Annotated in this window: 55 protein-coding genes and 1 pseudogene (1 of these 56 running past the window's edge); 23 read left to right on the top strand and 33 right to left on the bottom strand. The window is 61.2% G+C overall.

Annotated features, from left to right (window positions below):
• Positions 1 to 590 precede the first annotated feature (590 nt).
• The 4 genes and pseudogenes from AC1RNP_RS17995 to AC1RNP_RS18010 all read left to right on the top strand — a co-directional run.
• Positions 591 to 2,240, top strand: coding sequence for an SAVED domain-containing protein (locus AC1RNP_RS17995; RefSeq protein WP_493052671.1), 1,650 nt, complete (start codon positions 591 to 593; stop codon positions 2,238 to 2,240).
• A 16-nt stretch (positions 2,241 to 2,256) separates the two neighbouring features.
• A complete protein-coding gene (locus AC1RNP_RS18000) occupies positions 2,257 to 3,468 on the top strand; it encodes a nucleotidyltransferase domain-containing protein (RefSeq protein WP_493052672.1) in 1,212 nt (403 codons plus the stop codon).
• Positions 3,469 to 3,790: 322 nt separating this feature from the next.
• On the top strand, positions 3,791 to 5,287 hold the full coding sequence (locus tag AC1RNP_RS18005; RefSeq protein WP_493052673.1) for a ThiF family adenylyltransferase: 1,497 nt from the start codon (positions 3,791 to 3,793) through the stop codon (positions 5,285 to 5,287).
• Positions 5,288 to 5,294: 7 nt separating this feature from the next.
• A pseudogene (locus tag AC1RNP_RS18010) lies at positions 5,295 to 5,606 on the top strand (Mov34/MPN/PAD-1 family protein); the annotation flags it as partial.
• A gap of 48 nt (positions 5,607 to 5,654) precedes the next feature.
• Here AC1RNP_RS18010 and AC1RNP_RS18015 read toward each other — a convergent pair.
• On the bottom strand, positions 5,655 to 5,846 hold the full coding sequence (locus AC1RNP_RS18015; protein WP_493052761.1) for a hypothetical protein: 192 nt from the start codon (positions 5,844 to 5,846) through the stop codon (positions 5,655 to 5,657).
• A gap of 724 nt (positions 5,847 to 6,570) precedes the next feature.
• Between AC1RNP_RS18015 and AC1RNP_RS18020 the strand changes: the two genes are divergently transcribed.
• Positions 6,571 to 6,882 carry an HNH endonuclease gene (locus tag AC1RNP_RS18020; RefSeq protein ID WP_493052674.1) on the top strand — a complete coding sequence of 104 codons (312 nt, stop codon included), beginning with the start codon at positions 6,571 to 6,573 and terminating at the stop codon, positions 6,880 to 6,882.
• A gap of 200 nt (positions 6,883 to 7,082) precedes the next feature.
• Here the strand turns inward: AC1RNP_RS18020 and AC1RNP_RS18025 are convergent, their stop codons facing one another.
• Genes AC1RNP_RS18025 through lexA form a run of 6 tightly spaced genes read right to left on the bottom strand, consistent with a single transcriptional unit; the run spans position 7,083 to position 14,226 of the window.
• A complete protein-coding gene (locus AC1RNP_RS18025) occupies positions 7,083 to 7,673 on the bottom strand; it encodes a GIY-YIG nuclease family protein (protein ID WP_493052675.1) in 591 nt (196 codons plus the stop codon).
• Positions 7,674 to 7,714: 41 nt separating this feature from the next.
• A complete protein-coding gene (locus AC1RNP_RS18030; RefSeq protein WP_493052676.1) occupies positions 7,715 to 8,305 on the bottom strand; it encodes an alpha-ketoglutarate-dependent dioxygenase AlkB in 591 nt (196 codons plus the stop codon).
• A gap of 8 nt (positions 8,306 to 8,313) precedes the next feature.
• Positions 8,314 to 11,565 carry an error-prone DNA polymerase gene (locus AC1RNP_RS18035; RefSeq protein ID WP_493052677.1) on the bottom strand — a complete coding sequence of 1,084 codons (3,252 nt, stop codon included), beginning with the start codon at positions 11,563 to 11,565 and terminating at the stop codon, positions 8,314 to 8,316.
• A complete protein-coding gene (locus AC1RNP_RS18040) occupies positions 11,562 to 12,980 on the bottom strand; it encodes a Y-family DNA polymerase (RefSeq protein WP_493052678.1) in 1,419 nt (472 codons plus the stop codon). The genes AC1RNP_RS18035 and AC1RNP_RS18040 overlap by 4 nt, the downstream gene beginning before the upstream one ends.
• 9 nt (positions 12,981 to 12,989) lie before the next feature.
• Positions 12,990 to 13,616: a translesion DNA synthesis-associated protein ImuA gene (gene imuA, locus AC1RNP_RS18045; protein WP_493052679.1), complete on the bottom strand. Its 627-nt coding sequence runs from the start codon at positions 13,614 to 13,616 to the stop codon at positions 12,990 to 12,992.
• 1 nt (position 13,617) lies between these two features.
• The gene (gene lexA / locus AC1RNP_RS18050) at positions 13,618 to 14,226 is read right to left on the bottom strand and encodes a transcriptional repressor LexA (RefSeq protein WP_493052680.1); all 609 of its coding nucleotides are present in this window, start codon (positions 14,224 to 14,226) and stop codon (positions 13,618 to 13,620) included.
• 93 nt (positions 14,227 to 14,319) lie between these two features.
• On the opposite strand from lexA, the gene AC1RNP_RS18055 reads away from it, so the two are divergent.
• Both AC1RNP_RS18055 and AC1RNP_RS18060 read left to right on the top strand, forming a co-directional pair.
• On the top strand, positions 14,320 to 14,976 hold the full coding sequence (locus AC1RNP_RS18055; protein WP_493052681.1) for a helix-turn-helix domain-containing protein: 657 nt from the start codon (positions 14,320 to 14,322) through the stop codon (positions 14,974 to 14,976).
• A 91-nt stretch (positions 14,977 to 15,067) separates the two neighbouring features.
• Complete coding sequence (locus AC1RNP_RS18060; RefSeq protein WP_493052682.1) at positions 15,068 to 16,642, top strand: MASE1 domain-containing protein; 1,575 nt, start codon at positions 15,068 to 15,070, stop codon at positions 16,640 to 16,642.
• Here the strand turns inward: AC1RNP_RS18060 and AC1RNP_RS18065 are convergent.
• On the bottom strand, positions 16,619 to 17,080 hold the full coding sequence (locus AC1RNP_RS18065) for a hypothetical protein (RefSeq protein ID WP_493052683.1): 462 nt from the start codon (positions 17,078 to 17,080) through the stop codon (positions 16,619 to 16,621). The two genes, AC1RNP_RS18060 and AC1RNP_RS18065, sit on opposite strands and share 24 nt — an antisense overlap.
• A 543-nt stretch (positions 17,081 to 17,623) precedes the next feature.
• Here AC1RNP_RS18065 and AC1RNP_RS18070 point away from each other — a divergent pair.
• The 10 genes from AC1RNP_RS18070 (at position 17,624) to AC1RNP_RS18115 (ending at position 29,310) form a co-directional block, all read left to right on the top strand.
• Positions 17,624 to 18,286: a response regulator gene (locus AC1RNP_RS18070; RefSeq protein WP_493052684.1), complete on the top strand. Its 663-nt coding sequence runs from the start codon at positions 17,624 to 17,626 to the stop codon at positions 18,284 to 18,286.
• 344 nt (positions 18,287 to 18,630) lie between these two features.
• Positions 18,631 to 19,380, top strand: coding sequence for a hypothetical protein (locus tag AC1RNP_RS18075; RefSeq protein WP_493052685.1), 750 nt, complete (start codon positions 18,631 to 18,633; stop codon positions 19,378 to 19,380).
• Positions 19,381 to 19,432: 52 nt separating this feature from the next.
• Entirely contained in the window at positions 19,433 to 20,548 is a 1,116-nt protein-coding gene (locus AC1RNP_RS18080) for a TrbL/VirB6 family protein (protein WP_493052686.1), read from the top strand.
• A gap of 132 nt (positions 20,549 to 20,680) precedes the next feature.
• Complete coding sequence (locus AC1RNP_RS18085; protein WP_493052757.1) at positions 20,681 to 21,037, top strand: DUF4189 domain-containing protein; 357 nt, start codon at positions 20,681 to 20,683, stop codon at positions 21,035 to 21,037.
• Positions 21,038 to 21,073: 36 nt separating this feature from the next.
• Positions 21,074 to 21,379 (top strand): hypothetical protein, encoded by a 306-nt coding sequence (locus AC1RNP_RS18090; protein ID WP_493052687.1) that lies wholly within the window; start codon positions 21,074 to 21,076, stop codon positions 21,377 to 21,379.
• A gap of 16 nt (positions 21,380 to 21,395) precedes the next feature.
• Positions 21,396 to 21,914: a hypothetical protein gene (locus AC1RNP_RS18095; RefSeq protein ID WP_493052688.1), complete on the top strand. Its 519-nt coding sequence runs from the start codon at positions 21,396 to 21,398 to the stop codon at positions 21,912 to 21,914.
• Between the two features lie 13 nt (positions 21,915 to 21,927).
• Positions 21,928 to 22,572, top strand: coding sequence for a hypothetical protein (locus AC1RNP_RS18100; protein ID WP_493052689.1), 645 nt, complete (start codon positions 21,928 to 21,930; stop codon positions 22,570 to 22,572).
• Positions 22,573 to 22,574: 2 nt separating this feature from the next.
• Positions 22,575 to 23,888: a lipase family protein gene (locus AC1RNP_RS18105; RefSeq protein WP_493052758.1), complete on the top strand. Its 1,314-nt coding sequence runs from the start codon at positions 22,575 to 22,577 to the stop codon at positions 23,886 to 23,888.
• A gap of 170 nt (positions 23,889 to 24,058) precedes the next feature.
• Complete coding sequence (locus AC1RNP_RS18110; RefSeq protein ID WP_493052690.1) at positions 24,059 to 28,906, top strand: RHS repeat-associated core domain-containing protein; 4,848 nt, start codon at positions 24,059 to 24,061, stop codon at positions 28,904 to 28,906.
• A gap of 23 nt (positions 28,907 to 28,929) precedes the next feature.
• On the top strand, positions 28,930 to 29,310 hold the full coding sequence (locus tag AC1RNP_RS18115; RefSeq protein WP_493052691.1) for an SEL1-like repeat protein: 381 nt from the start codon (positions 28,930 to 28,932) through the stop codon (positions 29,308 to 29,310).
• A 164-nt stretch (positions 29,311 to 29,474) separates the two neighbouring features.
• Here the strand turns inward: AC1RNP_RS18115 and AC1RNP_RS18120 are convergent, their stop codons facing one another.
• Genes AC1RNP_RS18120 through AC1RNP_RS18130 form a run of 3 tightly spaced genes read right to left on the bottom strand, consistent with a single transcriptional unit; the run spans position 29,475 to position 32,621 of the window.
• Positions 29,475 to 30,221 carry a hypothetical protein gene (locus AC1RNP_RS18120; RefSeq protein ID WP_493052692.1) on the bottom strand — a complete coding sequence of 249 codons (747 nt, stop codon included), beginning with the start codon at positions 30,219 to 30,221 and terminating at the stop codon, positions 29,475 to 29,477.
• Between the two features lie 17 nt (positions 30,222 to 30,238).
• Complete coding sequence (locus AC1RNP_RS18125) at positions 30,239 to 32,440, bottom strand: phage tail protein (protein WP_493052693.1); 2,202 nt, start codon at positions 32,438 to 32,440, stop codon at positions 30,239 to 30,241.
• Positions 32,430 to 32,621 carry a hypothetical protein gene (locus AC1RNP_RS18130; RefSeq protein ID WP_493052694.1) on the bottom strand — a complete coding sequence of 64 codons (192 nt, stop codon included), beginning with the start codon at positions 32,619 to 32,621 and terminating at the stop codon, positions 32,430 to 32,432. Before AC1RNP_RS18130 ends, AC1RNP_RS18125 begins: the two co-directional genes overlap by 11 nt.
• Before the next feature lie 222 nt (positions 32,622 to 32,843).
• Here AC1RNP_RS18130 and AC1RNP_RS18135 point away from each other — a divergent pair, with 222 nt between their 5' ends.
• Positions 32,844 to 33,197, top strand: a complete 354-nt coding sequence (locus tag AC1RNP_RS18135) for a hypothetical protein (protein ID WP_493052695.1) — start codon at positions 32,844 to 32,846, stop codon at positions 33,195 to 33,197.
• A 17-nt stretch (positions 33,198 to 33,214) separates the two neighbouring features.
• Here AC1RNP_RS18135 and AC1RNP_RS18140 read toward each other — a convergent pair whose 3' ends face one another.
• From AC1RNP_RS18140 to AC1RNP_RS18165, 6 genes are read right to left on the bottom strand one after another with little or no spacing between them, the layout of a single operon-like run.
• The gene (locus tag AC1RNP_RS18140) at positions 33,215 to 33,439 is read right to left on the bottom strand and encodes a hypothetical protein (RefSeq protein WP_493052696.1); all 225 of its coding nucleotides are present in this window, start codon (positions 33,437 to 33,439) and stop codon (positions 33,215 to 33,217) included.
• Between the two features lies 1 nt (position 33,440).
• Complete coding sequence (locus tag AC1RNP_RS18145; protein ID WP_493052697.1) at positions 33,441 to 34,259, bottom strand: phage BR0599 family protein; 819 nt, start codon at positions 34,257 to 34,259, stop codon at positions 33,441 to 33,443.
• Entirely contained in the window at positions 34,249 to 35,901 is a 1,653-nt protein-coding gene (locus tag AC1RNP_RS18150; RefSeq protein WP_493052698.1) for a hypothetical protein, read from the bottom strand. The genes AC1RNP_RS18145 and AC1RNP_RS18150 overlap by 11 nt, the downstream gene beginning before the upstream one ends.
• Positions 35,901 to 36,800, bottom strand: coding sequence for a hypothetical protein (locus AC1RNP_RS18155; RefSeq protein WP_493052699.1), 900 nt, complete (start codon positions 36,798 to 36,800; stop codon positions 35,901 to 35,903). The genes AC1RNP_RS18150 and AC1RNP_RS18155 overlap by 1 nt, the downstream gene beginning before the upstream one ends.
• The gene (locus tag AC1RNP_RS18160) at positions 36,800 to 37,687 is read right to left on the bottom strand and encodes a hypothetical protein (protein WP_493052700.1); all 888 of its coding nucleotides are present in this window, start codon (positions 37,685 to 37,687) and stop codon (positions 36,800 to 36,802) included. The genes AC1RNP_RS18155 and AC1RNP_RS18160 overlap by 1 nt, the downstream gene beginning before the upstream one ends.
• Positions 37,684 to 40,926 carry a tape measure protein gene (locus AC1RNP_RS18165; protein WP_493052701.1) on the bottom strand — a complete coding sequence of 1,081 codons (3,243 nt, stop codon included), beginning with the start codon at positions 40,924 to 40,926 and terminating at the stop codon, positions 37,684 to 37,686. The genes AC1RNP_RS18160 and AC1RNP_RS18165 overlap by 4 nt, the downstream gene beginning before the upstream one ends.
• Before the next feature lie 170 nt (positions 40,927 to 41,096).
• Here AC1RNP_RS18165 and AC1RNP_RS18170 point away from each other — a divergent pair, with 170 nt between their 5' ends.
• Positions 41,097 to 41,933 (top strand): peptidoglycan-binding domain-containing protein, encoded by an 837-nt coding sequence (locus tag AC1RNP_RS18170; RefSeq protein ID WP_493052702.1) that lies wholly within the window; start codon positions 41,097 to 41,099, stop codon positions 41,931 to 41,933.
• Positions 41,934 to 42,009: 76 nt separating this feature from the next.
• Here the strand turns inward: AC1RNP_RS18170 and AC1RNP_RS18175 are convergent, their stop codons facing one another.
• From AC1RNP_RS18175 to AC1RNP_RS18240, 14 genes are all read right to left on the bottom strand, one after another.
• The gene (locus AC1RNP_RS18175; RefSeq protein ID WP_493052703.1) at positions 42,010 to 42,693 is read right to left on the bottom strand and encodes a hypothetical protein; all 684 of its coding nucleotides are present in this window, start codon (positions 42,691 to 42,693) and stop codon (positions 42,010 to 42,012) included.
• A gap of 65 nt (positions 42,694 to 42,758) precedes the next feature.
• Positions 42,759 to 43,235, bottom strand: coding sequence for a glycoside hydrolase family 24 protein (locus AC1RNP_RS18180; protein WP_493052704.1), 477 nt, complete (start codon positions 43,233 to 43,235; stop codon positions 42,759 to 42,761).
• The gene (locus AC1RNP_RS18185; RefSeq protein ID WP_493052705.1) at positions 43,216 to 43,431 is read right to left on the bottom strand and encodes a DUF7940 domain-containing protein; all 216 of its coding nucleotides are present in this window, start codon (positions 43,429 to 43,431) and stop codon (positions 43,216 to 43,218) included. The genes AC1RNP_RS18180 and AC1RNP_RS18185 overlap by 20 nt, the downstream gene beginning before the upstream one ends.
• A gap of 183 nt (positions 43,432 to 43,614) precedes the next feature.
• Positions 43,615 to 44,049 carry a DUF6631 family protein gene (locus AC1RNP_RS18190; RefSeq protein WP_493052706.1) on the bottom strand — a complete coding sequence of 145 codons (435 nt, stop codon included), beginning with the start codon at positions 44,047 to 44,049 and terminating at the stop codon, positions 43,615 to 43,617.
• Positions 44,049 to 44,807 carry a phage tail tube protein gene (locus AC1RNP_RS18195; protein WP_493052707.1) on the bottom strand — a complete coding sequence of 253 codons (759 nt, stop codon included), beginning with the start codon at positions 44,805 to 44,807 and terminating at the stop codon, positions 44,049 to 44,051. The genes AC1RNP_RS18190 and AC1RNP_RS18195 overlap by 1 nt, the downstream gene beginning before the upstream one ends.
• Before the next feature lie 81 nt (positions 44,808 to 44,888).
• Entirely contained in the window at positions 44,889 to 45,452 is a 564-nt protein-coding gene (locus AC1RNP_RS18200; protein WP_493052708.1) for a hypothetical protein, read from the bottom strand.
• 445 nt (positions 45,453 to 45,897) lie between these two features.
• Positions 45,898 to 46,326: a hypothetical protein gene (locus AC1RNP_RS18205; RefSeq protein WP_493052709.1), complete on the bottom strand. Its 429-nt coding sequence runs from the start codon at positions 46,324 to 46,326 to the stop codon at positions 45,898 to 45,900.
• Complete coding sequence (locus tag AC1RNP_RS18210; RefSeq protein ID WP_493052710.1) at positions 46,319 to 46,609, bottom strand: head-tail joining protein; 291 nt, start codon at positions 46,607 to 46,609, stop codon at positions 46,319 to 46,321. Before AC1RNP_RS18210 ends, AC1RNP_RS18205 begins: the two co-directional genes overlap by 8 nt.
• Positions 46,606 to 47,709, bottom strand: a complete 1,104-nt coding sequence (locus AC1RNP_RS18215) for a major capsid protein (RefSeq protein ID WP_493052711.1) — start codon at positions 47,707 to 47,709, stop codon at positions 46,606 to 46,608. The genes AC1RNP_RS18210 and AC1RNP_RS18215 overlap by 4 nt, the downstream gene beginning before the upstream one ends.
• The gene (locus AC1RNP_RS18220) at positions 47,622 to 48,014 is read right to left on the bottom strand and encodes a head decoration protein (RefSeq protein ID WP_493052712.1); all 393 of its coding nucleotides are present in this window, start codon (positions 48,012 to 48,014) and stop codon (positions 47,622 to 47,624) included. The genes AC1RNP_RS18215 and AC1RNP_RS18220 overlap by 88 nt, the downstream gene beginning before the upstream one ends.
• A gap of 3 nt (positions 48,015 to 48,017) precedes the next feature.
• Entirely contained in the window at positions 48,018 to 49,193 is a 1,176-nt protein-coding gene (locus AC1RNP_RS18225; protein ID WP_493052713.1) for a S49 family peptidase, read from the bottom strand.
• Positions 49,193 to 50,680, bottom strand: coding sequence for a phage portal protein (locus tag AC1RNP_RS18230; protein ID WP_493052714.1), 1,488 nt, complete (start codon positions 50,678 to 50,680; stop codon positions 49,193 to 49,195). The genes AC1RNP_RS18225 and AC1RNP_RS18230 overlap by 1 nt, the downstream gene beginning before the upstream one ends.
• Positions 50,680 to 50,895 (bottom strand): phage head-tail joining protein, encoded by a 216-nt coding sequence (locus tag AC1RNP_RS18235; RefSeq protein WP_493052715.1) that lies wholly within the window; start codon positions 50,893 to 50,895, stop codon positions 50,680 to 50,682. The genes AC1RNP_RS18230 and AC1RNP_RS18235 overlap by 1 nt, the downstream gene beginning before the upstream one ends.
• On the bottom strand, positions 50,892 to 52,841 hold the full coding sequence (locus AC1RNP_RS18240) for a phage terminase large subunit family protein (RefSeq protein ID WP_493052716.1): 1,950 nt from the start codon (positions 52,839 to 52,841) through the stop codon (positions 50,892 to 50,894). Before AC1RNP_RS18240 ends, AC1RNP_RS18235 begins: the two co-directional genes overlap by 4 nt.
• Before the next feature lie 87 nt (positions 52,842 to 52,928).
• Here AC1RNP_RS18240 and AC1RNP_RS18245 point away from each other — a divergent pair, with 87 nt between their 5' ends.
• Positions 52,929 to 53,129 (top strand): hypothetical protein, encoded by a 201-nt coding sequence (locus AC1RNP_RS18245; RefSeq protein ID WP_493052717.1) that lies wholly within the window; start codon positions 52,929 to 52,931, stop codon positions 53,127 to 53,129.
• Positions 53,130 to 53,137: 8 nt separating this feature from the next.
• Positions 53,138 to 53,353 carry a hypothetical protein gene (locus AC1RNP_RS18250; protein ID WP_493052718.1) on the top strand — a complete coding sequence of 72 codons (216 nt, stop codon included), beginning with the start codon at positions 53,138 to 53,140 and terminating at the stop codon, positions 53,351 to 53,353.
• Here the strand turns inward: AC1RNP_RS18250 and AC1RNP_RS18255 are convergent.
• Both AC1RNP_RS18255 and AC1RNP_RS18260 read right to left on the bottom strand, forming a co-directional pair.
• Positions 53,350 to 53,934: an elements of external origin gene (locus AC1RNP_RS18255; RefSeq protein WP_493052719.1), complete on the bottom strand. Its 585-nt coding sequence runs from the start codon at positions 53,932 to 53,934 to the stop codon at positions 53,350 to 53,352. The two genes, AC1RNP_RS18250 and AC1RNP_RS18255, sit on opposite strands and share 4 nt — an antisense overlap.
• A gap of 106 nt (positions 53,935 to 54,040) precedes the next feature.
• On the bottom strand, positions 54,041 to 54,640 hold the full coding sequence (locus AC1RNP_RS18260) for a hypothetical protein (RefSeq protein ID WP_493052720.1): 600 nt from the start codon (positions 54,638 to 54,640) through the stop codon (positions 54,041 to 54,043).
• A 173-nt stretch (positions 54,641 to 54,813) separates the two neighbouring features.
• Here AC1RNP_RS18260 and AC1RNP_RS18265 point away from each other — a divergent pair, with 173 nt between their 5' ends.
• Together AC1RNP_RS18265 and AC1RNP_RS18270 are read left to right on the top strand one after the other, a co-directional pair.
• The gene (locus AC1RNP_RS18265; protein WP_493052721.1) at positions 54,814 to 54,999 is read left to right on the top strand and encodes a hypothetical protein; all 186 of its coding nucleotides are present in this window, start codon (positions 54,814 to 54,816) and stop codon (positions 54,997 to 54,999) included.
• Positions 55,000 to 55,004: 5 nt separating this feature from the next.
• Positions 55,005 to 55,184: the 5' portion of a hypothetical protein gene (locus tag AC1RNP_RS18270; RefSeq protein ID WP_493052722.1), read on the top strand. It continues 93 nt past the right edge of the window; only the first 180 of its 273 coding nucleotides appear in the window; the start codon lies at positions 55,005 to 55,007; the stop codon falls past the right edge of the window.

Here is a 55,184-nt window from a genome sequence, read left to right on the forward strand (position 1 = left end):
TGGTGGACCAAAGGAAACCTAACACCGAAAAGTCTCCGGGGCTTAGTGGGGCCTCATGGGGTCTAAAGAGCACTCCTAGAGGCGACCGGCGTCGGGGTTGGAAGGCAGTCCTACAAGCATTCGCAGGCTCCGTATGGCGGTGGCCGAACTCCAGGTCATCGGGGTCGCTCCAATATTGCCGGCCTGTACAGGCGCTGCCGCCGATCGAGGGTGAAGAGGCCTCGTGGGTGGTGCTGGCAGATCTGAACATCTGCGCGGCGGCACGTCGCGAGAAGGGTGCGGCATAAGGTTTTTCTGACCCCTGAGCACGGCGAACGCCGATACCGCTCGACCAACGGGGCCGCCACTCTTTGTCCATGCCAGCAGCGCCTCGCGACGCCCCATTCCCCTGGTCACTCGCGCCCGCCATGACGCCGTATGGACACGGCGTCGCTGGCTGCCCTATTCAGGTTTAGGGCGGCATCGCCCCTTGAACGTGTGATGAACAGCCCCAACATATAGGGGTGCAACGCTGGTCGGTCCCGAAGATGTTGTCTCAAGTGGTGCGACGGGGGGCTGGCAAGGTGCGAGCGACATCACAGGGGAACTGGATGACTCCTACCGCAACAATATCCGAAAGCACTGACGGCACCGCTGACTCTGAGCCTCCCTCGGATGATTCGGCGTCCGTCCCAGACGGGCGATCGAATGAAGTGCCCGCATTGGGGGATGCAGACCTCGCTGCAGAACTGTCGAGGCTGGCGCAAGGCACAGCGCATGTTCTGATCATCGCCAACGCTTTCACAGTGTTCGTGCTCTTTCGGGAGGGCCCGCTTGTGCCTTGGCGCTCACTCGCCGCGGGCGAGTTCGGTGAGGATTGCAGGCGAGCAGTAAAGCCGATGTTGCGTAATCGACTGACGTGGGCGAGCGTATCTGGTGACCCTACGCGCGTTGATTCGAATGCAATCGAGGCGAAGGTTCTAAAGGCTAATGAGCTGGACATTTGGCTCAAGCACGCAGCAGATCTCACCTGTGGCCGAAAGGGAGAGGTGACATCCGCGATCAAAAACGAGTTGCAGTACCTGGCCGGCTGGCGATGCCAGTTCTCCGGTTGCGGCCGCGACTTGGGCGAGCATGGCGCGACTGGTAGCCGCGGACGTTTTAGCTACTTTGCGCACATCGTCGCGGCTTCTCCAGATGGGCCGCGCGGAGATCCAGCATTATCAGAGCGGCTGGCTTCGGATCCGGAGAACTTTTTGCTCCTGTGTGACGAGTGCCATCGCAAAATCGACAAGATCCAACCAGCGGCTTACACGGTGGAAATGCTGCGCAAGATGCGCGAGAACAGCATTGCCGAGGTGAAGCGCTTGCTCGACACGCTACGTTTTCCTTTAGTCGAAACAGTGGCTGTCATCGGCAATATTGCGGGGCAATCTGCGCAGTTCAGCATCAATGAAGCCAAGGAAGCCCTGTGGGGCGCTGGGCTACGTACCGAAGACGCCAAGCCGGCGCGGTACTTCGATCCTGGCGGTCAGCACCATGAAGTCCATTCCGCGGACTATTGGAACTCGCTGTATCGAAGACGGGACCTCGCGCAACTCCAGAGCTTGTTGGATGGCACGCGTACTGGCACTGCCCGTCCACAACTCGCCGTCTTTCCTCAACATTCCACGTCAGTATTGCTGATGGCCGGCCGCGTCCTCGGCGACACTGCGGGCATCCATCTATTTCAGCCCCATCGGGATCAGCCTACCGATGTCTCGCGTTGGGCATGGCCGAAGGGGGAGCCGATCCCGCAGGCAGGGAAGTATAAGGTGGAGACCTTGCGCGAGCCGGCAGGGAAGGAGGAGGCCGCCACTCTTGTCGTAGCGCTGACTTGGGATGTGGCAGCGGAGCGGATGCCACATCCCTGTGCTGGAGATGGTCGATTCCTACTGCCTACGTTGCGAATTTCTGGTCCGACATTCGATCCACATTGCATCAAGCACCCACACGATTTGTTGTTGATCGGGAATGAGGTGGGTAGCGCGATGCGCACCCTACAGGACGAATGGGGCGTGCGAACGGTCCATTTGTTCGTATGCGCGCCAACGTCTGCAGTCATGAAAGTTGGTCAAAAAATGCAGGCTCGGCACCAGGCCGGCTACGTAGTGTATGAGGCCTTACCTGGTGGGCCATCCTCGATGTACAAGCCCACCATTGAACTCACTTCCTTGCACGTGCGCGAGTTGATCACGGGGCAGGGTTCCTATCAGCTATAGACATGAGAACGTCCACATGACGATCGCACATCCTTTGTCGAAACGAATCTTTGATTCTCTGCAATCTCGAAATGAAGCTGATCAGTGGGCTCGTCTAATTGCAAGCCTGCTTCGGAAGCTAGAGCTAAACGCCGCCCATCGTGCGGATGCTGAAACCGAATACAACGTTCTAGCCAACCGGTTGGCGGATAGATTGGGTATTGCGCACCACGATATCCACATTTTTCCGCAGGGCTCGATGCGCACGCAAACTGCTATTAGCCAGCGGTATCCGGTAAAGTTTGATTTGGATCTGGTAGTCCAGTTGACGGGGCCAAAGTACGCCGCACCAGATTCCGAGGTAATGTTTGCCGCTTTCGGCATGGCGTTAAAAGGAAACGAAGGGCAGACCGGCACGCCAGAGGAAAAACGTCGTTGCTGGCGTCTTCCGTATCCTGGCAAGCCCTACTATTTCGATCTTACGCCGGCGATTGCCGATCATACGGGGCGAGCCGGATCGAGTTTGGCCGTACGTGATCCCGATACGCGTTGGGCGCCTTCCAATCCGAAAGAATTTGCGGATTGGTTCTGTAGCAATGCCGAGCGACGATTCCCGTTTCAAGCCGTTTTGAGCAAGGGGTACGCTGATGCCAGGTCGACAACCGACCCGTTGCCAGATGGGGAAGTTGCGTTGGACGATATCCTGCGCCGTTCGGTTCAGCTCTTGAAGCTACATCGTGACACGATGTATTGGGGCGCAGACGAAAAACGCAAAGAAGGAATGCCGATCTCTGTCATTCTTGTCACGTTAGCAACTCAAGCATATGCCGATCTGCTCGCCAACCGACCTTACGATTTCAAATCTCCTATCGAGGTTGTGTTGGCGCTGATCGAGAGCATGCCGAAGTTCATAGAATCGAAATGGGGTGGTTGGCGAGTGGAGAATCCCAAGCTCCCTAGCGAAAATTTTGCAGACAAGTGGAACCAAGATGGCGGACTGCGCCACGGTGAATTCCAACGTTGGCACCGTAAATTGGAGACAGACTTGGAGGCTCTGCTCTATCAAAGCCATCGCCAGGCGACCGAGGATCGGATTCGCAGTGTGTTCGGCGATGCTGGCGTTGAAGCCTGGAAGGCAAGCAGACCAACACCGAGTGTTTTGGACAGCTTGATCGCCACGGCGCCAGGTGTAGCCAGGTCGAACCCTGCTCAGCCTCTGAAGTCTGGATCTTCGAATACCCTTGGCTGACGGTAGCGTGACAACTGATTCGTTCGCGGAGCCCTGGAGGCAGGTTCAGCAGTGGCTGGATCATGGCGCCGGGGCTCCGTGGGCGCAGCGCGATACTCAGGTATCTGGAAAGAGAGGGGCTGCCTGGAGGATCAATCTGCAGGGCGAGGATTGGCCTGTCGATGCTGTGCGGTTATGGCTGCCGGCTGACTTTCCGACGCGCACGTGCGAGTTGTATGTGGACTCACGTTATTTCCTCCGGGTGCCGCATGTAGAGTCTGATGGGCATCTGTGTCTGAGGTTGTCGCCCATCCCGGAGGATTACGAGGACCCTGTCGGTGCCGTGACACGTGCTCTGGAGAAGCTCAAGGAACAGTTGCTGCTCCCGATGCAGGACCCAACATGGGCTGATAAGCAGTTTCACGAAGAACGCGGCTCGTATTGGAGCCAGATGTGCCGACGCCGGCAGAATCAATCGGGTCAGCGCCCAGTGCCTGACCTCACTTTGGTAGACATTGGAGAGTTGAATCTTTGGGCTAGAGCATCGCTGGCAGCTTATGTCCCTGCGAAGGCGAGACGTCGGACCTACGGGGTGCAGATTGCGGTCATGGATGGAGTCGATCCAAACCAACTCGCCGCAACGCACGGATGGGCAAGAGGAACGATGGTGCGAGGCGATGCTCTATTTGTTCGGTTGCCGGCTGACTTGTTATGGACGCCGACTATGTGGCCCAAGACCTTTTCAGACCTCAATGCGCTAATCGTAGATGCAACAGAAGGTGGATTTTCACTCTCACAATGGTTGGAAAAGACTGGCTGGGTTGATGTTCCCGAGGTTAGGTCGAAAAAACACAAGAGGCAGAGTCGAAAGAAAACCACAGACATTCCGCCGCCAGGCCAGCGGCCGCTCCTTGTTACTTTGGTTCACGGAAACACGTTGTTCGGGTATCAGGTCTTTGTTCCGATGTGTGGTCTGTCGGGACCGAACATCGAACCGATCGAGGTGACTCGTGTTGATTCTGACTGGGCCTTGGCGCGCGATCAGCAGCTTGAAGCACTTCATGGCCGAAGGTCTAAGCGTGTCTTGGTGCTCGGTTGCGGTTCTCTGGGAAGCCTGTTGATCAAGGCACTAGCTCGCGCCGGTGTTGGTCAAATTGATCTCGTGGACACGCAATTGATGGAGGCCGAAAATACTTCTCGCCATGAACTTGGAGTCGATGAGATAGCGCAGTCAAAGGCAGAGGCGTTGGCGCGACGACTGCGCAAGGAGATTCCTGGTCTTAGAGCCCGTGGCTTTCTTGCTGGAGCTGAAGCCTGGTGCCTCAAGTATTCTCACCCGGGCGATTACGATCTCGTCGTCGAATGCACAGCGGAATCCTCTGTTCGTACATTTCTGGCGCATAGGCGTACCGAACTGTTTGGCGACTGCCCAATTATTCACGCCTGGGTTGAGCCGTTGTGCAGCGCCGGCCACGTTGTCCTGACGCAGCCCGAAGTCCCGTGGCCCCCCGAGGACCCAGCTGATTCCCTCGTTAACGCTTCAGATTTGTCGGCGGACGACACCCTCATAATCATGCCTGCGTGTGCAGGAGGTTTTCATCCGTATGGTATGGCCGACATCATGCTGGTGGCCGCATTTGCTGCGGAGCGCATCGTAGCCGTGCTCGATGATTCCCGGCAGCCTTCAACAGTCTGGTCGTGGGTAAGGGCTAGCGCCTTCTTTGAGCAGCTGCCGATGACGGTGACGCTACGTCAGATCGTGCCGTCGTCGTCGTCCAAGTCTGATAGTGCCGCGATTACCCGAGATTTGGCCACCGTGTTGGCCAGTTCTTATGAGTGAACGCTCAATGCTTTATCAGTTAGCTGGCGCGAAGTGGTCGCTGCGCTTTAGTGACCAAGCTTTAGCGCTACTCAGCCAACATGTACAACGTGGTCGTTGGAGCAAGGAATCAGTCGGTCAGATCTACACTCGGGACTTGACCGCCAGTGAGGTTATCGTGGACCGAGTCACCGTGCTCTCGCCCACGAGCGCAAGTTGGGGGCGAGTCCGATTCGATACGCATCAGGCTATGGCCGAAAGAGCAAGTTTGTTTACAGAAGGTTTCCACTGTGTAGGGCTATGGCACACACATCCAGAGCCGCGGCCTATACCATCGCCCAAGGATCGGCGACTCGCGCGGGATCACGCGCTTGCGGCCCAGCCACAGTTAGCAGGCCTGCTTTTTGCCATCTTGGGTAACGATCCAATCCCCTTCGGGCTGAGGGTTTGGATTGATGATGGAAATTCGCTCGAAGAAGCGGTCATTGTCGATTTTGGCGGCAAGGGGTGAGGCGGCTTCAGATCTAAAAGCCTGAGATGCAGTATTGATCTCATGCCTTGCGATGGGAAAACGTAGCATTAGGCGACTGATACTGTTTCGGAGGGGGTATGAAAAGAGAGGGGTGGATCCTTGTTAGGGCGTACTGGCCTGCCGCGTTTTTTCTTGGCCTTGGGTTTCTGATGTTACTGACGCTAGGCGGGCTGAGGGATAGTCAGTTTGCCGCGGCTCTATTCAATACCCTGCGGTGGTTGCCACTCGGCCTGCTGGTCTTGGCTCTACTTTTTTTTGTCAGCGCAAGTCACCGTTTGCGCCAATGGGAGAAGGGGGATGCAGCAGGATGTCACCGTTGTGGAGGTCCGCTAGGGTTCGAACACGCTGGTAGAAGTGATAGAGGTGGCTCTTACCGACGTTGCCTTGCATGCGGGAAGGCCGTCAATCATCAGCATTACGAGTAATCGGCCCATTTTCCTAGTTACTCGTGCCGCCATGACGCCGTATAGACGTGGCGTCGCTGGCTGCTTTCGTTGTTCTTGACTGTGTCAGGACAACATGCTCTGATCCCGTCGCCAGTGAGCTTATGGCTCCGGTGTTGTGCCTGCATAGCCCATAGGCTCCAGGTACCCGACTGTCCTCCGGTGGAGGCGCGGGAACGGTGAGGAACCTGCATAAGCCTTCGCCGAAGGCTCGGGCAATCACCCTGCTAGTGGGCCGTTGGCCCCGGTGTAGTGCCTGCATAGCCCATAGGCTCCAGGTACCCGATGGTCCTCCCATGGAGGCCCGGGATTCATTCCCGGGAGCCTCTATGTGCAAACTCAAACGTCTTCGCGCCCAAGCTTTCCAAGCTCAGCAGGGGAGATGCTATTACTGTGGCCAGCCCATGTGGCTGCATTTTCCTCAAGAGCTAGGTACTCGATCGTCCGGCGCATTGCAATGTACCGCTGAGCATCTCTTGGCGCGCTGCAATGGCGGGCGAGACGTGGCCGGCAACATCGTCGCTGCATGCTGGCTATGCAATACCAGAAGGCATAAGCGAAAAAAGCCGTTGGAACCAGTCGCGTACCGAGAGCTGGTACAGCGGCGTGTGGCAATGGGGAGGTGGCGGCGCCAGAAGTGATCCGTCATGTTCAAGAACTTGTACTGGAGATCTCCGTTGCAGTCATTGAGTGGTGGTTTCAGGTCTGCATGCAAGACGTCGACTAACGCGTAACTTCACGCAGTTTGAAGGTAGATTTAATGTCGCTTCTGGAAAAGAGGCATGAATGTCGCTGATGAAGTCGGTGAACTGTTAACTGCGTCATGCCGGTGCCGATGAGTTCAAGATCGGCCAGCAGTGCCAGGAGTAGCTATCCCACGGATACGCCTGGCCCACAGGTACCAGGCATAGATATCATCGGGAAGCGCCTGTTCCAACGGAATCGATAGCGCTACGTAGCCGTCGAGTTCGTCGAAAAGGGGCTGCAGATGCTGCCATTGAGATGGTTCTTCGTTCAGGAGGGTGCGCTGCGCGGAACTCCACTCGAAGAGGAGGTCGACACGCTGGATCAGCGCATCCTGAAACCAGTCGGATGCCGGCGCATGTAAGCGATATCCGGATTGCGCCAGCGTTTTGGCAGCTGCTAGTACGTGTTCGGAGGATCCTCGAAACCACTCCGTGAATCCTCCCGCTGCACTTTGGATGGTCAGAGGCATGGGGGCGTTATGGGCACGGAGCGGACGGCATAGCAGCAACTCGATATCGCGCGCGTCTCGTTCGGTTTCCGTCTCGATCAGCAAGCCGAGTTCAAGGTCAAAGAATTCGTACCACCGTCGATGTAGCGACCGGATGCGTTGCAAAGGATCATGGGAGAACCCAAGCTTGCAAAGGTCCTCGCCAAAGCAGGGGAAGTAGTAAGCGAACCACGGCATGGTGCACAGGATCGTTCAGACGGTGTATGTGGGCGAAATAATTATTCTCGAACTCTGAAAACCACGCTGATTCGCGGTCCTTGCGTGTGCCGCGTCTTGGGGATTCCATGTTCATGCGTGAGCTGGGAGGCATAGCTCATGCGCAGCAAGCTACCCGGCGCCAAGTCCACGACCAGGGTATTGCGATCGCCTGCTTTGGCACGAATCAGCATCCGGCGCTCAGATCCGAGCGAGACGAGGGTAATCGGATGGCCAGAAGTCAGGGTATGCAACTTATCGCTATGCATGGCGACACTGTCTTGACCATCTCGATAGAGATTCATGCCGATGCGAGAGTAGGGCGCAGGGGCCTGCGTTTGCACGCGCGCGTGGATGTCTGACAAGGGAAGTTCAGGAGGCAGAGAGGCGATGTCGTAGCTCGCCAGTAAGCGCGGGACGTCGACGATGCGGTCGTACATGGGACGCTGCATGTGCGTCCAGGCGGCGCGCGTGTGCAGGATTTCGAACCAGTTCTGTGCGGTATCAGGGTCGATGAATCTCGGCCAGTAGCGGACGCCGCCCCCGGTGTCATCGACTAATTGCACCATCGTTGGTGCGTATAGATCATCGGCGAGGTTAGCCAGGGCGTGCATGGCGGGGTCTAGTGGAAATCACGCGACGTGGTCTGCAGGTCGCCCAGCAAGTGACTGAGATCCTGAAGATCGTTTGCGATGAGGTGCTCGACGCCGTCGACCTGTTCCCAACGGCCCCGCACGGCCATCAGACGGGCGCTGAGCAGCGCCTTGCGTCTGCGCAGAGCGACGTGAGACCAAACCACGACATTGACCATGCCGTATTCGTCTTCGAGCGTCACGAAGATAGTGCCCTTGGCCGTGCCCGGCCGCTGGCGCTGCGTGACAATACCGGCGGCATACGCACCACGCCCATGCGGCAAAGCACGCAACTGGCGCGAGTCCAGCACGCGCTGTTGTTGTAGGCGTGGGCGTAGCAATGAGAGCGGATGGGCTTGCAGGGTCAAGCCGACGCTGCGGTAGTCGGAGAGGATGTCTTCGCCCGTCGTGGGCGCCGGCAACGTAATGTCCTCCTCCTCCGGGCTACCGGGGAGCAGGGGGCGTTGGCGTTCGATGCCAGCCACCGCCCAGCGTGCGGCATGGCGGTGTCCGATCAGAGCCTCTAGGGCGCCGGCTTCGGCGAGGACCTGGCGCGCTTTTTCATCGAGCCGTGCGCGCAGGCATAAGTCGCGCACATCGGTGAAGGTGCGCTGTTGTCGCGCCGCGACGATGGCCTGTGCCATGGTTTCTGAGAGTCCGGCGACCTGGCGCAGGCCCAGGCGGATTGCCGGCTGCCCGCTGTCGTCCACGCCGGTGCGGGGATGGCCGCCTTCCAGGATGTTGTCCCAATCGCTGCAAGTCACGTCCACGGGCAGGATGTGGATGCCCTTGCGATCTCCGTGACCGCGGCGCGCATCCTGTACGATCTGACTCGGCGAATAGAAGCCCATCGGCTGCGCGTTGAGCAGGGCGCAAGCGAAGGCCGCAGGTTCATGGCGTTTGAGCCAGCAGCTGATGTAGACCAATTTGGCGAACGAGGCGGCATGGCTTTGCGGGAAGCCATAGGAACCAAACCCCTTGATCTGTTCGAAGATCTGGTCGATGAATTCGGACGAGTAGCCCTTGGCCTCCATCAGTTGCCGAATCCTGACCCGATGCGGCTCCATGTCGCCGCCGCGCCCCCAGGCCGCCATCGAGCGGCGCAGGTTGTCGGCGTCCTCCGGCGAATAGCCGGCATGGATCATCAGCTCCATCACCTGCTCTTGGAACAGCGGAATCCCCAGGGTCTGACCGAGGATGGCTTCAATCCCTTCGGAGGGATATACGACCGGATCCTTGCCCTGCCGGCGCCGCAGGTAGGGATGCACCATGCCGCCCTGGATCGGGCCGGGGCGCACGATGGCCACCTCGATGACCAGATCGAAAAAGTTGTTCGGCTTCAGCCGCGGCAGCATGCTCATCTGCGCGCGGGATTCGATCTGAAAGACGCCGATGGTGTCGGCGGCTTGGATCATGTCGTAGGTCGGCTTGTCGCCTGGCGGCAATCGCGCCAGATCGACGGCGTAGCCACGATGTCGCTCCACCAGTGCGACGGCTTTGCGGATGCAGGTCAGCATGCCCAGCGCCAGGCAGTCGACCTTCAACAGCTTCATCGTTTCCAGGTCGTCCTTGTCCCATTGGATGATGGTGCGCTCGGGCATGGCCGCGTTTTCCACCGGGACAACGGTGGAGAGCGGCGCGTCGCTAATGACGAAGCCGCCGACGTGTTGGGAAAGGTGCCGGGGATGGTCGCGGAGTTGTTCGGTGAGCAGCAGCACGCGTTGAATCAGGGGATTGCCTGGATCGAAGCCCGATTCACGCAGACGCTGTTCCATTGATGCCTCGCCATTGCCCCAGCCGTAGCATTCGGCCAGCAGCGAGGTTTGCTCGGGCGGCAGGCCGAATGCTTTGGCCACATCGCGCACGGCGCTCTTACCCCGGTAGCGGATGACGGTGGCCGCCAGCGCGGCGCGTTCGCGGCCATATTTGTTGTAAACGTACTGCAGCACTTCCTCGCGCCGCTCGTGCTCAAAGTCCACATCAATGTCGGGCGGCTCATTGCGTTCCTTGGACAAGAAGCGGGCCATCAGCAGGCGAGTTTCCTCGGGCCGGACCACAGTGATGCCCAGCGCAAAGCACACTGCCGAATTGGCTGAGGAACCGCGTCCTTGGCACAGGATGTCGCGCGACTTGGCGAAGCGGACGATATCTTCCACGGTGAGGAAGAAGGCTTCGTACCTTAGTTCGGCGATCAGAGCGAGTTCGCTCTCGATCTGCGCGGCCACACGCGTCGGCACGCCCTCGGGCCAGCGCTCGCGCATGCCGGTTTCGGTCAAGGCGCGCAACCAGGTCGTCGGGGTGTGTCCTTCGGGCACCAATTCGGCCGGATAGTCGTAGCACACTTCGTCCATGCGAAACCGGCAGCGCCGCGACAGACGTACAGCGGCGGCCAGGAGTTCGGTCGGATAGATGTTGCCCAGCGCGCGGCGTGTACGCAGGTGACGCTCGCCATTGCGGAACAGGTGCGCGCCGCAATCAGCCAGGGGCGTGTTATGGCGGATGGCGGTCATGGTGTCTTGCAGCACACGCTGGCGGCGCATGGCCATGTGCACGTCACCGGCTGCGACGGGAATCATGTCCAGACGGGCCGCGAGTGCGAGCAGCTGGCGCAGGCGCTCGGCGTCATCTTGCTCGCGATGCAGTTCCACTGCGAGGTGGGCGCGTTCACCCAATAGAGTGCGCAGCCAGTGCCCCTGTGCTTCATCAGGCATGCGTGCCGGCATCCAGAGTGCGAATAGGCCGCAGTTCTGATCGAATGCGTCATCGTGTTTGTTCAGAATGCGCGTCACGTCCTGGCGTGTCAGCTGGTACTGGCCCTTGCGCGCGGCCCGACGCGCCGTGGTGATGAGTTCGCACAATCGGACGTAGCCGGCATAGGTCTCCACCAGCAAGGCGAACTTGGTGCCGCAGCTCAGGGTGAACTCGCTGCCGACGATGAGTGTCAGGCCACTGGCACGTGAGGCTTCCAGTGCCCGCACGATGCCGGCGAGCGAGCATTCGTCGGTGATGGCGAGCGCCTCGTAGCCACAGCGTAGGGCACGCGCAAACAGATCTTCCGCACTGGAAGCGCCGCGCAGGAAGGAGAAATCCGAGAGGCAGTGCAACTCGGCATAGGCGGGCAACTCGTCGTTGTCGGGAACATCATCGTTGGCCGCGCGCAGACTGAGTCGATGCGCTACTTCCCACGCACGCGGTGGCCGCCCGCCCGGCGAGTCGTGGTCTACGGCGTCGTCCCGGCTCATGCGAACCATCCGTGCAACATCCAGCCTGTCTGTTCGCCCGGTGGCGCGAAGGCCCAGGCCTGCTGGCCTTGTGAGGTCTCCAGGACGTAGTAGTCACGGCGCGCGTCGGCGCCATCCCACCAGCCGCTCTCCAGGCGTTCCGGTCCAGAGAGGATGCGGGGCTGCGGATCCCGCAATGGAATGGGGTGTGGGAGTAGCCACAACGGGCGCGGCGGACGTTCCGGCGCAGCATCAATGCGGGCGGCATCCCCAGGTATCCGACGCCAGGCCCGTTCCGGGCGCGGATCACCGGTGGGCGTGATCCGGGATACTGCGTCATCGCCTAGTCGCGCACGCAGACGCTCGCGCAGTTGTGGCCATGGCAGCTGCTGCTGCGGGCGGGTATCGAACAGATCGCGCGTGGCCGGCACAAAAGGTGGCAATTGGCGGGCCAGCAGACGCATCGCCACCACGGGGTGGTCAATCTGCACACGTTCGAGCCGATTGCGGGTCAGTTCGAACAGCATCGCCGGTTCGCGCTCGGCCGCCAGCAATCCGACATCCACGTCGGTGTGGGTGCAGTCGTGTTCCAGCCGCAGGACAAAGCGCTGCACACCACCATCGCGCACCGACAGATATGTGCAGAGGTCGCCGATCAATCGGCGCAACGGGAACAGCAGTGCGGTGTGGCTCTCCACCTCATAGCCGAGTTCCAGGCGTGCGTCGAAATGATCGGGGGGCGCGTAGCAGGTCAGCGGATCTTCGGTCTGTCCATACAGACGATCCAAGTGTTCCAGCACTGCCACGCCAAAACGGCGGCGCACGGCATCGCGCGGCAAGGCGCGCAACGTGCGCAGGTCACGGATGCCCATACGATGCAGACGTTGCCCAGCATCGTCGGGGAGGCGGGCGCTGCGCACCGAGACGCGATCGAGTGAATCGGACATCGCGCCGGGATGCGGTAACGCCAAGCCATCGCGTAAGCCGGCGAACACGTATGCGGCGCGCGGCGTGGGCGCCAGTGCAATACGGTGACTGAAGCCCAGTGCGGTCAGTTCCTCGCGGAGCCGCGCTTCAATACGTGGCCATGGACCCAGCAGACTGAAGCTGGCACGCACTTCCAGCACGATGCAGCCGGGCCACTGCGCACTGACCAGCGAGCTGTGCCGGTAGGCCCACGCAGCGAGGAAGCGCTGCCAGCGCGCCTCGGCCTGTGGGTCGTATTCGACCATCGTGAATTCCGGCAGCAGCGCATGCGCGGTGGTCAGACGCATGCCGGCGCGCAGCCCGGCTTGCGCGGCAGCGGTGTTCACCGCATACAGCGTGCGCAATTGTGCTGGCCCTTCGATCAGCGCCAGCGGCGCTTCGGCGTCAGGCCGGCGGCGGAGGACGGCATCCAGCGCCAGTTGCGGCAGCAGTACACAAGCCCAGAGCATGCGTGCGCCTCAACATGCCACCGGAGCGAAGGCCTGTGTCGGCGCGGGGCCGCCGCGGCACTTCCGCACCTGCCATGCAATACCGTCACGCGCATCGCGCACTGCCTCAATGCGCAGGGCCGCTGCGGAAGGGTTCGCGGCATGGCGTCGATCGCGCAGTGCAAAGCCAAGGCACTGCCCGCTGTCGGCCGCGACCTGCAGACGGCGTAGGGCGGGAGCGTCGGCCTGTGCCGGCCAGCCCACAACGGCCGCGCAGGCACCGCTGCGCAGGCATTGCTCGAAAGCCCATAGTGCATCGCGCGGCGCGGCCTCGACAATTTGCAGGTGCGCGAGATTTACGCCTGCAGCCTGCCACGCTGGCGCATAAGGGAGGTAGGGCGGCGCGATGACGGCCACCGTGTCGCCGGCTTGGGTGAGGCGTGCGAAGGTCGGCGTCAGTAGGGAGAGTTCGCCTACGCCATCGGCGGGGAGGAGTAATTCGGTCAGTGCGCGGCGCGGCCAGCCGCGTTGCGGCAGCAGTGCATCGAGCGCGTCATGGCCGGTAGGCTCGCCATCGGCAGCGATGACGGCGTTGCGCCCGGCATGCCAGAGCGTGCGCGCGGAGAGCAGGGCGTCCAGAGCGATCACGGCGCTCATTTCAGCCGCGCCGGACCAAGCCGCAGTAGACGCCCTCGATGGCGAAGTCCTGGCCCGGCTGTATATCGATGGGGGCATGAGCAGGATTGCGCGGTAACAGGCGGATGCGCTGCGATTCGTGGCGCAGACGCTTGATGGTGAGTTCGCCATCGATGCGCGCCACTACCGTCTGGCCGTCGTGTGCCTCGGGCGTGCGATGCACGCCCACCAGATCGCTGTCGAGGATGCCGTCGTCGATCATCGAATCGCCCTGCACTTTGAGCAGGTAGTCGGGGGTGGGGGAGAACAGTCTGCGATCCAGCCAGAGTTGCTCGTCCAGGCCGATGTCCGTGCCGATCGGTTGGCCGGCGGCCACACGCCCCAGGACCGGCAGCGGTAGCAGGTCGGTTGGCCCGCCCGGCAGGCGCAGGCCACGCTTTTGGCCAGGGATCAATTCCAGTAGGCCGTCGGCCACGAGCGCCTGTACATGCTTCTGCGCGGCATTGCGCGAGGCGAAGCCAAAGGCGTCGGCGATCTCGGCCAGGCTAGGCGCTCGCCCGGCCGTCAGTTCGCGGCGCAGGAAGGCCAGCACATTGGCGCGTTGCGGGGGGAGGGCGTCGACAGGCTTCATGGGTGTGCATATGTACACCTATCTATCTCAGAAAGCGAGATTGCCGTCTCAACAGTATTTGTTAGTAATCATAAGTACGATTAAGATCTACTTATGCCAACGAACAGATACGCGACCGCCCTTGCCGCGGCGATGGAAGCTAAGCCCATCAAGATCTCGGAGCTTGCGCGCCACATCGGCACGTCTCCGAGCTACGTTTCACAGTGCAAAGCAGGCAAGCTCGCGTTGACGGACTCCTATGCCGAGCGGGTTGCCGCAGTGCTTGGGGTGGCACCGGAAGATATCAGCGAGCAATACGCGCGCAAGAAAAAAGCGGGTGCGGCTCTGGAACGCATGGGCCTTCGTCCTCAAGATTCTGAGCCGGGGCATGTTCGTCTCGATCTGCTGCCCAACTTCGGGCCAGCGGTGGACGAACTGACGCACGTCATCCTTCCGCAAGCGATGGTACAGCGCAAGATCGGATTCACAGCCATTGAGCGTATTCGATGCGCCTTCAACCCAACTCGAGCCATGGCCCCTGAGATCGAGCATGGCGCATTGTTGCTGCTCGATACTACGGCGCGCCGGGTGGGGGACATCGTAGATGGCATGGTCTACGCGTACCAACTCTACGGCCATGCGGACGTGAGGCGATTCCTGCTGAATAGGCAACAATTACAGGTTGCCGGCAATGGCGACGATACCACTCGGCTGACGGAAGAGGATCTTGCTCAGCTGAAGATTCTGGGCTTGGTCGTCGCGCACTTTTGATCGGGCTATTCAAGCGCTGAAAGCCCGAGGGTTTCACGCATTCCTAACGCTTTAGCATGTGAGACTCCCCCTTAAGTAAGAGGGGGTGCAGATGCTCGGGCTGTTCAAATGGATTGAAGGCGAGCTTCGTGGATGGTGGGGTGTCGCAGTAGGTGCGGCATACGCGTTTTGTTTCGTGGCGTTACGCCCGTTATCGACAGATCAGTGGTATCTCCCGGCCGGGCTACGAGTTGCAGCACTCTTGCTGTTGCCGGTTCGGCTGTGGCCATTTATATACGTTGGCGAGGTAGCCGCGCTCATCTACGCCCGCACACCACTCATTGAGATGTACGGGGTGACTTGGTTGTTGATCTCTTCCGCAGTGCTGATGCCAGCAGTGGCGGGCATCGTCTATTTGCATAGGAAGGTCCTGGCGACTGGACACGTCTACTGGTTTCTTTCTGTCGCCGCAATGTCGGCGATCGTAGTCTCGTTGCTCAATATTGCAACGACGTACTACCTGATGCATCCGCAGACCGAACATGTGACATGGGACAGCACAACACGCTACATCGTGGGCGATTACCTGGGCATGCTGATGCTCGTGCCAATGGCGATGTTGCTGAAGCAGCGCGCGGTGTCGGGTGCGTTCCCAAAGAATCTAGGACGTGATACTGCCTGGTCGTTGACGGTGGTGGCATTGCTTTGCGCAATCCTTGTGGGAGGGCCTGATCTCACTACCTCGCATCAGCACAGTCTGCGCGTGCTGATGATCGTTCCCGCGGCCGTCCTGACGTTCTTGCACGGCTGGCGTGGAGCGGCCATAGGAGCTGCAGGCGTCAATCTGGCGATTGGCCTGACCATGAAGCGGACAGACGTTCTCGGGACCTACGACACGAACGTCTTTCTCGCGCAACAAATCCTGGCGCTTTCCGGCACGATTCTGCTGGGCTTCGGTTCGCTTATTTCGCGATATTCGACCCAGGTGCGGCACTCCGGTCGTGCACAAAGAGAAGCGTATGCAGCCGCTCGATCGAGCTATGCAGCCAGTGAGCGCGAAATTCAGAGGCGAGCGAAAGAGTTCCTCCAGATCGGCGATGACCTTCGAAGGGCCTACGTGGAGGGGGCGCAAGAGTTGCGCAACAATGGCCTCTACAATGCCGCGATGGATATGCTTAATTCAGGAGCAGAGAGGTCACGGGAGATAAGAGACCAATTGATCTTGCTCTTTCCCGAAGAGATCGAGTCAGCAAACCTGTATCGCGCGCTGAGTAGTGGGCTCATCGCGGAAGCTTGGCAGCGAGATGGGCGAGTGGATCGGAGTTTGCGGGGCAATGCAGATTTGCTGAGCTTCGATCTGCAGCTCGCGTCCTACCGAATCATCTGCGACATCGTCGGCCTTTTGCAAAAGGCCGGACATCACCATCTACGTTTGAAAGTTCGCTGCAGCCGCCGGCGGGCGCGCGGCGGTGTCGTCATCCATATCTCGCAGGCCGACCCGAGCGGCCCTGGCTTCAAGCCAGAGTTCGAGTCGCTCGATAATGCTTATGTGGCCGGACGCGTATTGGCATACGGCGGCATCATCCACCGCCGTAGCCATCGAATCAGTGTGCTCATGCACGAGCCGACTGATGCCACTCAGCGGCTCGCAATGCAGAATGACTCAGGGCGTCGGTTTACGAACTGACCAGAGGGTTCCGCTGGTCGTCGCGTAGGCGATAAGTTCTACATTCTGATCGCGGTATATAACGCGAGGGATAGACGTCGCTGGAATCGGGATGGGCTTTTGAGGCGTCGAAATTCTGGCGACGTCCGCGCCTGCCGGGAGTACCGCGAAGTCGTCATCGATGTAACTCACGATGCCCCGCACATTGCCATTCAGGTCATTGATCTGAAGGTAGTGGATCGCATCATTCTCGAACGTGTAGACGCTCCAATTTGTGTCAACACTCATGTCGACGGCGGCTGGGTGAGCTTCTCCCAGACCGGTTTTGGTCTTGGGATCCCCGTGCCCGCCTGAAGGTTGCGCGAAAGCGGGAGACGCCAACAGCGTCAGTAAGAGCCATCCCGATTGCTTTGTCCAAGTCCGCATCGCCAATCCCCCGGTGAGGGATGCCAACAGCATCCCGCTGTTAATAACTGTTGACTTCTTACGTTTACTGTTGTGTAGTTAAAAAACTACGAATTGAGGCTAGCACAATGCTCCATTCCACCCAGGTGAATCCGATCGATTGGAGAGGTGACGAGGCTCCCACCGCGGTTCCGGCGTGGCCGAAACTTGGCCCGGCCACGCCGGATCCTGCGATGGACCGGGCGCAGGCGCTGGCGGCACTGAATTCGGCAATGCGGACCCTAGCTGGAAGCAGCGAGCACGCGTCCTTAGTTCGCAGTCTCGATGCGGCATATGCCTACTTTGACCAGGCCACGGCTGAGTCGGAGGTACGAGGGGTCGTTTTCTGGAATGCGGCGCTCCGCGCCGCGGACATTCAGATCCGAACGATGACGCTACCGCGTGCGGGATGGTCTGCCGACGCTCAATCCAGCGCGTGTGCCTGCGCGCTCGCGGTGCGCAACTTAGTTATCGATTCCACCTTCATGACACCCGAGCAGCAGACGAGGGAAGTAGAAGCTCGCGTTGATCCTGGCGCATTCCGTTAACTGTAGAGCCGTGGACTCGTCATCTGCTATTGCCGGCGGGAAGTATGTGATCGCTGAGGATCACACCTCGATCCGGCTCATGGTCAGGGAGATATTGGAAAGCAGGCTAGGGGCGGAACCGGAACGCATACAGGAGGCCAAGAACGGCGACGAGTTGCTGCAGCTGGCGGATCACGATGGATTGCAAGATCGCTTCGTGGTGCTCGATCTGGTGATGCCTGGTGAGTACAAGCGCGTCTCTCTCCTCAAAGCACTGCTGCGGCGTTCACCGAACGCAAAGGTTGTCGCCTATTCCGGCGATGAAAGTCCGCTTCTCGCGTTGGCGGTCCTGAAAGGCGGTGCTATGGGGTATGTCACCAAAGCCAGCTCGGTGTGGACCCTGGTCGAGGCCCTCCAGACGGCGCACGCCGGCAACAAGTACATCGACCGACATATCGATATTGCCAGCGCCCAAGCACATCCTTGGTGGCGCCTGTCGGAAATCGAGCGCGCGGTGGTCGTTGAAGTTTGCAAGGGAAAAACATTGATGGACATGGCTCAGGCATCGGGCAAGGCGTATGCCACGCTACGGAGCCAAAAACGCGATGCGATGCGGAAGCTGGGCGTGCGGAGCGACATCGAGCTTCTGTCGTTCATGCATGACCATGGACTGCTGTTCGAAATGGGGTTGTAAACAAATGTGCACAGCGCCTCGGAAAAGTCTGACCGGAGAACGCGACGAATCCCGACTGCACGGTGCCGTACTTGCGGGCATCCTGAACTTACCCGGCAGCACGCCTATGCGCCAGCAATGGACGCTGCTCAGCAACGGAAATAGGCGCGGCCTTGAGCAAGCCGTGAAGCTGTGCCGGGACTTTTTTCTTGACGGCGTGACACATGGGGTCAGGCAGGCGGCAGGAAGTCGCCGGGGTTCATGCCGTCATCACGAGATCACGTTTTAGCGTGGATGCTGGCGCCGTTTGCGCCTGTATCCATGAGTTGGATGCCTGCTATGAAACTCAACGTCAAGGAGACCAAATGAAGAGGATTCAATCTCGTGCCCGGACGTGCATCGCCAGCCTCGTGGTAGGCGTCCTGTTGACCATATCTGTGGGCAGCGCCAACGCGCAATGGGCCGTCTATGACTACATGGCCCAAAAATCGCGAATGAAGGAGTACCTGGAAACCGCGAAGCGCTGGAAGGATCAGTACGATCACTACAAGCAGCAGCTCATCGACTTCAAAAGCCTCAATTTGATGTCACCACAGTACATGGATGACTTTCCCGTCCGTCAACTCGATTACGGGATGAAAGAGTCGTGCCCAGGATCTGAAGCGGGCATCAGCGTGACCAGCGCGATCGAGGCCGTAGTGCCGAAGATGACCGGCAATCTCTCGGCCGAGCAGACGAAGTTGTGCCAGCGCATCGTTCTCGCGGAGAACCGCAAGTACAACGACACCGTCATGATGCTCAAGAAGATGGCGAAGGATCAACAGGACTTCTACAGCAAGATCGAAGTGCAGCGCATGAGTGTCGGCACGAGCCAGGGCGCGCTCGCAGCGAATGACAACGAAGTGAACCGATACCTATCCCGTGTGACGACGGACGTCCAATATTGGGAGGCGCGGATGACGGCCTACAACAATTACATCGAATCGTTGAAGTGGGATCAGGACCGGATCGCCAAGTGTGCCCTGCGCGGGTGCCCGAAGGGATTCATGGATCAGATCATCGGTAATGTGGTCGAGGCCAGCACATTGGCGGCGGCGCTCAAGATCAACGAGTAACGAGAAGCGCGGGGCGGATGATCCGCCTTCAAACAGGGGATGGAGCAGGGCAATGAATGGAATGTTGAACTTTTGGGATTTCCTCACGCCCAAGGTTGCCACGGTGGGCGACTTCGTATTCTTCCGGCTGATTGAGGTCTGGCTGGACAACAAGATCGAGAACTTCGGACAAGACCTGCTCGGGCGCACGATGGCGCTCGTCAGCGCCGTCGCGCTCGTGCTGGTGACGCTGTGGGTGCTGATGATTGGCTACCAGATCGTTGCCGGAAAACTGCAGGAATCGTTCTCGGCGTTGGTGATGCGCGGGGCCAAGGTGGTGGTCATCGTGGCGATCGCATCGGGTGTCGCGTTTACCAACAAGGATTTCTACGATTTCTTTACCCGTGATCTGGACAAGGCGGTCCATTCGGTCTTCACCGGAGAGGACGACAAGACGACGGAATCCGTCATCGACAAAAATCTGGCCTATACGCAGGTGGCGTTCACCGCGATCGATTCGATTCAGACGGTGGGTGTGGACAAGGAGGCCCAACAGGAGAAGTGGATGAACATCGTCCTGTCCGGCGCCGGAACCGCGGGCCCGCCGATCATGGCCGGGACCATGTTGCTGTTCTTCAAGGTGATGATGGCGTTCTTCGTCGGTTTGGGGCCGATCTTCATCATGTGCCTGATCTTCGATGCGACCAAGGAGCTTTTCAAGCGTTGGCTGCACTACGGTATCGGCTTGCTGTTCTCGATGGCGGCATTGAGCGTGATCTCGTCATGGGTGCTGGATTTGACGTTGTCGGTCGCCGAAGGTTATTGGGGTGCGTTCGCCATCAAGAAGGCACTAGATATCTCGACAGAAGGCGTCACATCGCTGGCGATGCAGCAGGGCTTCATTGGACTCATCATGACGCTGCTCATTGTGTCCGTGCCGCCCGCCGTGGCGTACTTCATCGGTGGGCCGATAGGCAACTTCATGGCTTACTCTGCGTTTAATGCCACACAGGCATCACCAGGGCCGCAGGGGCAGCCGCCAGGATCGCAGCAGTACACCCCACCCCCTGCCAATCAGCAGGTGCCTACAGAGATAAAAGACACTGGCGGGTTTGCACAGCAAGCAGGATTGCGCGTAACCGCTAGTTCAGCGCCGTCATCTGATATTGATTTTAAACGGAAGGGGTGAAGTATGAATCGCGCATATTTTCTGCTAATGGTGCTCGCACTTCCAGTGGGGGCTCATGCGGAAGGCGGGTGCCCGCCAGGGCAGTACCCATCAACACCAACCCCGCAAGGCGGAGTCGCAGCTTGTTATCCAATGCCAAACGGCGGAGCGGCGCAACCGCCCCAGCCAGTGTGGTCTACCAGATGGGGCGCGTTTGCAACCGATGCAACGACGGCGAGCCTGGGCGTTGCAACGGATATGCAAAGTAAGCGAAAAGCAAAAGCCGCAGCAATTGAGGCGTGCGAATCAAATGGTGGAAAAAAATGCACTGTTGACCTGACGTTTAACAATCAGTGCGCAGCTATGGTTATTGGTGAAAAGAAGATGGTGTTCAAAGGAGCGCCAACCGAGGAGATGGCGGTTAGCCTGGCGATGGAAGACTGTAAGTCGATGAATAGCAGCTGCAAGCTATATCAAACGGCATGCAGCGTGGCGGCGCGAGTCCAATAGCTGCATATTCAAAAGAAGGGATTCACTATGAAAAGAATGCTTCTGCTGGCGGCGATGTTACCCGCAGCGACATCTTCATACGCGCAATCGGGCGGCGGCTACTACGAGTTCATTCCTTATTACAACAACAATCCTTTTGTCTTCTGCACCGTTGGTGTGCCACAAGATTGCTGGGCGCCGATCAGCAAGGAGTTTGGCACGTTCACGGTGACGAACCCTTACTGCTTCAATGCCTATTCGGCCCAGCTGTTCGCGCGCGTCTGTCCGAAGGCGTTCCCGTATGGTCCGTTGCCGCCTCCGGTTACAGCAAGCGTCGATCCGGCCAATGCTGACGTGCCGTAATCACCAGGGGAGAGAGATGCGAAAGACAGGGGGCGTCAATTGGATTCGAATGGCGGGGCGCTTGCAGGACGAGGTCGCGCTTACGTTTCTTACATTCTTGCTTGCGGTCGCTGTCTCGATGCTCGGCTTTCAGACCAAGCTCGCCTGGTTGCTGTCATTGACCAAGTTGATTGTTGTTGTAGTCGCACTATTGGAACTCGGTGTCGCCATAACTGGGGCGTATCTGGTCCTCATGGCCTGGCGTTACGTACGCAAGCATTGGAGACGTGTGCGTAGTCCGGTTGCCTCTGGCCTTCGGACAGCTGTGAGGCGCGCCGTGTTCGCGTCATTCCATATGTGGGCAACCGCCGTCGCCGTGGTCGTGCTTCCCTTCGTGATTGATGTTGTCAAGAAGGTGCCAGAGTTCGGCATGGTCTATTCGCTCCTGCTTCTCATGTTGGGCGCGCAGTGGTTGCTTCTGCGGCCCTACAAGGAGTTAGCAGAAGTTGTAGACGAAAGCCTGCGCTTGCGTCATGTTCGCGTAATCAACGTCTAAGCAGGAGATCCGCATGCGCGTCACGGCGGGTAATCGAAAGTCCACGTTCTATGCAATTGCCGCCTCCCTGTTTCTTATCGCAGGATGCCAAGCGGCTGAGTCGGAGAAACAGATGGTCGTGTTCAAGAAGAACCAGGCGCCGAAGAAGGCGTATCAGATCACCATGCGGATAGAAAACGCCCCTGGTCCATTCGACGTGATTGAGGGCAGCGTAAGCTACGACATTGTCAGTAAAGAATGCTTGCCGCCAGCAGATAGCATCTCAGGAGTGCAGACAACGAGAGATCGTGAATCTGTTTCTGTGAATTATCGGAAATCAGCCGATGGAACTTATACCGGCGTTCTTTATGCCGATCAAATGATTGATGGCGATTACTTTGGGAAAGGAGTTTGTCGCTGGCGGCTGGGCAATACGAGTGTGACTTTGAAAGCTTCAGGCCGTGCGGGGGAAACTAGTTTTATTCCTGCGCTCGTATCAGAACAAATTGTGGGACAGCAGTCTATGACGGCGCTATTCCGCAAAGCTTCATATCCCATCGATGCCGATGTACCTGGTCTCAAGTCGTACGGGCGAAAGGTCGTTGCGAACGCGTCGCAAAGTGATGTTAAGGAAGGCTTCTTTGCAATAACGCTTACATCCAAGGAGACGGTGCCGTGAGTATGGAAACCCAGCAGCTCGCCAATCTTGCGAGCGATTCATATAAGGATCGGCTGCCTAGCAATGATCCGATCACGATAGAAGGTGTTCATTACAGAATTCTTGACCATATTGATCGCCCGTCGGGTTATCAGGGCACTATCTATCAACGCGTAGACACTGGCGATATTGCCGTCGCCCATCGTGGGACAGAACCGAAGCTACTTGAGCCGATGTTGAAGGATGGCGCTATAACGGATGGGGCCATGGTGTTTGATCGAACAAACCCGCAGCTGCGAGATGCTGAGGATCTTACGAGGCGGGCGATTCAGCTGGCTGCAAAAAACGATGGCGGATATCAGCCGCCACCAGAAGTCTCTGTCACGGGGCATTCTTTAGGCGGCTGCCTCGCTCAGATCACAGCTTACAAGTTCGGGTTACGTGGAGAGACCTACAATGCTTATGGTGCCGTAAGCCTGGATTACGGTATCCCCGAAGGTGGCAACAAAGTCATCAATCATGTGATGGCTGCCGATCCAGTGAGTGCTGCAGGCCGGCACTACGGGGAAATCAAGGTGTATGCAACGCCGAAAGAGTTGGGGATTCTCGATCAGATCGGGAAGTACGACAACGATCGCAGTCAGTTCGACATGCGCACTCCGGTTGTCGCTGCGCTTGCATCAGCTGGCTCACACGGCATGCACCATTTCACGAATAGGGACGCAGCTGGACGGGGGGATCTTTCTGTGCTTGCCGATCCCGCAGCCCGGAAGCTCGCCGAAACGTTTGACCCGATGATCGACAAGTACCGGAGCGATATCCGCGTGATCCGTGGCGGGGCTTCGCTTGCTGGTGATTTGCACAAGTTGCCCGAACAGGTCGCCGAGTCGGTGAATCAGGCGCTCCACGGTCGCTCAGTGATCGGGCCCGAGCAAGAGGCGAGAGATCCGCATGCGCTGCCGCCAGCCAGTTTGCGGAAGCCCGATGAGTCGCCGGGCGATGTTCGCCCGCCGTGGCCTGGTCATCCTGACTATCCGTTATTCAGTGCGATCCGCGGCAAGCTTCCCGAGTCAGTCTCGGATGACAAGGTGATGCATGCAACCTTGCTGGCGAAGAAGGAGGGCATCCAGCCGGATCGGGTGGAAACGCACGTCAAGGGCGACAACGTTTGGATGGCGGCGAACTTCCCGCCAGGGTATCGCGTCAGCTTCAATGTGAGCGAACCGACGCCGCCGCTGCAGGAAACCATGAAGCAGTCGCAAGCGTTGGATGTGCAGATGGCGCAGCAGCAGACGCCGAACAATCCGACGCAAGGGAATCCAGGGCGGTCGTTATAGATTTAAGGGGGATCATCCAGCCGTCGCAGGCTATGCGATCCCTAAACGCTACTCTGTCTAGCTGGAGTGCATAAGGGCTGCGGTGCCTTCGCAAAGCCGCGAGAATTTCAGCCATATTCCGGCCGGAATATGGCTTTGGGGTAGGGGCAGTTCGATCTAAGGAGTCAACAATGAAAGTGATGGGGACGAGGAGAGTCAAGACGGGAGCGTCAGGGAATGCGATCTCTGAACCCAGGCATGCAAAGCGAGGAGCCACGGTCCGGCGCATCGTTTCATTTTACTGTCTGTTGGCGCTATGCCTGATGGGATTGTCACTGATCCCGGCGACCTCAAGCGCACAGTCTGTGCCGACAGTGCGTTTCTGCAAATCCAGCGGTCAGGGTGGATGCTTTCCCTCCAAAACGGAGGCGGAAGCCAAGATGCGGGCAGATTACCCCTATGGAAAGTATTTGGAGATGAGGAGTGTCGCCGCCGTCAGTCCTTCCAATGTCTTCTACCACTACGGCGCATCGCGGCATTATGAGGCAGAGAAGACTTATACCACTGGCTACCACTTCGTCGAAACAAATCCCACTTGCACACGGGCTGGTGATCCGAATGTTCCAGCTGCATGCTCAAGCGAAGCGGAAGCAGCACAGAAACGTGCACAGGCAATTGCTGCGTCGCAATCTTGCACGGTGGCTTCGTATCAACTAGGAGGGGCGTGGCAGTCACCTTATGAAATCGTAAGGCGTTCGACGGTCCTGGCTGCGCCAGAAGAGGGGTACATCGAGTATGGGCAGCGGACGTTGACGGTTGTTCTGCAGTGCGGAACCGGGCAAAGAACAGATACCGATACGATGCTGCGGATCACGAGTTTTACCTGTCCGCAAACGCTGGCGCCTGCCACAGGCTGGTCGACCGACACCAACCCCACGGTGTTGCCTTATGTGTGCAAACCGGGTACGGGGACTCCATACATCACTGGCTCGATACAACAGACCTGTTCTGCGGCCGCAAGCGAACATCCTTGCTATCCGGCCACTGGCGACAAAGCACGTCAGGAAACAGACTTTACGTTTGCAGGCCGTCCCTTCGTCCGTTACTACCATTCTTTGAACCAGTATCGGGGCAACACGACGCTAGGTAGTGCATGGGCGCATTCCTATACCGAGCGCATGGACGGGACTTCTTATCGTTTCAGTCCTGAAGGCTATTACGAGCAGTTCACACGGATCGGTTCAAGCAGCCGTTATCGGGCGGTGAATTCCCAGGATCGTTTCCTCGACGTGTTTTCCAGCGGGGAGGTGCGTTCTCGCCTGACCGACGGCAGTGGCGAACTTCGAGAGTTTGATGAGAACGGTCGTCTGCTACGCATTCGTGATCCGAACGCACCTGACAGCGATGTCGAACTCGACTATGACACGGCCGGCCGACTCTCGCAGGTCGTCGACGTGTATGGCCGTGCACTGGCGTTCGCATATACCGGCAATGGCCTCCTGAGTACGATCACATTGCCGAACGGTAGCAAGGTGACATACACGTATGACACGGATAACAACCTAACAGCTGCCGACTATGGCAATGCTCAGCGCAAGGTCTATCACTACCACGAGGCCGGGCTATCGGATTTCACGAACTATCTGACCGGCATCACCGACGAGACGAATCAGCGCTACGCCTCGTTCGGTTACGACGCCTATGGTCGAGTGACGTCCAGTCGTCTGCATGCCAATGGCGGTTACGTCAACCAGACCACGTTGCGCTACGACACAGATGACAAGGTCACCGTCACCAGCGAGAACGGCGATACCCAGGTCTACACCATGCAGCCGGGCACCTATCATCGTGTTCTTGACGTTAAAGATAGTGCAGGGACGGGCGCTCAAACCTATGACAGCGCGGGGCGTTTGGATACTTCGACCAATGCGCGGGGTATCGTCACCAAGTATGCATATACGGATACCGCCACGACCTCGTATCTGTCCAGCCTCACCGAGGCCGTGGGGACACCGCAGGAACGCAAGACAACCTTCGAGCGTAATAACGAGAATCGTCTGACCAAACGTCAGGTGTATGGCTTGCAGAACGGCGTGCAAACGCTCAAGCGCATCGACTCGCTGGTCTACGATGCCAATGGACGGCGCACGGAGACCTGCTCGGTGGACCCGGCCGTCTCCGGTGCAAAGGATTACACCTGCGGCTCCCTGGCGAATGCGCCGGCAGGCGTCCGCCAGACCCGGATCACCTATTGCGAGCAAGCTGACATCACGGCCGGCACCTGCCCGTTGCTGGGCCAGATCATCAAGGTCGACGGGCCGCGTACGGATGTCAGCGACATCACGACGTACACCTACTACGCTAGCGACGACGCGACATGTGCGACAGCGCCGACAACCTGCCCACACCGCAAGGGCGACCTGTGGAAGGTCACCAATGCTCTCAGTCATGTCGTCGAGACATTGAAATACGACGGTGCGGGACGCCCGCTCTCGGTCAAGGACGCCAACGGCGTCATCACCGACTACGCGTATTCCCCCCGTGGCTGGTTGACCGCCAGCAAAGTACGTGGCACCAATAACAGTGTCGAGACGGACGATCAGATCACCCTGATCGAATATTGGGGCAACGGGCTCGTCCGTAAGATCACAGACCCGACCACCGCGTCCATCCGGTTCTCCTACGATGCTGCTCAGCGCCTGACGTATCTCACGGATGACGACGACAACAAGGTCAATTACGTACTCGACAGCGCCGGCAACCGGACCAAGGAGCGGGTGCTCAAGGGTCCCAACCTGGACGAAATCCGCCTGCTTGCGCGGACCTTCAACGTCCTGGGTCAACTGGAAACCCAATCCGACTCCGATCCGGCGCCGAACAAGACCAGCTTCACCTACGACGAGAATGGCAATTCGGAGACAGTGACCGATGCGCTGGCGCACCGTACTCGTCAGGGCTATGACGCGTTGGACCGCCTGACCAGCATGTTGGAAGACGAAACAGGCTTGAAGGTCGAGACAAGCTTCGAATATGACACTCTCGACAACCTGACCAAGGTCATCGATCCCCGGAAAAAAGCCTCGACCTATACTTACAACGCCTTCGGCGACGCCACCCAGGAGGTTAGCCCGGATCGCAAAACCACGACCTACACCTATGACAGCGCCGGCAACCTTATGACCAAGGTTGACGCTCGCGGCGTCAAGTGGGATTACACCTATGACGCTCTCAATCGCCTGAAGAGGATTTACACCGCGACCGGTAATCGAGAGCAACTGTGGGCCTACGATGCCTGCGGCAACTTCGGCAAGGGACGGCTGTGCTCGACCGGAATCCTAGGAACGAATGTCCTGTTCGACTATGACCGCTTCGGCAACATGACAGTGCGGCGGGATATCATCAAGGGTAAGGAAGGAGCAGGAGTTCAAAGTGACTACTCGACCAATTACACCTATGACGTAGCTGGACGGCTGACCACGATCCAGTATCCCAACGACATGAAGGTCACTTACGCCTATAACCGCGACAAGCCGACCACAATGGAGGTAACGATCGGCACGGTGAAGACTACGGTCATCAGTGGCGCCACGTACGAGCCCTTCGGCCCGGCCAACGGCTGGACCTATGGCAATGGCCTGAAGCGCCTGATCGGCTACAACAAGGACGGTCAGCCCTATGCGATTAGCACCAGTGGCACCAGTCCGCTGCAGAGCTTGACCTACCTCTTCGATGACAACAATCGCATCGATGAGATCACCAACGCCCCCTACAGCACCAACTCGCAGGATTACGACTACGACGGCCTCTCGCGCGTGCGGCAGTTCGACCTCACTGTCGATGGCACTTGGACCTACTCCTACGACAGCACGGGCAACCGGACCAAACTGGAAGTGGTCAAGAACGGCCAGACCACCCGGACGGACACTTATGCCATCGATGGCGACAACAATCGTCTGAACACGATCGGTGGCGGGCAGACTGTCGCTTTCGGCTACGACGCCGCTGGCAACACCACCAGTGCGTACGGCCTGACGCTGACCTACAACGGCTTCAACCGGCTACAGTCGGTGAGCCGGGACGGGGTGCAGGTGGCGGCGTACCAGTACAACGTGTTCAACGAGCGCACGTTCAAGACCGCGCCGCAAGGGGATTTTCGTTATGTCTACACGCCGGAGAGCCAACTGCTAAGCGAGCACCAGGACAACGGCGACGTCTGGACGAACTACCTGTGGTTCGGCGGCGAACTGGTGGGCATGGTCCGCAGCGGCCAGTTCTATTACATCCACAACGATCACCTGGGGCGGCCGGAACTTGTGACCGATGCCGCAAAGACAGTGAAGTGGCGGGGGAACAACTATCCGTTCAATCGCACCGTAGGGCTGGATGCCATCGGAGGCTTGAATGTTGGATTCCCAGGCCAGTACTACGACAAGGAGACCGGGTTCTGGTACAACGTGAACCGGTACTATGATGAGAACAAGGGTGGATACTTGCAGGTTGATCCAATTGGGCTGGCGGGTGGGATCAATCCTTACATGTACGTAAGTGGCAATCCTGTTAACTTAATTGACTCGTTGGGTTTGGCAGCTGAGGTGAATTGGTACAATGCAGCCAGAGACGTGGAGTTGTATAACGGATTCCAAGAGTATGTTTCACCACCTGGGGTATTTACAGTTGCCTCTCATGCATATGTCGAAACACTGTATCTACATGGGCCAAACAGGGAGCACATTAGTGCACAACAGCTATGGGATCAAATTAAAGATAGATTTAAGAAGGGTAAGTACAAAAAGATAGTGCTTGCTGCTTGCACTGCAGGTTACCCTGTCATAAATGGACGTTCGATTGCCAGTGATTTAGCTTTGATCTCCGGTGTGCCTGTTCAAGCGACACCTTTGTATGTTGGCGTTAAGGATGGAAAGATCATTCTTGGAAATCTCATCCCGGACACAAATCCAGCAAAAATGACTGCCAATCCTGACGCAAGTCTTGGGACTTTCAAAAAATCATGCAAAACATTCACACATCAGTGCTTCTAATCTGCTCTCTGCTTTCGCTCGCTATGCCGGTGACTTCTAAAGAGCCTCAAGTAGTACAGCTCAATTCTTGTGACGATGCTTGCAAGGCTGAAGCCGAAAAGAAAGCTCTTGCCGGAGACATAGAAGCCGCAGGAGATTTGGTGGGCATCAGCCTATACACCTCCCCATCAGAGGTGAGCTATTGGCTTCAAATCGGTGCTGAGAATGGAGATGTTGTTGCGCAAAGAAGTTATGGGTTGCGGCTCCTTCAAGAAGGCACCAGCTCGCGCGACCAAGCTCGCGGAGCATTCTGGCTGGAAAAGGCGGCAAATGCAGGATCGAAAGAAGCTAAAGAAGAGCTTGAGCGCTACCGGCGGGGTGGAGTAGAAGCTATTAATCCTGATCCTGGAAAGAAATCTCCCTGACCTGAAGAATCGGCCCGTCAATTGGCGGGCCGATTTTTTTGTGTGCTTATTGCTTCCATATCCGTGCCCGCAACGTCCGGCTCCCAAGATCCACCGCAGCCGTCGTCGGATTGAAGAACGACACCGTGACCGTGTTCGCCGCGGTGACTTCGCCAGCGAGTGTCTTACCTCTCCAGCGCGTACCCATAGACATCGATGTAGCCACCGTCAGCGGTGGTCACCGTTGCGCTGAACCGATACGTCAACTCCTGATTGGCATTGAGCGGATGATTTGGAAATGACTTCTCACTGGACGTCAGCGCCGCCCAGGCATTGCTGCCATCTGAGACGCCGGTCAGTAGTACGGCGTTGCTGAGATTGATCAGCCGCACGGTCACCTTGCGTGCGGTCACCGGCACGCACGCGGCGCATGAGACAGCGGTGATGGCCGTCTGCTTGCCATTCGTGAGAACGCGGAAGGGGGCGGCATCCTGCGTTTCCCGATAGGTCACGCCGGTCTCGTCGTGGTAGAAGTTCAAGATCTGCCCGGAGGCATTGGTGATCGCGGTGCCCACATAGCGACGCGTCGCATCTCCGGTCTTGATCCGCGCACGTCCCCGGTAGATCGCCGGCGCTGTCGTCGCGATCTCAATGTCGGGCGTCGTGCCGTTGCGATAGAGATAGACGTGATGATGCGTCGAAGCAGCCAGGTTGAGACCGGTCTTGTTGATTGCATTCGGTACGTCGAGCAGGAAACCGAGACCAGGGACGCAAGCCGCGCCACTCGTTACGCGCAGGCTGTTCGGGCCGGTGTATTCGAGATAGAGCCCGCCGATCGCAGTGGGCAGGGTCCAGAGCGTCGCGCCAGCGGCAACATCGGCAGGGGATTGGGCGGCTAGCTGCGAGAGCTTGACTTCGGCAACATCGGGCATCGAGCGTGATTCCGGGGTTAGTGGAGGATGATGGGACGCCCGTCGTCGGCGACCAGGCGCGCGCCGGATTCGGTGACGAGTAAGGCGCGATAGGCGAACGTGTGCCTGAGGCGCTGCCAGCTGGTCAGGCCATCGCGCACGGCCTCGATCTCCACGCGCACGCTCTTGCCGCCGCTGCCGGCTGGTGGTGTGTAGCTGTCGGTCGTGCCGGTGATGCCTGCCTGTGTGCGCGAGATCGCACCGTCCAGATACCAGCGCGCGGTGTAGGTCGTCCCCGGCTCGGGACCCGTACTCGCCGCATCAGTGTCGAGGACCTGGTCGGCCTGCAGGACACGGCCGCGGTGCGCCCAGGTGGCCGTCAGCAGGCCGTACAGGGCCGCCGGGTATGCCTCGCCGTTGAGACGCAGACGTGCCGGCGGGTAGGGCCGTGCGGCGCGCTGGGCCAGGATCAGGTTGTCTACGGGCGCGGCATCCAGGTCGAGCTGCGCGCCGGGGGTGCGGGTCAGCACCTTGGCGCGGACGGTCTCGCCCAGGCTGTACTCGCGTTCGTCGCTGGCCAGGTCTTCCAGCCGCCACAGACGCTCGCCCGCGACATGCGGCGCCGGCACCGTGTCCAGGCAACCGCGGCCGAGGCGCAGCGCGCCGCTGTCCCAATCGATCGTCACCACGCGTACGATCTCGCCACCCCATAGCAGCGCCTCGCCCACGGCGATGCGCTCGAGGTTGCGGGCGCTGACCAGGGTGACGGTCTGCTGCGCGGCGTTGGCCGCCTCGGCGACCTGGCCGGTCACCGCCCAATCGCCGGTGCCGCGCTCCTCGAACGCCTCACCGGGGCCGGCTGTGGCGAGGGTGTAGTTGGTGGTGGTGACCGGCGGGCGCGCGGCCAGGATGCCGAGGTAGCCGGCATCCGGCGCCAGCGCGGCCAGGTCAGCGGCGGCAAGGCTGCCGACGAGCAGGGCATAGGGCACCTCGATCAGCTGCCGGAACTCGGCCGGTCGTGGGGTGATGTCCGGAGGGGGCGGGCCGGGGATGGGCTTCACGTAGCTGGTGCTGGCCAGCGCGAAGCGATCCTGCGCGACCTGGAGGCGCGGCTTGGCCTCGAGCAGGGTGCCGAGGTCCAATTCGGCCAGCCGGCAGACCATGTCACCGATCCCTTCCTCGGGGAGTTGCAGCCGGAAGATCGACCCCGGATCGAACTGATGTCGTCTGGACTTCAACGTCAGGTTGAACTGCTTGATCGGCTTGCCGCGGGTGTCGAGATCGCGCTGGAGCAGCCGGAGCGCGAGCGCTTCGTCGGCGATCTCGGGATAGTCGACGGTGTCGGCGATGACGCGACCGGCGCTGCGCACGCCGGCGAGCAGGGTGTAGGGTGCGGTGGTGCGGTCCTGGCGCGTCTCCGGATCCCGCCAGGTTGCCGAGAGGCGATTGACCGCATCCGTGGTGCCGGTCGCCACCTCCTCGAATTCGTCCACATCGTCCTGAGTGACGATCGGCAACGAATCGAAGTCGTAGCCGGCAGTGATCGGCTGCAGGCGATAGCGGCCATCGCGCCGGTCCTGCCAATAGTTGCAACCGGCGACGAACGCAATGCGCTTGCGAAAATCCGAGACCGACTGGCTGCCGTCATAGGTCGTGCAGATCCCGAATTTCTGCTCGAAGTAGTAATCGGCCGCAGCCCGGAAGCTGGCGTCATCGATGAGGCCGCGCGGCGCGCGCATCGATCCGAGATTGACGATCGAGCGGTACAGGATGTGCGCCGGATTCATCGCCCGGACCTTGCCGTCCTGCAGCCAGATCACTGCTTTCTCGGGATACCACGGGGCGCCATCCCAGCCCATGAGCGCCTTGCGCACGCGCACGGCGACCGGCTTCAGGTACGGGTTCATCGCCCCAAACAACGTACCGGCAAACAGCAGCGTGAACTTGCCGCGGTAGGCCGGCTGCGGATTGCCCTGGCGCGAGCGCAGGTATTCGTTGGGCGCCTGATCCGGCTCGCCCATCATCACGTCGACGTTGCCCTCGACGCCGCCTTCGCCTTTCTTGCCGCCCCACAACTCCTTGGCGGCGATCCAAATGCGCTGGCTGCGCGTGACGCTACCTTTCCAGGCAGTGCGTCCACCGGCGATGATCTCGACCAGCTCGTCCACCGGAAGGCTGACGCCGAAGTGGAGGACACGCGGATACCAGTAGCCGAGCGTGGGCTTCTTGCTACTGCCCATCGGACACTCGCTTGCGTGCCTGCGCGATGATCTCGATGGCGAATGCGTCCCCGATCGCCTCGAAGGCGTCGGCCGGCAGGCCGTGCAACAGGAACTGCGTCCAGTCCAGGTTGTGGCGCGCAAACCACAGGCGCGCGCCGCTGCTGCAGAACGCCAGCGCGCGGCGGTCCGCATTGGTCACGATCAGCACAGGATTAAGACGTGTTCCTTGAGCGTGAACTGTTCAGAGTTCGATGTGCGATTGCGGATCTAGCGCACAGATTTGCGCGTTTTGAACATTTCTCTAACGAAATCACGAACCCGCAGCCGGAAGAATTTTCCACGCCTGAATAGGGGCAATGTCGTTCTTCGCGATGCACTCAAAGGAGCAAGCATGGGTACTCGATCGAGAGAAAGAGCATTGATGGATCGGCGCATGGCTTTGGGGATGGATGCGACAAGATCGCGTAAAGATGAGGAGCGTTGGCATTACAACGGCATCAGTGCAGGGCGTGAGTTTGTGAACATGGAGTCAGAACTCAGGCATTGGCGCCGCATCTATAGCGATCCGGAGGTGTTGGGAACTCTGTCGCAATCTGACGTTGAGCCAGCGATCAAGCTCGGGTTGGATGCCTTTCTGCGGACGAAAGGGCGATCGCTTCGCGACGTCGAGCAAGATCTCTCGAACTGCTACGAGCGTACTCGCGGGGATTCGCGGTTGGATTGGGTGGAGGCGCGGCCGATCGTTGAAGCGGTGATGCGCAGATTGCATCGGTAGTCCGTCCGCGACGGCTGCTACTTCTTGCCTTTTCCCTTGATCGGAATCGGATCGAGGTCCTCGAAATAGAGCATGACGATGTCGGCGATCACGACATCCCCGAACACTTCGATCATGGTCTTGCCTTCCTCGGTCACCGGGCGCTGCGTTTGCCCAGGGGAGGGTTTCGGAGGCTTGGGCTGCCGCGTGTAGCTATAGATCGCGATGACGGCATAGATGACGTAGTAGACCCAGGTATACATCTCAATTCACTGGATTGCCGTCGTAGTAATCGCGCAGCGGCATGTAGAGCGCGCCGTCATAGTTGTCGAGGTTGTCGTAGTAGTCGCAGTCCTCCGGGCTCTGATTGCAGCCGGGATAGGCGTCGAGCGAGAGGCCCGCTGCGAGGTTCAGCGCGCCCATGTCAAGCGTGATGGCATTGCCGACGTGCGTTTCGATGTTGCGCCGTTCGCCGAGGCCATCGGCGCGCTTCCACTCCACAAAGCCACCAGCCAGCCGACCCGAGGGAAGGGCGAGGAAGGCGGCGGATTGGAGGGTGACGCCATCGACTGCGTCGAGCGCCGCGGGCAGGCGATGATCGAGCGGGTTGACGTTGCACATCCCTTCGCCTTGCGAGTAGAGGACGTGGCCGCAGCCCCGCTGCCAGGCGCGCGTCAGCGTCGCAGTCTCGGCTTGTGTCGCTTCCGGTTCGCAGGAGAATTCAACGTTGGCGTCCTTCGGCACGCAGCCGACCACGCGACCGGTCCAGTCACCGAGCACATCAAGCGCGCCGGCTTCCTTGGCGAAGATCGTCAAGGCCACCGGGTCGCTCGGTGGAAACGGCCGCCAGTTCTCGACCACGGGTAGCGTCTTCGGCGCGGTGACCGTGATCGTGAGCTTGCGCGTCTCCTGGCCCTGCACGATGCGGCTGCGCACGAGGTTGGCTGGGGTGAACAGCTGGCCGCGGTAGAACAGCGGCCGGTCGGCGCTGGTGTAGCCCCAGTGCCGGGTGTCGCGCACGAAGTCGAACAGGTGGATCGCAGGCGACCCTGCACCAAAGAAGTCGGCGATATCAGCGGGCATGCTTCACCCCGCGCAGCGCCAACCCGACCGTATTGACGCCATCATCGTCCACGGTGTGCGTCCACTCGATCGTGTCGCTTGCCAGTTCCGAGAGCGCCATGAAGCTGACTTGGCGCACGCGTTCCTTTGGAATCGGATCCACGAATGGGCTATCCAGGACCAGGCGTTCGCGATCGCCGTCCAATTCGAGCGCGTCGCCGATGCGACGATAGTGAACGGCGCCGTCGATCAGTTCGATGCGGACATCCTGGCGATCGATGCGGCCGCGCTGGTGGCGGGTGTAGGCGCACCACTCGACGTCGATTGCGCCGCCGCCGAGGTCAGTGAGCAGCTTCAGGTCGGCGGTGAAACTCGGCAGCCACGCTTCGTTCAATCGTCCGTTGAAGGCATACAGCAGGCTGCGAAAACGCGTCGCGAGGAGACGTCCGCCGAGCCACCACTGGAAGCCCGATGCGCGCAGGTTCACGCCGAGACGATCGATCAGGTCGGGGATGCTCGTCTCGACATCGATGGTGTCGACGGCGCGCTCATGCGCGACGGTCGAGTCTTCCTGCTCCACCGGGCGCCATTCCAGCACCGGGGCACCGCGGTACATCGAACCCGGCCAGGCCGCCGGCCAGTCGCTGGCTTCAATCAAATCAAAATTGAGCGTGTATAGCCCGGTCTCGTCATTCCACAGTCGGCCCTGGCCGGGAGCCCCGACGTGGGCGGTGCGGCAGGGGTACAGGCGCGTGGGCAGTGGCCACGCGGATGTTAGCGGACGCTTGAGCGCCAGCTGCTGCGCCTCGACGGCCTGTACCTCGGCCACCTCGTATTGATGCAGGTCGCGGTAGAGCATGATCAGCCCGCCGGCGACGAAGTCCCGGCCGGCGGTGTCCAACGGGATGGTGGTGGTGCCGGCAGCCAGCGGCGCGCGCAGTCGCCAGCCGTCATGCCAGATGGGCAAGGCCCAGGTACGGGCGCTCCAGTCGGCCAGGACCGCATCGAGCACGCGGCGCTCGCGGCCGGCGGCTTTCACCTCGAACTCGAACGAGCGGCGTGGCGCTAGGCGCAGTGCACGCTTGTGCGATGCGCTGCGGCCACCTTCCTGCACCTCGGTCTTGAAGGCGAGCGTCTCGCGAATGCCCGTGTCCCAGTGCGGCGGCACCGGCCAGGCCACGATGCGCAGACCGCGCACCGTGACGACCGTGTCGCGCCACGCGGCCCAATCGAAGGTATAGCGGCCATCGACTACGGGCGGACCATCGACGTGGATGTCGAGCCGGAAGATCCGCGATTGCAGCGCGGCGAAGTCCAGTGGCGCTTCGGGCGAGAGATCGATGCCTTCGACGTCCTGTCCCGTGATTGCCTGCAGCTGCTGAGTCTGGAAGGTGGCGTTGAAGACGATCAGCGTGCGGCTGGTCTCGCCGACTAGCGCGCCGAGATCGAAGTCGACGGCGCTGTAGTGGATGCGGCCGTAAAAATCATCGAAGACAGTGCGGCAGAATGCGCCCTGGCGCTGCAATACCAGCATGCCGAATGGAGTTCGGTCGAGCGCACCCACCGTGCCTGCCATTTCCCGCAATGGTGCGTAGCCGCCGGTCCACGGCGCATCCGGCACCAGACGCGGGATCCGGTTCGGGTTCTCCAGTTGGAGCAGCATCAGGCGACCTTGCGAATCGCATAGCCATAGACATCGCTGTAGTCCAGCGTCGAGTTGTTCAGGTTCGGCGGCAGGCCCTTGCGGGTCAGCGGGAAGATCTTCCACGTGCCGCCGTCCGGATCCGCCACTTCTTGGCCGAAGTTGAAGGTATCGATTCGGATGAAGCGGATGTTCGGCAGGAATCCGATCGGCGAGTACTGACTGCCCGCGCGCAGGACACCGAGCTTGATCGGGCGGCCAATGCGGCGCTGATTGTGGTCGTTCAAATCCAGATCGACATGCGTCTTCAGGTAGCCGGAAGACTGGCCGTTCGCTGAAATCCCGGTGTCGCAGCGCAGATAGCTCCCGGCGCTGGATCCGCCGAAGTTGGCCCATTTGAGGCTCTCGGCATCGACCCGTACCCCACCGCTCGACGGCGAGCGGTCCACCGAGAAGAGTGCATGGTTCTGCGATTGCCAGCTGCCGCGCGTCGTGTTGCCGGTCGACCAGTTCGTGGCGTCGAAGAACGTGCCGCCGCTCCAGACCCCGGTTTTCTCGACTTCGCCGAGTGCAATCACGCGCACGAAGCCGGCGGACATCTCCACAACGGCATAGACATGCTCAGTCGGCACCTCATCAGCGAACAGGTACACCTTCGCGTAGGGACCGGCGCCGAGGTTCGCCGTGGCGGTGAAGGACGAGAAGTCGCTGCCCTGGGCGGTCGAGCCGCGCACAGTGATGTCCGCTGCATTGACATTGGCGAGCTGGACGAAGTTGCCGGACTTGCGCACGATCAGTGTCCGGTTACTGCCGACAATCGTGTTGGCGGCGATCGTCCAGCCGGCGGACTGTGCGAATGCGCCAATGCGATCGATGACCTCGGCCGGACTGCCGATGTTGGTGGCGACCTCCAGATACATCAGCCGATCTCTAGCGCACAGAATTCGTTGATCGAGGTGCGGAACGTGTTCGGAAGCGCCTCGTAGGTCTTTCCGCCATACGTAAATGTGCTTTCGGCGGCCTGGCTGTAGCCGCTGACCCGGTAGACGCCTTCCAGATGCATCAACGTCGCTTTGACCGGCGAGGCGCACATCACCAGACTCATCTCTGGCGGGTACGTGCCGTCCAGCGCATCGCGCTCGTTCGATAATCCGAGCCAGTCGTGCCAGGGCGCGATGCCGTAGCTGTTGGATTCGACGGAGTCACTAGCATCGCGGTTCGACAGATCGGCCCATGTTCCGCCCGGCAGGCACACGGCCAGGGTGTAGCGGCCGGCATTCCAGTAGGCGCGGTGCGTAGGCCCCGTGTTAGACGTGAGCATCGTCGTGGACGTACTGCATCCGCCGATCGCCATCGGATACGGATAGTCATCCGGGAACGACTGCGCCAGCCCGAACCCCGCATAGAAATGCTGGTAGATATTGCCCACGCGCACCCAGCCTTTGATCTGACGCGAGGTGCCGATCAGCCGATAGCGCATCGGGTTGGCGCTGAGCAGGATTTGTTTGCCGCCGCTGCGATTGACCTGATTGAGCAGCGATGCCCCGGCATTGAAGGTGGTCAGCCCGGTCATGCCGACATTCCAATAGCCGACGCCGGCATCGGTGTAGGCGAGCATGCCGAACTTCGGGCGCTGACCGTTCAACGCGGGCCCCTGCAGGATCAGTTCGTCACCCTGGATGAGTGGCCCGGTTGCCTTGCCGGCGAGCAAAGTCCAGGCATCAGGTTCAGGAAGCGCAAGCGCGAAGTCGCGCACCACGGCCATGAAGTTGAAATGGCCGTTGCACGTGCCGGTGGTGGTAATCATGCGAGCGCGCGGTTGATCTTGGCGGGATTGGAACTGATGACGTTCAGGGACGCGCGTTCGAAGCCGGCGTGGTTGAACACGGCCTGGGCGAGATCGTTGATGTCGAAGAGATTGATGTTGCGTAGGTTCACCGCGGTGCCACCGGGACCGGCTTGCACCAGTCCACCTTCAGCGAAGCGATACTGCGGTGCGCGCGCGATCTGCGGCGGCGCGACGGTGGTGCGTGGCAGCGCCATTCGATTGAGCGCATCCATGAAGCCAACGCCGTAATGGCGCACGGCGGCATTGCGCACGACATACTCGCCGTCCGAGCCGCGAATCAGGATGCTGTCGCTGGTGGCGGTGCCGGGGCCACGCAATAAGCCACCTTGTGCAAAACCACTGAACAGCGAGGAGGCCAGCTTGAACCAGGCGCCGAAGTTGCTGGCGCCATCGCCACCTTCGCCACCTCCAGCACTCCCCGCGCCGGCCGCGGCCAGTTGAGCGGCAGAGGCCGAGAGCGCGGTCGCTGCCGCCAGCAGAGGCGCTGCGCTGGCCGACAGCGCGAAAGCGGCGGCGCCGATCGGCGCGGCATAGGCGGTGCCGGCCGCCGCGGCTTGCGCGGGATCTGGCGAGGACACATCCGGCGTTTTGCCCTTGCCAAAGAGCGAGAGCAGCTTGTTGGTAGCCAGCGCCGCCAATTGCTGGGCGGCGAGCTGGGCCAGCGATCGGGCCACATCCTGGAGCAGCGCATTGACGGCATCGCGGATCGACAGCGTGCCGGTGGCGATGCCTTCCAGTGCGCTGGACAACCCTTGCTCGAAGCCGCGCGAGAGCGACTGCACCAGTTCGTTGGCCTGTACCTTGAGCAGGCCGACCTGCACGGCGAGATCGCGCACGCGCTCGACTGCGGTCGGATCGCCGGTGACGCGCGCCAGCGCCTCCATCTGTGGGAGCAGTGCGGAGACTTGTTCCGCCGTCTGCGCATGGAGCGTCAGCAACTCACGGCGTGCGCCCAGTTCCGTGAGCAGACCCGCGTTCTGGCGGGACTCGATCGACTGCTCCTGCCGGGACTGTTCACCGAAGAGGCGATCGATCTGGCTCTGCAACTGCTCCAGTTCCGCGCGGGCCGTCTCCGTGCGGATATGCAGGTCGATCGTGGCCACGTCCTGCGTGCGGCCGAGCTTGCGCAGATCGGCGAGCGCGGTGGTGTATTGGCGGCTCAATTCCTGTTGGCGGGCCTGCGCGTCTTCGCCGCGTGCGCGCAGCAGCGAGGTCTGCGCGTCGGCGACAAGGTCGTCTAGTTCGAGCTTGCGCTGATCGGCCTTCTTCTTCGCATCGTCGTCGTCCCTCGAAGCGTCCTTACGGGCCTTCGCCGCTTCGCGCGTGGCGCGGGTTCCAGCCTTGGCGGCATCGGCGGATGCTTTCGCCGCGGCCTGTTCGCGTACCTGCGCATCGATCAGATCGCGTGTGGCTTGGCTGAGCTGCGAGACATCCTTGACGCCGGCTGCCTGCAGCGCCTGATACTCGAGAGAAGCGCGTAGGCCCTTCTCCCGCTCGATGCGCTCGAGCTTGAGCTTCTCGTTTTGCTCGGTGAGCGTCTTGTTGAACTCGTTCGCCGCCTTGGCCGACTGTTCGGTGGTGCGCGTGCCGGTGGACTGCGCTTGGCGCAGCCGCACGACGTTGTCGAGTACCTGCTGATATTTTGTGCGAGTGGTGTCGAGCGCCGTACTGACGCGCTGGATCTCTTTATTGAGATCGTCGCCGAACAGGAACTGGCCGGCGCTGGCGCCTTCGTTGAGGTGGAAGCCACCGCCACCGGCGCGCAGGTTCTCCAGTGACTGCAATTCACGGCGCAGCTGGTCGCGCTGGGCGTCCAGGTCGCGACCAGCGCGGACGCCTGCGTCGAGATCCTGACTCTCGCGAAAGCTGTTCGCGGCCTCAATCGCGCCGCGGAACGCCGCGGTGGCGCCCTCGGCATTAGCGCGCGCCGAAGCGAAGGACGTGCCGAGCAGGGTGATCGCGGTGATGGCGATCCCAAGCGGCCCGCCGAGTAACCCGAGCACCGTATTGAAGCCGCGCACGGCAAACGACGCTGCCTGTGTCGCCGCGGCGGTACGCGTCTGCGCCGCGGCGAGCGCGGTCTCGGCAGCGGTCACCTGCGCGAGACTGTAGCCGGAAGCGGCGAGCGCACGAGCGCGCGCGACCTGAGCGACGGCGGCAGTCTCTGCCGCCTGCGCCTCGCGCAGTTCGGCCACAGCCAGCGTACGAGCCTCGATCGCCGAGCGCACCTTCGCTGTGGTTGCAGCCACGAGGCCCGACACCAAGCGTCCGGCGGCGGCGACCGCCACCACGCCCATGACATTCGAAACGGTATCGAGATTGCGTGCCAGCCCCGAGATCGCATTGGCGATGGCACTCGACGTGCCGCTGACCTGGTCGCCTTGCCCGATGAAGCGGGTGAAGGCGTTGTCCAGCTGGGTCAGGCTGCGGCCGATGGTGAGCGGCAGCTGCGCGAACTCGGCGGCGATCTTGCGCGCCTGCTCGCCGGAGAACGCCTCGCGCAGCACATCGGTTGTCAACTCGCCTTCGGAGGCCAGTGCCTTCAGTGCGCCGCGCGGCACGCCGATACTGTCGGCCAACGCCTGCATCAGGCGCGGCGACGCTTCGTTGACCGCGTTGAACTCCTCACCGCGCAGCGCGCCAGCGCCGAAGGCCTGGCTCAGCTGCAGCACGGCCGAAGCCGCTTCCGCGCCGGTGGCGCCGGAGACGGCGAGGGCTTGGTTGATCGTCTCGGTCAGCCCCAGGACTTCGCCTTGCTCGGCACCCTGGTCACGCAGGGCAGTGCTGATGCGCGCGAACAGCGTGGCCGTGGCATCGAGCGCAGTGGAGGTGCGCTGGGCGATGTCGAACACCGCGGCCTCGGCGGCGGCGAACGCCTGCTGACCGTCGGTGGCAAGGCGAATCTTGGCCGTCAGGTTGGCGTAGCCGTCTGCGGTGCGGGCGAGGCCGGTGATGATCGCCGTCGCGCCTTGGATGCCGACGAAGGCGAGCAGTTGTGCCTTAGCGACGGACAATTGACGGCCGATGGCCTCGACGCTGCCGCGTGCGCGATAGAAATTCGCGGACGCACGACGGCCGGCGGACTCAGCATCGGCGGCGAAGGCACGAGTGCGATTGCTAGCGCCTTGGAGTGCAGCGTTCAGCTGCGCCGCGTTCGCCCGAATCAGCAGGGTGATGGTGGTGTCGCGAGTGGTCACTGGTGTCAGGCAACAAAAAAGCCGTCACGAAGACGGCTTTGCTGAATCTCGTTAAATATTTGTAAGTAAGAAATTGTGTGTGATGAGTCGCTCAGGACCGATTTGTTATCTTCGGACTGGGCAATCAGAGAATGCCCAATTTCCCTAGAACTAATGAACATGGAGGTCGCATGTCGAATTTGGTCAATCCCCATCAAGTCAACGAAGGCCCGAACACACTTGAGATGCGTTCACCGCTGAAGCTGGGTATGTGCGGTCGCGATGTCGCGATGCTCCAAGACAACCTGAATCACTATGGGATTCGTGATGAGAAGGGAGGCACCCTTCCGGTGACTGGCATTTTTGACGAGAAGACGGAGGGAGCCGTCCGCGAAGCTCATGCCAAATTCTCAAAGGATGGCGCGAGAGAAGGGGAGGATGTGATCGGGATGCGTACCTCACCCGAGGATCTGCAGAAATACATGGCGAGAGAGCGAGCCCGCCCTGGCGAGTTCGATGCCGAAGATTGGCGCCACATGGAGCACTACATGGGGCGCGACGGGAAAAACCTGCGCTTGCCTGAAGGAGTCAGGGATCTGAACTTCACGCCGTCAAAAGGAGACGAGGGCCGACAGGCGTGCGATTACATCGCCGACAGTGGGAATAGCAATGGCCGCGAGCGACCGGCGGTGATGGCCGATGCCTCACATCCCAATCGGCCCCTTTATGACGCGATTCGAGGGCAGCTTCCTGCCAGCGTGCCCGATGCGAAGGCTGCGGAAGCAACATTGCACGCCGTGGATAACGGCATTGCCACGCCAGACAAATTGAAAGGAGTGGCCGTACGGAACGATCAGATTCATGTGGAGGGCACCACCCCAGGCTTCCGGGCCTCTGTGGATCTGACTAAGCCCGCGCCATCAGTCGAGGAAGTCAATGTCCGTTTGGCGGCCGCGAATCAGCCCAACAACACGCAAGAAGTACATCAGAATCCGAGCCACAGTCACGGCGCGAGAGCGTTCGGGTAAGGATCTTGGTGCTGGCGGCGTTGGCCGTCAGCACCAATTCGCGGTGGCATTGAAGAAACGGAATCAGATTAGTTGATCAGTCAACAGCGGCTGCTGGTGCTTTTGTCCTTGCCAATCGTTTGGTAGAACGGCCGATTACCGGAATGTCGACGAAATCGGAGCCATTGCTTTGACGTTGCCGCGAAGGGGTTGATGGGTGGCGTTCATCCAACTCGTGCAGCAAGCGATGTGCGGCCAAGTGCGCAGAATGGAGGTAGATGAAGAACGGTGAGAAAATGCACCCCATCAACGCAACACTAATCAGCAGGAGTTGCGTCGTCTGGCTCATCGGCGCAAAGAGAGGTGCAAAGACCGCAAAGACCCACGGTCCAATCATCCAAGCGCCTGTGAGAAACAACAACACATTCGCGCGGCGCTTGAAGTTCAACGGGCGACCACTCGCGAACTGGACGAAATTCTGATCGCCATATCGAATATGGCCTCGTGCAAGCTTGTAATCGCGCAACAACCCGAGAGGATTCTCTCGTTGGCGGGCAAGATCGAGAATTCGATTGTCGATCAAAAAGCCGAACGTCGTATTGGCAGCGAACTGAATGCCGAGCGGTTCATTGGCGATCTGCCGATAGAATCGCCAGGACCCCTTTTCGGATAGATGCAATCGGCCGGTGCGGTACTTCATCCAGGCAAAAACGCCGGCCACAGGCAGGAGCAATGCCAACAACCAGGGATAGAGTTCGAGCAGATTCAGAGCAACGCGCATGTCAGTTCCTCCGTGATGGTGTGGAGAGTTGATAGTGCAGCGATGTCTCAGATTCTGATACCAACTCAGGCCAACCTTCCTCCAGCTTGGCGGAAGACCTTACGCAAGTCTTGTAACGCCACCTCGCGTTGACCATATCCAGCACCGGGCAGCGAGGCCCAAATCGTGCGAATCTTCTTGATCGCATTGTCGAAACGGCCGGCTTGCACATCCTTCAGCGCGCGCCGTCCCCGAATCAGTTCTATGGCGGCACGATCCTGCGATTCCGGCCCGAAGTCGGGCAGCCTCAACCGTTTCTGCAAGTTCCTCCACGTGGGCCGGATGAATTGATAGCGGCCCGCGGCCGTGCTGTGTAGGCCGTACCGCGGCAGGTACACGCGCACGTTCGGATGCTGGCGATAGTCGGTGAAGGTCGTGCCGCCGACGATCACGTCGTAGCCGTCGTCCTGGCTGAAGCGCTCGACGCCCTCGGCGTAAGCGATCGTATCGAGAAAGGCCAGGACGTTCGCGCCGCCGGCGGCGTCAGCGGACAGGCGTGCCATCGTCTTGCTTGATCAGGCGGCCGATCAGGCCGGCGATGAGGACCAGTGCCGTGACGGCGGAATCCACCCACGCCGGCAGGCTGGCCCGTAGGGCCTCGGGCAGGCCGGTCCACGCGGCCTGCACGGCGAGCGCGACCGCCATTGCCTGGACGCTAAACAGGCGCCAGGACGTTTTCCAGTTATCGATCAGTTTCATGTGGGGGGCTCCGTAGGAGTTGAAGGAATCGGTCGGCACTCTTGCCGCCGGCAAAGCCAGCGTTGACGTCCTCGATGCGTTCGGCGCGTCCTTGCCGCTCGCGCGTAATCGCCACGCGATAGAACAGGGCGAGTTGGCGGGCTGTGGCCCGCATCAGGAAATCCCAGCCGTGGTGGTGGTCGATCAGGGTCCCGAGGACGTGGGACCAGACATCGCCTGGGTCTGCATAGCTCTGGCGCTGAGCACGCGCTGCAGAAAAAAATCCGCGTTCACCGCCCAGAACGACACCACGAGCAGATCGCCCTGGCTGGCGGTAAGGGAGCGGACCCAGTCCTCCGGCTGGTCGCAGGCGCGGGCGAGCAGGGACACGGTCGCCTCCGGCTGCGCGGCACAAACGCTGTAGAGCAACGCCAGGTCGAGATCGGCACCACCGGTCTTCTCCACCAGCGCGGCGACCAGCGCCGACACGGGTGCCGACAGCGACAGGCTCTCGAAGAAGCCAAGTTCGCGCACGGTCACCTCGCGCCCGCCGATCGGCAGCGTGCGGTGGGGCTGCAGGATGTCCAGTTCAGATGGGGCGGGGCGCTTGGCCTTCGGCTTATTGACCTTGCGCGCCATCAGACCACCGCCATTTCGATCTTGCCGAAGCCGCCCAACTCCGGATCCAGCGCCGCGGTCTCATCGAACAGGGCCGCGCCGGTGAGCACCAGCGAGCCCCAGTCGTCGGAGACCATGTCCAGCTGCTCGATCGGATTGAAGCCGACGCGGTAGAGCGTCACGATCACCTTGCGCTTGTTGATGGTGTTGATGCCGTCGAGCAGCAGCACGCGCTCGGGTGCCGGCGCGGTGAACAAAGCGATGTTGCGCACCGCGGCGTACTTGTAGGTCGCCTTGAACGGCTGCTGGAAACCGGCTACATCGAGGATGGTGATCAAGCCGGCAGAGATCGAGTCGATGCGGTACTTAGCGGTCGGGATCTCGACGGGTGGCGTGGCGCTGTCGGTCAGGGTGAGATCGCTGATGTAGCTGCGATCCAGGCGAATGGTGTCGCCGACGACGAGATCAGGTGGCAGCAGTTCGCCGGGCGCATTGCCAGCTTCGCGTTGCAGCGGCGTGCCGTAGAGGCCGAGCGCGACGTTCTCGGGCGTGAATTCGTCCAGCGTCAGCGACACCGTCGCCGTCTTGCTCTGCGCGAGCCGGCCATAGAGCAAGCGGTCGCCGGAGAAAGATTCGGTCTTGTCGGAGTTCTGGACTTCGAGGCGAAGCTGGCACTGCGGGGCATTGCCGACCCAGCGCTGCGGGCCGATCTGGCCGTTGGCCAGCCGCTGGGCAAGGTAGACCTTGCCCTGGAAGGAAAAGAGATCTTGGCTACTCATGGGGGGCGTCCGAAGGGGAAGGACGCGCGCACGCATCCCCGCGTCGGAGGACACGGGAGCGCGGGTTGGAGAAAAGAAGGCTTAGCGGAGCGGGCGGTCGAGCAGGCGGCGCAGTTCGTCCTCGATCACGCGCAGGCCGGCGCCGGCCAGGCGCTGCGGGCGATCGCCTTTGCGCAACATCTGCGCGACCGAAGCGCCGTACTCGACCACCAGCGGTTGCCGGCGCCTGCCGACGTAGCGGCCGGCGGTCATGCGGCGTTTGTCGCCTTCACGGCGCACGGCCTGCACGTTGCCGCCGAGCAAGGTGGCGAGGAAGCTGCCGGCACGCAGCGAGCGCTTGCCGCGCAGCACCGAGTAGGTCACACCGGCTTTCGTCTTGCGCGCACCGAAGTTGCGCAGGCCGATGCCGTTGTAGGCACCCACCAGTTGCAAGCCTTCGGCCGTGCGGCGCACACGCAGATCCTGATTGATGCGCTGGGCACGCAAGGCGTACTCGATCTGGATGTCGCGACGGGCGAGCACGGGCCAGCGGCGGCGCAGCGTGCCGAGTGCGCGCGTCTGGACGGCGGTGATCTTCTGCGGAAGGGCACTGAAGGCACGTGCCACCCCAAGCGCGCCATCGGCGCTTACAATGATGTGTGTCACATTTTTTGGGGTGGGGGATGGGGCCGACCGGCTATGCGCGGCTAGCGCGAATGATCCCGTTAGGGGGGCTTCCGGTGTCAGCTTTGCCGGCATCAACGGTGCTGTATCACTTTGGTCGGTTCAACGCTGGTGTGCATGTGCTGGATCGGCCGATGTGGGTCACTGATCGCTATCTCCGGGCGTTGCGATATCGCGGTGCTGAGAGTCCTTTCCTAAGCGCGTTGTTACTCAAATCAGTGACCACAGTGGTCCTGCTTCGCGGAATTGATCTGTCGATTGTTGCCAAGGCACTACGGGTACGAAGTGAAGCGAATTTTTATACGGCGTTGTCGAAGATGCTGATCGATAGTCGGGTCAGCGCCGTAGCAGTCGACAATGGGGACATCTTTCTCCCGAACCCTGGTCCTATCATTGCGCGCGCGCAGAGCAGGCCAGCCGGAGAAATTCACGGACGCCGATAACGCGCTGTCACAACGACCTGTACGACAATGACGGGCAACCCCTCCGGTCGATCAAGAATAGCGGCCTCTTCGAAGCGCACCGGCAATGCCTCCGGCATCCAGCTATCTGACTCCAGTACATCCTCGATGTCGGCGATCAACTCGTGCGCGCGCTGATGGGCATCGTCTAGTGCGGTTGGGTAGGCTGCTTCCAGCAGCACGCGCAGGTCTCGATGCTTGCCCATCGGCTGCGCTTCATCCCGCGCGATGCCGAGGCTCGAAATCGTCAGACCCACCGCATCGGACTCCGGCCGCTGTGCCGGCTCCAGCCAGATCGCCTCGCCAATATCGCTGTGGTAGCCGTTGTCGACACGAATCTTTGCCAGGACATGGGCGAGAGCCTGCAGCAGTTCCCAGGCACGGGGATCAGCCATACAGCACTACCTCGACCACGAAGCCGTCATCGCTGACGATGGATTCGACCGGCTGCACACGCGAGCCAATCGTCACCACATCGCCGCGCTGCGGCTGGAACCAGTCCCGCAGGAAGCAGACCTGGCGGGTGCGGCCGATGACCCGGCCGAACTCGCCGATCTTGTCGACCCCATCGCGCACGATGACGCGCGTCTGGATCGTGGCGTCGCCGCGGCGGACAGTGGCGTCCACCCCGAACACCTCGAACTGCGCGAGGTGGACGGGGTCGAGGTCCAGGCTCATTGCGCGGTCAGCTTAACCAGCAACGCCGGCCGGTGGCACATCGGCAGCGGATTGCTTTGCGTGTGCAGATCGGTACCGCGCTCGAACTTGCGCGGCTCCTGCTTGGCGTAGAGCAACTGACCGAGCGTGTTCACCGTCTCGTTGAAGTCGGCCGGCGCCACGTAGGTGGCGAAGCTGTCCAGCGTGCCGGTCGGGAAAGAATGACCGTCGCCGGCGGCAATGAAGCGGCGGCTGGTGCCCTCCGCATCACTGGCCTCACCGTCGTACTCCTCGAAGCGCACGCCCGCGAAGCGGAAGTCGTTCCGCATGTCCTCGCGCAGCGCCGCACCCTCTTGCCAGCGCTCGTAAGCCTTCTCGACCTTCGCATGCGCCGTGAGCGCATCAAAGAACTCTGGCGAGACCAGCACGCGGATGCCGTCCATGCGCTCACCCTTGAGCGCCTTGCCCATGTACCGCTTCAGATCCAGGCACTTCTTCTTGACGTCAGTGGTGGGCTTGTCCAACTCAAAATTGATGGACTTCGGCGGAATCTCGAAGATGTCGAACAGGTTGATCAGGACCGAGCCGTCCGCATCGAGGATCTCGCCCTTGAGCGCACCCATGCGCAGATGTTCCAGGGTGATTGCGTGCTTGTTGCGCATGGTCTGAAGGTGATCGGCCATGACGCCGGCAATCGTCTCCAGTTCCGTTTCCGTGCCGAAGGCGCGGATGCCGGAGACTTCCTCCGGCAGCACCACGTCATCGTGCGGGATATGCGGAATCGCGAAGGCACGCATCTTGCGCTTGCCGCGCTTGCCGACCGTGCCGGGACTACCGGGCGGGAGCGTCGGCAGCAGGGACAGCACGCCGTTTTTCTCTTCGACCGTGACCTGACGGAAGCGGACAGGCTTCACAGGGAACAGGTTCAAATCGTCCAGCCGGCCGTACTGGTTGGGCAGAATGTTGATCGCCGCCGTCATCGCGGTGAGCGAGAAGGCAGGATTGTGGAAAGGGTTGTTCATGGACATCGGGGTCAGACCTCTTGGCGGATGAGCACGCCGAGCGCGCGCAGTTGCTGCACGGCGGCGGCTTGCTGTTCGGGGGTGATGTCCGGCGGCCACACGAGCGCGCCGTCCGCGACGGCGGCATGGCGGGCGAGAATCAGGCCGTCGGGATTCGGGTTCTCGCCGGTGGTGATCGGCCTGATGCAGATGCCGATGGCGATCTGGCTGCCGTCACTGGCGGCTGGCTGCAGTGCGACGATCTGGCCGCTGGCTGTCAGTTCGCCGACGACTTGGCCGAGGACCAGGTTCTGGCCGGGCGCGACGATGACCAGATCGCGCGAGTAGAGGTTGTCACCCTCGTACTTCACGAGATCGCCGAGATTGAGTTCCTCGTGGAACACGGGATAGGTGGGCAGGGACACGGGTTACTCCTTGCGCGCGGTGGTTGCGCGCGCCTTGACGGCTTTGATGAGCGGGTTGTCCTCAAGGGACGCGCCGGGTGGTTTCGCGTCGGGCGCGATGTGCGAGCTGATCTCGGGCGTGGTCGGCTCGGCGCGCGTGGCATGCAGGCGCTGGCGCACGGCATCGGGCGTGAGGCCTTGTGCGAGATAGGTCGCCGTCAGGTCCGGCTTGCCGGCCAGCTCGCACAGTTCGGCAATCGTCAGTGCGCGAGTCTGTGCATCGGCTTGCGCCTGCGCGCGCACAGCGTCGAGCTCCGCGCCGGTCGGCGCAGTGGGTTCGGTGGACATGGAGAGGGGCTCCTTGGGAGCGGTGGGGGAATCGAGTTCGGCCGTCAGGGCGGCCAGGGCGTCATCGAGCGTGCCGACGTGGTCGGCGAGGCCTGCATTGACCGCATCGGCGCCGAAGTACAGGCCGGCTTCGGTGGCGCGCACGAGGGCGGCTGGCAACTGGCGCTGCGCGGCGACCGTGTCGACAAACAGGTCGTAGAGGCGGTCGACCTCGGTCTGAATCACCGCCCGCGCTTCGGGCTTCAGTTCCTCGTGCGGTGAGGCATCGTTCTTGTGCTTGCCGGCAACGATCGGGGTGTAGACGTAGCCTTCTTTTGCGTCGCGAGCCGATTGATCAATGTGCAGGGCGATCACGCCGATCGAGCCGACGCCGGCGGTGCGGGTCACATAGAGCGTGCGCGCGGCACTGGCCAATGCGTAGGCGGCGGAGAATGCGGCGTCATTCGCAACGGCGATGACCGGCTTGATGTCACGGCCTGCGCGAATGCGATCAGCCAGATCGAAGACGCCGGCGGCTTCGCCGCCGGCACTGTCGATATCGAGCACGATGCCGCGCACATTCTCGTCCGCCAGCAATGCATCGAAGCGCTGGCCGATGGACTGGTAGCTGACGAGCCCGGAGAGCGCATCCAGGCCCAGTGTGCGCTGCACCAGCGTGCCGTGGATCGGCAGCACGGCGATCGAGCCGGGCGGCATGGCATCGTCAGTCGTGTCTTGCTCGTCGCGTCGAGGAGACGGCGCGGCCTCCAGCGACCACTTCGGCGTCAGCACGGACAGGATCACATCCAGCTTGGCGCGCTGGATCAGCAGCGGCGTGTTGAACACGCGCGCCGCCAGATGGGGCAGGGTCATCAAGACTCCGTAGGAGATTCAGCAGGAACAGGCGGCGCTGCGTGCTTCGCGCCGTTGCGGGCGAGCTGGCGCGGATCGGTGTCGAACAGCAGGCCGAGGCGATCGGCGCGGGCGTTGTCGGCGGCGATCTCGCGGTCGATCTCTTCCGCGTCATAGCCGAAGCTCGAGACGGCCTGCGCGCGCGAGAGCAGGCCCGCGCGGATCGCGAGGATCACCGCGTTGAATTCCTTTTCCGGATCCACCCACGACCAGCCTTGCGGGATCCACTTGCAGGCGCGGTACTGGCGCTTGCGGCGGCGGTAGCCGGGCAGCTCGACCGCGCCGGCGAGCACCGCCGCATCCATCCAGGCATTCCAGATCGGACGGCACAGCTGGAAGACCAGCACGCTGTGCTGGAGCATTTCGCAGCGACGCCGGAACTCAAGCAGACCGGCGCGGATGGAGGAGTAGTTGACGCCGGTCAGGTCGCCGGTGAGTTGCTCATAGGTGATGCCCATCGCCGCGGCGATGGCGCGAAACTGCGCGCGCAGGAATGCCTCATAGGAAGCACCGACGTCGGCCGGAGTCGAAAACGTGATGTCCTCATCCGGATCCAGGTACTGCAGCGTCCCCGGTTCCAGGCTGGCCATCGACACGCCCGGTGTTCCGGTCGGGCGATCACCCGGGAGCGGATCTTCGGGGCCGGACCGGGTGATGAAGGCGGCGAACAGCGCCGCTGTCTTCTTGCGCACCAGTTCGGCATCGTCGTACTGGTCCAGTTCGTTGAGCTTGACCAGCGCGCGCGCCAGCCAGGGCTCGCCGCGGATTTGTCCGGGGCGCAATGGCCGGAGCAGGTGCAGGACCTCGCGTGCCGGGATGCGCACAGTGTCCATGCCACCTTGCCGGCTCATCGGCGCGAGCGCGCCGTCCTGCGGGTGGGACGGATACAGGTGGTACGCCACGCGCCGGCCGAGATTGTCGAACTCGATGCCGGCACGAATGACGTTGCCGTTAGGCTGCTCGCGGTTGAGCGTGAGCGGCAGATGCTCGGGTTCGAGCAACTGGAGCTGGAGCGGTACGGTCAGGCCATCCTCGAGCCGGCGCGGGCGCAAGCGCACCAGGCACTCGCCGCCTTCCAGCAGTGCGCGGCAAGCCAGTGCCTGCAGCCCATAAAAATCCGTTAGCCCCGCGGCATCCGCTTCGTCGGTCCATTCCAGCCACAACGCCTGCACTGCGGTGCGCTGTGCCTCGTCCGTAATCTGCGACTGCGGCTTGATCCCGGTGCCGACTGCGTTAGCGACGAACGCCTCCAGCGAAGCGTTGGCCCAGGCGTTGCGCCGCACCAGATCGCGCGAGCGGGAGCGCAGCGCATCACCGGTGAACAGCAGTGCGGCGATGGCGCCGGGATTGCCGGGACTCCAGGCCAGCGCACGGCGGCCTCGGCCGGAGACTTCGTGGATCGGTGAGCCGCCGAACAGGGCGGTCCGAATGCGCGAGAACCAACCCATCAGAATCCTTTATTGCTGTTGATGCGGACCTGACGCGTGCGCGTGCCGCCGGCCGCCTGCGACAGCGCCGCTTCAACCTCGCGGATCGCGGCGCGCAGCTCCTCGACGCTGCGGTACTCGACCGAGCGGTCGCCGAAGTCGACACGGCGCTCGCCGCGCGCGAGCGCGTTGCGCAGCGCCTGCAACTGCGCGGCGGTGTAGGGGGCTTCGGTCATGACAGGAATCGGCTGCGGACCACACGGCGCGCGGGACGGCGGGATCCAGAAACAGAACGGCCGCTGGGGTCAACGGCCTGGTCGGGAATAGGGCGTGGCAGTGCCGTCAGCGGCGGCGGTGTGGGCAGCAGGCCAAGGCCGCGTTCCAGCTCATCCCAGTGCCGGTCTTCGAAACGATCGATGCCCGCCTGCTGCGCGGCGGCGCGGGCGTAGACGTAGGCATCGAGGGCTTCGTTGCGCTCGCGCTTCTTCTCCCACGTCCGCACGAGGTATCCATGCTTGTCGCGCCGAGAGACCAAGTGCTCGGCAGTGAGCTGCTGTATGAACTCGGCATCCATCTTCGGCAGATGGATGTAGCCAGCGGGATAGACGAGGCCACCATCGTCGCCGGCCTCAACCGTCAGACGAAGCGCGTTGTAGAGAGCCAACTTGGCAATGCCACCGGCCACCGCATACAACTTCACGCCGCGGCGCAGGCGCTTACCCTCGATCGTCACGTCCACGGCAGTTGGCGTGCCGATCAGCGCCGCGCCACGCTGCACGCCCTTCATCGCCAGTACGCGCGGATCGCGAACCTTGCGCACGAAGGCATAGGCTTCCTGCGTGGCAAAGCCGGTGTCCAAACCAAGGCGGGACAATGGAATCAGCGCACCCGAGGCATGCGTCCAGGTCTCGCCGAGCAGTGCCGCGAGATCGCGCCACACGGCCTCGCGCGCGGTGTCGCCGGGAAGGACGCGATGCTCGACCAGCCAGCACTCGCGGTCACGTCCGAAGGCCCAGACCGAGACTTCGATGCGATCACGCTGGATGTCGGCACCGGCAGTCAGCAGCAGTCCGCCGTCCGGCACGATGCCGATGCGGTAATCCTCACCGCGCTCCAGCAACCGCTCCCAATCCGGCGCTTCTCCTTCCTCTTCCCAGGTCTCGCCAAGCTCGGTGTTTTTGAATGCTTTCAGCGCAGAGGCGTGGCCCTGCGCGGCTTCCCATGCTGCTGCGATGTCAGCCCAGCTGCGCCAGCCGACCGGCGAGTACAGGGAGGACAGGTGGAAGCCGGCCGTCTTGCCGGCAGCATCCGGCACGGTTGCGCGCCACTGACCAGCGGCGAGCATCGCAGTCTTGTGGTGCTCGTAGATGCCGGACTCGCAGTCTTCGCAGACGTAGCGCACCGAGAGCGGAGTGCCCCAATCCCAGCGCAGCTGCTCGAAGCGCAGCCACTGCATGTGCCCGCAGTGCGGGCACGGCACGAAGTAGCGGCGCTGGTCGGAGGCGAGATATTCGCGCTCGATGGTCGAGGCACCCGCAATCGTCGGCGTCGAGATCAGCAGGATTTTGCGCCGGGTGAAGGTGCGCGTGCGGGCCTCAGCCAGCGCCACCGCATCACCTTCGCCCTCGACGTCGTGCGGGTAGCCGTCCACCTCGTCCAGGAACAGATAACGCACCGGCATCGAGCGCAGGCCGACCGCGCTGTTGGCGCCGGTCATCACCAGCACGCCACCGCGGAATTCCTTGGCGAGGATGGTGTTGCCGGCATCGCGCGCGCGGGCCGGCGCGATGCGTTCACGTAATGCCGCGGACTCCTCGATTAGCGGGTCGATACGCTGCTTCGAGTTGCGCTTGGCCATCTCGACGGTCGGGGCGACCGCCATCATCGGCCCCGGTGCGTGATGGATGACGTAACCAATCCAACAGTTGCCGGCCTCGGTGGCGCCGATCTGCGCACCTTTCATGAACACAACACGCTCGATCGCGGATGCTGGCGAGAGCACGTCCATGATCTCGCGCAGGTAGGGCGTGCGCGCGGTGCGCCAGCGCCCCGGTTCGGCTGATGAGACGGAGGACAGCACGCGGTGCTGGTCCGCCCATTCGGAAACGGTCAGCAGGGGGTCGGGCGTGAGGCCATCGCGCCAGGCGTGACCGACATCGGTCGCGCCGTCGTAATCGATCATTCGGGCATGTCGCGACGCGACATCTCTTCTGCTTGGCTTCTGTCGAAATCGAAGCGTTCATGCGTTCCCCAACACGGAGAACACCGCATGTACCGTACCGCCACAGACCTGCTGCAATCCTTCGCGCTGAGCGAATCGATCGAGCAGAAAATTGCTCACCTCTCGTCCGTCGTTTCCCAGCTCGAACCAGCCAAGCTGGAAACCGAAACCGGGACGCTCATGATGGCGCGAGTTGAGAGGCTGCTGGACGACGCCAGCACCTATCTTGAAACCTTGACCGGACGCTGAGGCCCGCCATGAACGAACACATCACAGAGCAGGCCGAAGCCCTCTATCCCGAGGATTTCTTCGACAGCATCGAATCCTCGACCGCCGAATTGATCTGTCGGATACAGGTCGAAGGAGAAGCGTGGCGCGGACGCGCAGACCTCGGCGCGAAATTCCACCTCATCGCCCTATATCTGGAGCAGGCCACTGCGCTTTTGCCGGATGAGGAGCAGGGCGGCGGCTAGTCGTCCAGCCGAACGCGAACATCCCCCAATTCCGCGAGGTGCGAGCGCACCTCGCGCTCCAGCGCGACGTGAACTGTGTGCGGATCCGCACCGAACTCGGCGGCGAGCAGGGCACTGATGCGCGAGGGCCAGTTGAGCCAGGCATCGCGCTCTGCGCGCGCCAGCGCGAACACATGCGCCAGCGCCTGCGCGCGATCGATCAACTCGCCCTTCAGCCGCGCCAGCCGCACCTTGTGGTGCTGCGCCTTCAGGACCTCGTTGGCGGTGCGCGCCTGGGTGAAGGTCGCCGTGCTGCTCGCAGGCACCTCGCCGGCGTCGCCCTCGGTGCGCGCGCGTGCGGGCGCACGTGGCGCTGCCGGCACGATACGAGAGGGTAGAGTCGCCGCAGGTGCCTGCGCGCCGCTGCGGCGCTCACTGCCGGGATAGGCCTGGCTGGTATTGCGCGCCCACTCGGCGTCGACCTTGACCGCGTCGATCGTGCCGTCCGGTTCGGGCGTAATGCGGCCGGTGGCGATGGCCTTGCGCACGGCCGCGTCCGACACGCCGCGATGTCGGCCGTAGGCCCGGATCGAGATTCCCACAAGCAGCGCGGTCAGTGAATGTGATGGTGCAGGTTCAGCTGCTCGCGCTCATGGAAGTTGCCATGAGCGCGGGCGATCAAAGTGCCGTTTGGTCTTGAGGAAGGCGTTATTCAGCCGGTACCGACAGGTAGTGGGCGAGGGCGTCCTCCAGCGTGAGGGTGTTGAGGATCACCGCGTCCGAGTGCTTGGCGCGAATCAACCGTTCGATTCGATCCGTATCTCCGGTCCATCGAACTTTGCTCGTGTAGATTCTTCCGCCGGACAGGAGCACGGTCTTGATCTTCAGATTGCGTTTGAGCCAGCGCTCCGCATCCTGTCGGGCCATCTCCTCGCCCACGAGGTGGTCTACGAAGTCTTCCAGATCATCGAAGGGCAGCACGCCGAGCCCGGCGCCGTAATCATGCTCTTGCGCCTTCGCATAGGTCTGCGCGGCATCGAAGTCCGCTCCGCGACCTGCCATCGCGGGAGTCAAGCACGAGCTTCCACCATGCCCATCATTATGGATATGCCCGATCAGCCTTCCCGACCAGTACACCTGGGCGGAATAGGCGATGGTCTCTTCGCTGAGCTGGCGCGCGATGTGCAGTCGCTTCAGGGTAATCGGGCAGGCCTGTTGCAGGGTGGTCGTCGTTTTTGTGTTCATCAGCGATCCGTTGGTGGTGAGTTCGGTCGCATGAACGCTTCGATTTGCCTGAAAGCCAAGCATTGCTCGAAGTCCTACCGTTTTCAGACAGCCGCGTGACAGCTTCGTGGTGCTGTCCGCGAAGCTGTCCGTGCCCTGTCTGCCGCTTGCGTTCGCCAATTAATTGCTTGGCTTTCAGGCAAATCGAAGCGTTCATGTCGTCACCGGCCAAGCATGGCCAATGACGAGCAACCACCATGAGCAACCATGTCATCAAGGCATTGAACGAAATCCAGAAGAGCATCGAAGCGTTGTATGACTTCTACAAGAACGATGAGATCTATCAGAACGAGTTGAACTTCGCGGTTGGTTCCATTGAGCAAGCCCGCGGGGCCGTTGAGTTTTACGAGAATTCCGGTCGAAAGAAGGGCAAAAACCGATGAGTAATATGTCCTATTGCCGCTTCCGCAACACCCTGTCCGATCTGCGCGATTGCCGGGATGCCCTGAACCGGTTGATCGATGGGGCAGAAGAGCCGCTGAGTCGCGATGAAACCTCAGCGGCGGCACAGTTGGCCGAACTGTGCCGCGACATTGTCACCGAGGTGTGCGAAGCGGCCGATCTCGAC

It is taken from the genome of Luteimonas sp. GW821-FHT14E02 (assembly GCF_058803905.1).

Bases quoted from the DNA above. Each gene is read 5' to 3' on its own strand.
- AC1RNP_RS18075 (WP_493052685.1), top strand. From the start codon at position 18,631: ATGAAGAGGATTCAATCTCGTGCCCGGACGTGCATCGCCAGCCTCGTG.
- AC1RNP_RS18230 (WP_493052714.1), bottom strand. From the start codon at position 50,680: ATGGGTTGGTTCTCGCGCATTCGGACCGCCCTGTTCGGCGGCTCACCG.
- AC1RNP_RS18175 (WP_493052703.1), bottom strand. From the start codon at position 42,693: ATGCGCGTTGCTCTGAATCTGCTCGAACTCTATCCCTGGTTGTTGGCA.
- AC1RNP_RS18080 (WP_493052686.1), top strand. From the start codon at position 19,433: ATGAATGGAATGTTGAACTTTTGGGATTTCCTCACGCCCAAGGTTGCC.
- AC1RNP_RS18155 (WP_493052699.1), bottom strand. From the start codon at position 36,800: ATGTATCTGGAGGTCGCCACCAACATCGGCAGTCCGGCCGAGGTCATC.
- AC1RNP_RS18225 (WP_493052713.1), bottom strand. From the start codon at position 49,193: ATGACCCTGCCCCATCTGGCGGCGCGCGTGTTCAACACGCCGCTGCTG.
- imuA (WP_493052679.1), bottom strand. From the start codon at position 13,616: ATGAGCGCCGTGATCGCTCTGGACGCCCTGCTCTCCGCGCGCACGCTC.
- AC1RNP_RS18170 (WP_493052702.1), top strand. From the start codon at position 41,097: ATGTCGAATTTGGTCAATCCCCATCAAGTCAACGAAGGCCCGAACACA.
- AC1RNP_RS17995 (WP_493052671.1), top strand. From the start codon at position 591: ATGACTCCTACCGCAACAATATCCGAAAGCACTGACGGCACCGCTGAC.
- AC1RNP_RS18110 (WP_493052690.1), top strand. From the start codon at position 24,059: ATGAAAGTGATGGGGACGAGGAGAGTCAAGACGGGAGCGTCAGGGAAT.
- AC1RNP_RS18140 (WP_493052696.1), bottom strand. From the start codon at position 33,439: ATGTATACCTGGGTCTACTACGTCATCTATGCCGTCATCGCGATCTAT.
- AC1RNP_RS18235 (WP_493052715.1), bottom strand. From the start codon at position 50,895: ATGACCGAAGCCCCCTACACCGCCGCGCAGTTGCAGGCGCTGCGCAAC.
- lexA (WP_493052680.1), bottom strand. From the start codon at position 14,226: ATGAAGCCTGTCGACGCCCTCCCCCCGCAACGCGCCAATGTGCTGGCC.
- AC1RNP_RS18015 (WP_493052761.1), bottom strand. From the start codon at position 5,846: ATGCTACGTTTTCCCATCGCAAGGCATGAGATCAATACTGCATCTCAG.
- AC1RNP_RS18060 (WP_493052682.1), top strand. From the start codon at position 15,068: ATGCTCGGGCTGTTCAAATGGATTGAAGGCGAGCTTCGTGGATGGTGG.
- AC1RNP_RS18150 (WP_493052698.1), bottom strand. From the start codon at position 35,901: ATGCTGCTCCAACTGGAGAACCCGAACCGGATCCCGCGTCTGGTGCCG.
- AC1RNP_RS18250 (WP_493052718.1), top strand. From the start codon at position 53,138: ATGAACGAACACATCACAGAGCAGGCCGAAGCCCTCTATCCCGAGGAT.
- AC1RNP_RS18210 (WP_493052710.1), bottom strand. From the start codon at position 46,609: ATGAGCCTGGACCTCGACCCCGTCCACCTCGCGCAGTTCGAGGTGTTC.
- AC1RNP_RS18000 (WP_493052672.1), top strand. From the start codon at position 2,257: ATGACGATCGCACATCCTTTGTCGAAACGAATCTTTGATTCTCTGCAA.
- AC1RNP_RS18090 (WP_493052687.1), top strand. From the start codon at position 21,074: ATGCTTCTGCTGGCGGCGATGTTACCCGCAGCGACATCTTCATACGCG.
- AC1RNP_RS18100 (WP_493052689.1), top strand. From the start codon at position 21,928: ATGCGCGTCACGGCGGGTAATCGAAAGTCCACGTTCTATGCAATTGCC.
- AC1RNP_RS18065 (WP_493052683.1), bottom strand. From the start codon at position 17,080: ATGCTGTTGGCATCCCTCACCGGGGGATTGGCGATGCGGACTTGGACA.
- AC1RNP_RS18125 (WP_493052693.1), bottom strand. From the start codon at position 32,440: ATGGGCAGTAGCAAGAAGCCCACGCTCGGCTACTGGTATCCGCGTGTC.
- AC1RNP_RS18035 (WP_493052677.1), bottom strand. From the start codon at position 11,565: ATGAGCCGGGACGACGCCGTAGACCACGACTCGCCGGGCGGGCGGCCA.
- AC1RNP_RS18120 (WP_493052692.1), bottom strand. From the start codon at position 30,221: ATGCCCGATGTTGCCGAAGTCAAGCTCTCGCAGCTAGCCGCCCAATCC.
- AC1RNP_RS18260 (WP_493052720.1), bottom strand. From the start codon at position 54,640: ATGCTTGGCTTTCAGGCAAATCGAAGCGTTCATGCGACCGAACTCACC.
- AC1RNP_RS18040 (WP_493052678.1), bottom strand. From the start codon at position 12,980: ATGCTCTGGGCTTGTGTACTGCTGCCGCAACTGGCGCTGGATGCCGTC.
- AC1RNP_RS18115 (WP_493052691.1), top strand. From the start codon at position 28,930: ATGCCGGTGACTTCTAAAGAGCCTCAAGTAGTACAGCTCAATTCTTGT.
- AC1RNP_RS18180 (WP_493052704.1), bottom strand. From the start codon at position 43,235: ATGGCACGCCTGTCCGCTGACGCCGCCGGCGGCGCGAACGTCCTGGCC.
- AC1RNP_RS18265 (WP_493052721.1), top strand. From the start codon at position 54,814: ATGAGCAACCATGTCATCAAGGCATTGAACGAAATCCAGAAGAGCATC.
- AC1RNP_RS18240 (WP_493052716.1), bottom strand. From the start codon at position 52,841: ATGATCGATTACGACGGCGCGACCGATGTCGGTCACGCCTGGCGCGAT.
- AC1RNP_RS18095 (WP_493052688.1), top strand. From the start codon at position 21,396: ATGCGAAAGACAGGGGGCGTCAATTGGATTCGAATGGCGGGGCGCTTG.
- AC1RNP_RS18020 (WP_493052674.1), top strand. From the start codon at position 6,571: ATGTGCAAACTCAAACGTCTTCGCGCCCAAGCTTTCCAAGCTCAGCAG.
- AC1RNP_RS18205 (WP_493052709.1), bottom strand. From the start codon at position 46,326: ATGGCTGATCCCCGTGCCTGGGAACTGCTGCAGGCTCTCGCCCATGTC.
- AC1RNP_RS18245 (WP_493052717.1), top strand. From the start codon at position 52,929: ATGTACCGTACCGCCACAGACCTGCTGCAATCCTTCGCGCTGAGCGAA.
- AC1RNP_RS18055 (WP_493052681.1), top strand. From the start codon at position 14,320: ATGCCAACGAACAGATACGCGACCGCCCTTGCCGCGGCGATGGAAGCT.
- AC1RNP_RS18105 (WP_493052758.1), top strand. From the start codon at position 22,575: ATGGAAACCCAGCAGCTCGCCAATCTTGCGAGCGATTCATATAAGGAT.
- AC1RNP_RS18030 (WP_493052676.1), bottom strand. From the start codon at position 8,305: ATGCACGCCCTGGCTAACCTCGCCGATGATCTATACGCACCAACGATG.
- AC1RNP_RS18145 (WP_493052697.1), bottom strand. From the start codon at position 34,259: ATGCCCGCTGATATCGCCGACTTCTTTGGTGCAGGGTCGCCTGCGATC.
- AC1RNP_RS18025 (WP_493052675.1), bottom strand. From the start codon at position 7,673: ATGCCGTGGTTCGCTTACTACTTCCCCTGCTTTGGCGAGGACCTTTGC.
- AC1RNP_RS18160 (WP_493052700.1), bottom strand. From the start codon at position 37,687: ATGATTACCACCACCGGCACGTGCAACGGCCATTTCAACTTCATGGCC.
- AC1RNP_RS18190 (WP_493052706.1), bottom strand. From the start codon at position 44,049: ATGGCGCGCAAGGTCAATAAGCCGAAGGCCAAGCGCCCCGCCCCATCT.
- AC1RNP_RS18195 (WP_493052707.1), bottom strand. From the start codon at position 44,807: ATGAGTAGCCAAGATCTCTTTTCCTTCCAGGGCAAGGTCTACCTTGCC.
- AC1RNP_RS18085 (WP_493052757.1), top strand. From the start codon at position 20,681: ATGCCAAACGGCGGAGCGGCGCAACCGCCCCAGCCAGTGTGGTCTACC.
- AC1RNP_RS18185 (WP_493052705.1), bottom strand. From the start codon at position 43,431: ATGAAACTGATCGATAACTGGAAAACGTCCTGGCGCCTGTTTAGCGTC.
- AC1RNP_RS18135 (WP_493052695.1), top strand. From the start codon at position 32,844: ATGGATCGGCGCATGGCTTTGGGGATGGATGCGACAAGATCGCGTAAA.